The 54,744-nt window shown below is 71.6% G+C and carries 61 protein-coding genes and 2 riboswitches (2 of these 63 only partly in view); of the genes, 20 read left to right on the top strand and 41 right to left on the bottom strand.

Annotated elements, in window-relative coordinates; all coding sequences use genetic code 11:
* Positions 1 to 606, top strand: the end of a protein-coding gene (locus ACFLIM_RS13825; RefSeq protein WP_393165148.1) for an APC family permease. 1,188 nt of this gene lie to the left of the window's left edge; only the last 606 of its 1,794 coding nucleotides appear in the window; the start codon falls outside the window, past its left edge; its stop codon occupies positions 604 to 606.
* Positions 607 to 608: 2 nt separating this feature from the next.
* On the opposite strand, the gene ACFLIM_RS13820 is transcribed toward ACFLIM_RS13825, so the two are convergent.
* Positions 609 to 1,187, bottom strand: coding sequence for a TetR/AcrR family transcriptional regulator (locus ACFLIM_RS13820; RefSeq protein WP_393165146.1), 579 nt, complete (start codon positions 1,185 to 1,187; stop codon positions 609 to 611).
* Positions 1,188 to 1,312: 125 nt separating this feature from the next.
* On the opposite strand from ACFLIM_RS13820, the gene ACFLIM_RS13815 reads away from it, so the two are divergent.
* Complete coding sequence (locus ACFLIM_RS13815) at positions 1,313 to 2,329, top strand: alcohol dehydrogenase catalytic domain-containing protein (protein ID WP_393165144.1); 1,017 nt, start codon at positions 1,313 to 1,315, stop codon at positions 2,327 to 2,329.
* 27 nt (positions 2,330 to 2,356) lie between these two features.
* Positions 2,357 to 3,040, top strand: a complete 684-nt coding sequence (locus tag ACFLIM_RS13810) for an SDR family oxidoreductase (protein WP_393165142.1) — start codon at positions 2,357 to 2,359, stop codon at positions 3,038 to 3,040.
* A gap of 61 nt (positions 3,041 to 3,101) precedes the next feature.
* On the opposite strand, the gene ACFLIM_RS13805 is transcribed toward ACFLIM_RS13810, so the two are convergent.
* From ACFLIM_RS13805 to ACFLIM_RS13795, 3 genes are all read right to left on the bottom strand, one after another.
* Positions 3,102 to 3,518 carry an SPW repeat protein gene (locus tag ACFLIM_RS13805; protein WP_393165140.1) on the bottom strand — a complete coding sequence of 139 codons (417 nt, stop codon included), beginning with the start codon at positions 3,516 to 3,518 and terminating at the stop codon, positions 3,102 to 3,104.
* Positions 3,519 to 3,603: 85 nt separating this feature from the next.
* Positions 3,604 to 4,797 (bottom strand): SRPBCC family protein, encoded by a 1,194-nt coding sequence (locus tag ACFLIM_RS13800; RefSeq protein ID WP_393165138.1) that lies wholly within the window; start codon positions 4,795 to 4,797, stop codon positions 3,604 to 3,606.
* A 216-nt stretch (positions 4,798 to 5,013) separates the two neighbouring features.
* Positions 5,014 to 6,075, bottom strand: coding sequence for a trypsin-like serine peptidase (locus ACFLIM_RS13795; protein WP_393165136.1), 1,062 nt, complete (start codon positions 6,073 to 6,075; stop codon positions 5,014 to 5,016).
* 102 nt (positions 6,076 to 6,177) lie between these two features.
* Between ACFLIM_RS13795 and ACFLIM_RS13790 the strand changes: the two genes are divergently transcribed.
* Entirely contained in the window at positions 6,178 to 6,600 is a 423-nt protein-coding gene (locus ACFLIM_RS13790) for an isocitrate lyase/phosphoenolpyruvate mutase family protein (RefSeq protein WP_393165508.1), read from the top strand.
* Between the two features lie 42 nt (positions 6,601 to 6,642).
* Here ACFLIM_RS13790 and ACFLIM_RS13785 read toward each other — a convergent pair whose 3' ends face one another.
* Together ACFLIM_RS13785 and ACFLIM_RS13780 are read right to left on the bottom strand one after the other, a co-directional pair.
* Complete coding sequence (locus ACFLIM_RS13785) at positions 6,643 to 6,819, bottom strand: hypothetical protein (RefSeq protein ID WP_393165134.1); 177 nt, start codon at positions 6,817 to 6,819, stop codon at positions 6,643 to 6,645.
* A gap of 70 nt (positions 6,820 to 6,889) precedes the next feature.
* The gene (locus ACFLIM_RS13780; RefSeq protein WP_393165132.1) at positions 6,890 to 7,459 is read right to left on the bottom strand and encodes a TetR family transcriptional regulator; all 570 of its coding nucleotides are present in this window, start codon (positions 7,457 to 7,459) and stop codon (positions 6,890 to 6,892) included.
* A gap of 91 nt (positions 7,460 to 7,550) precedes the next feature.
* On the opposite strand from ACFLIM_RS13780, the gene ACFLIM_RS13775 reads away from it, so the two are divergent.
* Together ACFLIM_RS13775 and ACFLIM_RS13770 are read left to right on the top strand one after the other, a co-directional pair.
* A complete protein-coding gene (locus ACFLIM_RS13775; RefSeq protein WP_393165130.1) occupies positions 7,551 to 8,390 on the top strand; it encodes an oxidoreductase in 840 nt (279 codons plus the stop codon).
* 3 nt (positions 8,391 to 8,393) lie between these two features.
* Positions 8,394 to 8,618, top strand: a complete 225-nt coding sequence (locus tag ACFLIM_RS13770) for a hypothetical protein (protein ID WP_393165128.1) — start codon at positions 8,394 to 8,396, stop codon at positions 8,616 to 8,618.
* On the opposite strand, the gene ACFLIM_RS13765 is transcribed toward ACFLIM_RS13770, so the two are convergent.
* The 4 genes from ACFLIM_RS13765 to ACFLIM_RS13750 form a co-directional block, all read right to left on the bottom strand.
* A complete protein-coding gene (locus ACFLIM_RS13765; protein ID WP_393165126.1) occupies positions 8,527 to 9,366 on the bottom strand; it encodes a cytochrome c oxidase assembly protein in 840 nt (279 codons plus the stop codon). The genes ACFLIM_RS13770 and ACFLIM_RS13765 overlap by 92 nt on opposite strands.
* Positions 9,356 to 9,874 (bottom strand): DUF2243 domain-containing protein, encoded by a 519-nt coding sequence (locus ACFLIM_RS13760; protein ID WP_393165124.1) that lies wholly within the window; start codon positions 9,872 to 9,874, stop codon positions 9,356 to 9,358. The genes ACFLIM_RS13765 and ACFLIM_RS13760 overlap by 11 nt, the downstream gene beginning before the upstream one ends.
* Before the next feature lie 98 nt (positions 9,875 to 9,972).
* The gene (locus tag ACFLIM_RS13755; RefSeq protein ID WP_393165122.1) at positions 9,973 to 10,395 is read right to left on the bottom strand and encodes a proteasome activator; all 423 of its coding nucleotides are present in this window, start codon (positions 10,393 to 10,395) and stop codon (positions 9,973 to 9,975) included.
* A gap of 61 nt (positions 10,396 to 10,456) precedes the next feature.
* Positions 10,457 to 11,206 (bottom strand): SDR family NAD(P)-dependent oxidoreductase, encoded by a 750-nt coding sequence (locus tag ACFLIM_RS13750; protein WP_393165119.1) that lies wholly within the window; start codon positions 11,204 to 11,206, stop codon positions 10,457 to 10,459.
* A gap of 78 nt (positions 11,207 to 11,284) precedes the next feature.
* Here ACFLIM_RS13750 and ACFLIM_RS13745 point away from each other — a divergent pair, with 78 nt between their 5' ends.
* On the top strand, positions 11,285 to 12,052 hold the full coding sequence (locus ACFLIM_RS13745; RefSeq protein WP_393165117.1) for a TetR/AcrR family transcriptional regulator: 768 nt from the start codon (positions 11,285 to 11,287) through the stop codon (positions 12,050 to 12,052).
* Here the strand turns inward: ACFLIM_RS13745 and ACFLIM_RS13740 are convergent.
* From ACFLIM_RS13740 to ACFLIM_RS13720, 5 genes are all read right to left on the bottom strand, one after another.
* Positions 12,009 to 13,433, bottom strand: a complete 1,425-nt coding sequence (locus ACFLIM_RS13740; RefSeq protein WP_393165115.1) for a dihydrolipoyl dehydrogenase family protein — start codon at positions 13,431 to 13,433, stop codon at positions 12,009 to 12,011. The two genes, ACFLIM_RS13745 and ACFLIM_RS13740, sit on opposite strands and share 44 nt — an antisense overlap.
* 107 nt (positions 13,434 to 13,540) lie before the next feature.
* The gene (locus tag ACFLIM_RS13735; protein WP_393165113.1) at positions 13,541 to 13,981 is read right to left on the bottom strand and encodes an SRPBCC family protein; all 441 of its coding nucleotides are present in this window, start codon (positions 13,979 to 13,981) and stop codon (positions 13,541 to 13,543) included.
* Between the two features lie 50 nt (positions 13,982 to 14,031).
* Entirely contained in the window at positions 14,032 to 14,763 is a 732-nt protein-coding gene (locus ACFLIM_RS13730) for an FAD:protein FMN transferase (RefSeq protein ID WP_393165111.1), read from the bottom strand.
* A complete protein-coding gene (locus ACFLIM_RS13725) occupies positions 14,760 to 15,188 on the bottom strand; it encodes an FMN-binding protein (RefSeq protein WP_393165506.1) in 429 nt (142 codons plus the stop codon). Before ACFLIM_RS13725 ends, ACFLIM_RS13730 begins: the two co-directional genes overlap by 4 nt.
* Positions 15,189 to 15,207: 19 nt before the next feature.
* Positions 15,208 to 16,554 carry a ferredoxin reductase family protein gene (locus ACFLIM_RS13720; protein ID WP_393165109.1) on the bottom strand — a complete coding sequence of 449 codons (1,347 nt, stop codon included), beginning with the start codon at positions 16,552 to 16,554 and terminating at the stop codon, positions 15,208 to 15,210.
* A gap of 98 nt (positions 16,555 to 16,652) precedes the next feature.
* Here ACFLIM_RS13720 and ACFLIM_RS13715 point away from each other — a divergent pair, with 98 nt between their 5' ends.
* The 3 genes from ACFLIM_RS13715 (at position 16,653) to asnB (ending at position 20,743) form a co-directional block, all read left to right on the top strand.
* The gene (locus ACFLIM_RS13715) at positions 16,653 to 17,360 is read left to right on the top strand and encodes a response regulator transcription factor (protein WP_393165107.1); all 708 of its coding nucleotides are present in this window, start codon (positions 16,653 to 16,655) and stop codon (positions 17,358 to 17,360) included.
* Positions 17,357 to 18,826 (top strand): sensor histidine kinase, encoded by a 1,470-nt coding sequence (locus ACFLIM_RS13710; RefSeq protein ID WP_393165105.1) that lies wholly within the window; start codon positions 17,357 to 17,359, stop codon positions 18,824 to 18,826. Before ACFLIM_RS13715 ends, ACFLIM_RS13710 begins: the two co-directional genes overlap by 4 nt.
* A gap of 87 nt (positions 18,827 to 18,913) precedes the next feature.
* Entirely contained in the window at positions 18,914 to 20,743 is a 1,830-nt protein-coding gene (gene asnB, locus ACFLIM_RS13705; RefSeq protein ID WP_393165103.1) for an asparagine synthase (glutamine-hydrolyzing), read from the top strand.
* A 137-nt stretch (positions 20,744 to 20,880) separates the two neighbouring features.
* On the opposite strand, the gene ACFLIM_RS13700 is transcribed toward asnB, so the two are convergent.
* The 3 genes from ACFLIM_RS13700 to ACFLIM_RS13690 form a co-directional block, all read right to left on the bottom strand.
* Entirely contained in the window at positions 20,881 to 21,351 is a 471-nt protein-coding gene (locus tag ACFLIM_RS13700; RefSeq protein WP_393165101.1) for a PPOX class F420-dependent oxidoreductase, read from the bottom strand.
* A 93-nt stretch (positions 21,352 to 21,444) separates the two neighbouring features.
* Positions 21,445 to 21,642 (bottom strand): hypothetical protein, encoded by a 198-nt coding sequence (locus tag ACFLIM_RS13695; protein ID WP_393165100.1) that lies wholly within the window; start codon positions 21,640 to 21,642, stop codon positions 21,445 to 21,447.
* Between the two features lie 36 nt (positions 21,643 to 21,678).
* The gene (locus tag ACFLIM_RS13690) at positions 21,679 to 22,461 is read right to left on the bottom strand and encodes an SDR family NAD(P)-dependent oxidoreductase (protein ID WP_393165099.1); all 783 of its coding nucleotides are present in this window, start codon (positions 22,459 to 22,461) and stop codon (positions 21,679 to 21,681) included.
* Between the two features lie 135 nt (positions 22,462 to 22,596).
* Here ACFLIM_RS13690 and ACFLIM_RS13685 point away from each other — a divergent pair, with 135 nt between their 5' ends.
* Entirely contained in the window at positions 22,597 to 23,229 is a 633-nt protein-coding gene (locus ACFLIM_RS13685) for a TetR/AcrR family transcriptional regulator (RefSeq protein WP_393165098.1), read from the top strand.
* 102 nt (positions 23,230 to 23,331) lie between these two features.
* Here ACFLIM_RS13685 and ACFLIM_RS13680 read toward each other — a convergent pair whose 3' ends face one another.
* The 3 genes from ACFLIM_RS13680 to cobF all read right to left on the bottom strand — a co-directional run bounded on the left by ACFLIM_RS13680 (position 23,332) and on the right by cobF (position 26,334).
* Entirely contained in the window at positions 23,332 to 23,838 is a 507-nt protein-coding gene (locus ACFLIM_RS13680) for an NUDIX hydrolase (RefSeq protein WP_393165096.1), read from the bottom strand.
* Between the two features lie 84 nt (positions 23,839 to 23,922).
* A complete protein-coding gene (locus ACFLIM_RS13675) occupies positions 23,923 to 25,230 on the bottom strand; it encodes a sensor histidine kinase (protein WP_393165095.1) in 1,308 nt (435 codons plus the stop codon).
* Between the two features lie 345 nt (positions 25,231 to 25,575).
* Positions 25,576 to 26,334, bottom strand: coding sequence for a precorrin-6A synthase (deacetylating) (gene cobF / locus ACFLIM_RS13670; RefSeq protein WP_393165094.1), 759 nt, complete (start codon positions 26,332 to 26,334; stop codon positions 25,576 to 25,578).
* Positions 26,335 to 26,405: 71 nt separating this feature from the next.
* Between cobF and ACFLIM_RS13665 the strand changes: the two genes are divergently transcribed.
* From ACFLIM_RS13665 to ACFLIM_RS13650, 4 genes are read left to right on the top strand one after another with little or no spacing between them, the layout of a single operon-like run.
* On the top strand, positions 26,406 to 26,792 hold the full coding sequence (locus ACFLIM_RS13665; protein WP_393165093.1) for a pyridoxamine 5'-phosphate oxidase family protein: 387 nt from the start codon (positions 26,406 to 26,408) through the stop codon (positions 26,790 to 26,792).
* Positions 26,789 to 27,997: a precorrin-6y C5,15-methyltransferase (decarboxylating) subunit CbiE gene (gene cbiE / locus ACFLIM_RS13660; protein WP_393165091.1), complete on the top strand. Its 1,209-nt coding sequence runs from the start codon at positions 26,789 to 26,791 to the stop codon at positions 27,995 to 27,997. The genes ACFLIM_RS13665 and cbiE overlap by 4 nt, the downstream gene beginning before the upstream one ends.
* Complete coding sequence (gene cobM / locus ACFLIM_RS13655; RefSeq protein WP_393165090.1) at positions 27,994 to 28,749, top strand: precorrin-4 C(11)-methyltransferase; 756 nt, start codon at positions 27,994 to 27,996, stop codon at positions 28,747 to 28,749. Before cbiE ends, cobM begins: the two co-directional genes overlap by 4 nt.
* Complete coding sequence (locus ACFLIM_RS13650; RefSeq protein ID WP_393165088.1) at positions 28,734 to 29,486, top strand: cobalt-precorrin-6A reductase; 753 nt, start codon at positions 28,734 to 28,736, stop codon at positions 29,484 to 29,486. The genes cobM and ACFLIM_RS13650 overlap by 16 nt, the downstream gene beginning before the upstream one ends.
* Here the strand turns inward: ACFLIM_RS13650 and cobJ are convergent.
* Genes cobJ through cobG form a run of 3 tightly spaced genes read right to left on the bottom strand, consistent with a single transcriptional unit; the run spans position 29,477 to position 32,804 of the window.
* The gene (cobJ, locus tag ACFLIM_RS13645; RefSeq protein ID WP_393165086.1) at positions 29,477 to 30,955 is read right to left on the bottom strand and encodes a precorrin-3B C(17)-methyltransferase; all 1,479 of its coding nucleotides are present in this window, start codon (positions 30,953 to 30,955) and stop codon (positions 29,477 to 29,479) included. The two genes, ACFLIM_RS13650 and cobJ, sit on opposite strands and share 10 nt — an antisense overlap.
* A gap of 5 nt (positions 30,956 to 30,960) precedes the next feature.
* A complete protein-coding gene (locus ACFLIM_RS13640; protein ID WP_393165084.1) occupies positions 30,961 to 31,581 on the bottom strand; it encodes a precorrin-8X methylmutase in 621 nt (206 codons plus the stop codon).
* Entirely contained in the window at positions 31,578 to 32,804 is a 1,227-nt protein-coding gene (gene cobG / locus ACFLIM_RS13635; protein ID WP_393165082.1) for a precorrin-3B synthase, read from the bottom strand. Before cobG ends, ACFLIM_RS13640 begins: the two co-directional genes overlap by 4 nt.
* Positions 32,805 to 32,816: 12 nt before the next feature.
* A riboswitch (cobalamin riboswitch) is annotated at positions 32,817 to 33,024 on the top strand.
* Between the two features lie 31 nt (positions 33,025 to 33,055).
* Between cobG and cobN the strand changes: the two genes are divergently transcribed.
* Positions 33,056 to 36,673: a cobaltochelatase subunit CobN gene (gene cobN, locus ACFLIM_RS13630; RefSeq protein ID WP_393165080.1), complete on the top strand. Its 3,618-nt coding sequence runs from the start codon at positions 33,056 to 33,058 to the stop codon at positions 36,671 to 36,673.
* Here cobN and ACFLIM_RS13625 read toward each other — a convergent pair.
* The 9 genes from ACFLIM_RS13625 to ACFLIM_RS13585 all read right to left on the bottom strand — a co-directional run bounded on the left by ACFLIM_RS13625 (position 36,628) and on the right by ACFLIM_RS13585 (position 43,930).
* Positions 36,628 to 37,974, bottom strand: coding sequence for a cobyrinate a,c-diamide synthase (locus ACFLIM_RS13625; RefSeq protein WP_393165504.1), 1,347 nt, complete (start codon positions 37,972 to 37,974; stop codon positions 36,628 to 36,630). The genes cobN and ACFLIM_RS13625 overlap by 46 nt on opposite strands.
* A gap of 8 nt (positions 37,975 to 37,982) precedes the next feature.
* Positions 37,983 to 38,585 carry a cob(I)yrinic acid a,c-diamide adenosyltransferase gene (gene cobO / locus ACFLIM_RS13620; protein WP_393165078.1) on the bottom strand — a complete coding sequence of 201 codons (603 nt, stop codon included), beginning with the start codon at positions 38,583 to 38,585 and terminating at the stop codon, positions 37,983 to 37,985.
* A gap of 2 nt (positions 38,586 to 38,587) precedes the next feature.
* Complete coding sequence (locus ACFLIM_RS13615; RefSeq protein ID WP_393165076.1) at positions 38,588 to 40,654, bottom strand: putative cobaltochelatase; 2,067 nt, start codon at positions 40,652 to 40,654, stop codon at positions 38,588 to 38,590.
* The gene (locus tag ACFLIM_RS13610) at positions 40,651 to 41,223 is read right to left on the bottom strand and encodes a histidine phosphatase family protein (RefSeq protein WP_393165075.1); all 573 of its coding nucleotides are present in this window, start codon (positions 41,221 to 41,223) and stop codon (positions 40,651 to 40,653) included. Before ACFLIM_RS13610 ends, ACFLIM_RS13615 begins: the two co-directional genes overlap by 4 nt.
* Before the next feature lie 5 nt (positions 41,224 to 41,228).
* Positions 41,229 to 42,008, bottom strand: coding sequence for a CbtA family protein (locus ACFLIM_RS13605; RefSeq protein WP_393165073.1), 780 nt, complete (start codon positions 42,006 to 42,008; stop codon positions 41,229 to 41,231).
* Positions 42,009 to 42,017: 9 nt separating this feature from the next.
* The gene (locus tag ACFLIM_RS13600) at positions 42,018 to 42,206 is read right to left on the bottom strand and encodes a CbtB domain-containing protein (RefSeq protein ID WP_393165071.1); all 189 of its coding nucleotides are present in this window, start codon (positions 42,204 to 42,206) and stop codon (positions 42,018 to 42,020) included.
* 1 nt (position 42,207) lies between these two features.
* Positions 42,208 to 42,355, bottom strand: a riboswitch (adenosylcobalamin (AdoCbl) riboswitch).
* A gap of 36 nt (positions 42,356 to 42,391) precedes the next feature.
* Positions 42,392 to 42,649, bottom strand: coding sequence for a DUF2283 domain-containing protein (locus ACFLIM_RS13595; RefSeq protein WP_393165069.1), 258 nt, complete (start codon positions 42,647 to 42,649; stop codon positions 42,392 to 42,394).
* Between the two features lie 20 nt (positions 42,650 to 42,669).
* Entirely contained in the window at positions 42,670 to 43,605 is a 936-nt protein-coding gene (locus ACFLIM_RS13590; protein WP_393165067.1) for a hypothetical protein, read from the bottom strand.
* A 1-nt stretch (position 43,606) separates the two neighbouring features.
* Positions 43,607 to 43,930 (bottom strand): hypothetical protein, encoded by a 324-nt coding sequence (locus ACFLIM_RS13585; protein WP_393165065.1) that lies wholly within the window; start codon positions 43,928 to 43,930, stop codon positions 43,607 to 43,609.
* A 136-nt stretch (positions 43,931 to 44,066) separates the two neighbouring features.
* Here ACFLIM_RS13585 and ACFLIM_RS13580 point away from each other — a divergent pair, with 136 nt between their 5' ends.
* A complete protein-coding gene (locus ACFLIM_RS13580; RefSeq protein WP_393165063.1) occupies positions 44,067 to 44,459 on the top strand; it encodes a YbaB/EbfC family nucleoid-associated protein in 393 nt (130 codons plus the stop codon).
* Positions 44,460 to 44,462: 3 nt separating this feature from the next.
* Positions 44,463 to 44,849 (top strand): YbaB/EbfC family nucleoid-associated protein, encoded by a 387-nt coding sequence (locus tag ACFLIM_RS13575; RefSeq protein ID WP_393165061.1) that lies wholly within the window; start codon positions 44,463 to 44,465, stop codon positions 44,847 to 44,849.
* On the opposite strand, the gene ACFLIM_RS13570 is transcribed toward ACFLIM_RS13575, so the two are convergent.
* The gene (locus ACFLIM_RS13570) at positions 44,827 to 45,471 is read right to left on the bottom strand and encodes an SAM-dependent methyltransferase (protein WP_393165059.1); all 645 of its coding nucleotides are present in this window, start codon (positions 45,469 to 45,471) and stop codon (positions 44,827 to 44,829) included. The two genes, ACFLIM_RS13575 and ACFLIM_RS13570, sit on opposite strands and share 23 nt — an antisense overlap.
* Positions 45,472 to 45,534: 63 nt before the next feature.
* On the opposite strand from ACFLIM_RS13570, the gene ACFLIM_RS13565 reads away from it, so the two are divergent.
* Complete coding sequence (locus tag ACFLIM_RS13565; protein WP_393165057.1) at positions 45,535 to 46,371, top strand: alpha/beta fold hydrolase; 837 nt, start codon at positions 45,535 to 45,537, stop codon at positions 46,369 to 46,371.
* Between the two features lie 7 nt (positions 46,372 to 46,378).
* Here ACFLIM_RS13565 and ACFLIM_RS13560 read toward each other — a convergent pair whose 3' ends face one another.
* Positions 46,379 to 46,732, bottom strand: coding sequence for an ArsR/SmtB family transcription factor (locus ACFLIM_RS13560; RefSeq protein ID WP_393165055.1), 354 nt, complete (start codon positions 46,730 to 46,732; stop codon positions 46,379 to 46,381).
* 54 nt (positions 46,733 to 46,786) lie between these two features.
* Between ACFLIM_RS13560 and ACFLIM_RS13555 the strand changes: the two genes are divergently transcribed.
* The gene (locus tag ACFLIM_RS13555) at positions 46,787 to 47,548 is read left to right on the top strand and encodes an SDR family NAD(P)-dependent oxidoreductase (RefSeq protein WP_393165053.1); all 762 of its coding nucleotides are present in this window, start codon (positions 46,787 to 46,789) and stop codon (positions 47,546 to 47,548) included.
* On the opposite strand, the gene ACFLIM_RS13550 is transcribed toward ACFLIM_RS13555, so the two are convergent.
* From ACFLIM_RS13550 to ACFLIM_RS13525, 6 genes are all read right to left on the bottom strand, one after another.
* Positions 47,541 to 48,437, bottom strand: a complete 897-nt coding sequence (locus tag ACFLIM_RS13550) for an RNA polymerase sigma-70 factor (RefSeq protein ID WP_393165051.1) — start codon at positions 48,435 to 48,437, stop codon at positions 47,541 to 47,543. The two genes, ACFLIM_RS13555 and ACFLIM_RS13550, sit on opposite strands and share 8 nt — an antisense overlap.
* A 211-nt stretch (positions 48,438 to 48,648) precedes the next feature.
* Entirely contained in the window at positions 48,649 to 49,347 is a 699-nt protein-coding gene (locus ACFLIM_RS13545; RefSeq protein WP_393165050.1) for a sensor histidine kinase, read from the bottom strand.
* 325 nt (positions 49,348 to 49,672) lie between these two features.
* The gene (locus ACFLIM_RS13540; protein WP_393165048.1) at positions 49,673 to 51,238 is read right to left on the bottom strand and encodes a flavin monoamine oxidase family protein; all 1,566 of its coding nucleotides are present in this window, start codon (positions 51,236 to 51,238) and stop codon (positions 49,673 to 49,675) included.
* A gap of 177 nt (positions 51,239 to 51,415) precedes the next feature.
* Positions 51,416 to 53,812, bottom strand: coding sequence for a hypothetical protein (locus tag ACFLIM_RS13535; RefSeq protein ID WP_393165046.1), 2,397 nt, complete (start codon positions 53,810 to 53,812; stop codon positions 51,416 to 51,418).
* 248 nt (positions 53,813 to 54,060) lie between these two features.
* Complete coding sequence (locus ACFLIM_RS13530; protein ID WP_393165044.1) at positions 54,061 to 54,480, bottom strand: hypothetical protein; 420 nt, start codon at positions 54,478 to 54,480, stop codon at positions 54,061 to 54,063.
* Between the two features lie 31 nt (positions 54,481 to 54,511).
* Positions 54,512 to 54,744, bottom strand: the end of a protein-coding gene (locus tag ACFLIM_RS13525) for a threonine synthase (protein ID WP_393165042.1). Its footprint extends 985 nt past the window's final position; the window shows 233 of its 1,218 coding nt (coding positions 986–1,218); the start codon falls outside the window, past its right edge; the stop codon is at positions 54,512 to 54,514.

The raw sequence follows: 54,744 nt of genomic DNA, 5'->3' as shown, positions 1-54,744 counted from the left end.
TGGCGGTGGCGGGCGACGCTGAACGGGTTCGGCGCGCTGCTGACCTTCGTGGCGGCGATCGTGGTGACGGTGTCGAAGTTCGGCGAGGGCGGCTGGCTGATCGTGCTGGCGCTGCCGCTGCTGGTGGCGGGCATGGAATGGGTCAACCGCAGCTACGGGCGGATCGGCGCGCGGCTGGAGCTGGGCAAGACGCCGATGCCGCCGCGGCCGCGCCGCTCGCTGGTGGTGGTGCCGGTGCACGCGGTCACCCGGCTGACCCGCGACGCATTGTCCGCGGCGTTGTCGCTGGGCGATCGGGTGGTGGCCGTCAACGTCACCAACCCGGAGGACGAACGGCAGGCGCGGGCGTTCGTCGAGGACTGGGATCGCTGGGATCCGGGCGTGGAGCTGGTGCAGCTCTTCGATGCCCATCGCCGCCTGGACGAGCCGCTGCTCACCTACCTGGCCCAGGTGCCCGAGCCGCACGTGTTCGTGCTCATCGCCGAGGTCGAACCGGAGCACGCCTGGCAGCGCATGCTGCAGAACCAGCGGGGGGCGGTGCTGGCCAGGGCGCTGCGCCGCCGTACTGACGCGGTGGTGTGCCGGATGCGCTTCCGCGTTTCCTGAGTTCAGTCCTCAGCCGTGAGCAACGGGCCGAAGGCGATGGCGAAGAACGCGTCGAAGGCCTCTTCGGAACGGTCGGCGCGGGCCCTGATGAGGGTGCCCTCCCAGGCGTTGAGCAGGAAACGCGCCGCCGTACCCGGATCGAGGTCGGCGCGGACGGCGCCCGCGCGCTGAGCCTCCTCAATGGTGGCGGCGATCGTCTCGGCCCAATGCTGGAAGCTCTCCCGGACGCACTCCCTGATCACCTCGCTGTGATCGGCGATCTCCGCGCCGAAGTTGCCGATGAGGCAGCCTCGGGTGTAATCGAGTCGTACGACGTCGTCCCTGAAGCCCTCGAAGTGGGCCCTCAGCCTCGCGAGCGGCTCGGCGTCACCGCCGGTGAGATCGTCCCGCCGCCCCTCGCGGTAGTGGCGCAGCGCCTCGACGGCCAGGGCCTCCTTGCTGTCGAAGTGGTTGTAGAACGACCCCTTCGGCACACCGGCCGCGTCGGTGATGGTCTTCACCCCGGCCGCGTTGTAGCCGTGGGTGTGGAACTGCTCCAGAGCCGCCTCGACGATCTGGTTGCGCATGCTCCGCCTCGCCATGGCCCACCTCCCCGTGTGTCAATATGGCCGGTCGTCTAAGACGTGTCAAATCAGGATAAGGGGCGACTTGACGGATTTAAGACGACCGGTCATATTGGACGGCGTACGGCAACCCAAGGAGAGACATGTCCACGTATCGAGCCTTCGAGGTGACAGGGTCGCGACAGTTTCGCCTGGTCAGCCGGGAGCTGCGGGAGCCGGACGCCGGTCACGTACGTGTCCGGGTCGAGAGCTGCGGGGTCTGCCACACCGACGTGCTCGCGGTGGAAGGCATGCGGGCCGACCCCGCACAGCCGATCGTCCCCGGCCACGAGATCGTCGGCGTGATCGACGCCGTCGGTGACGGCGTGCGCGGCTGGCGGGTCGGCGAGCGGGTCGGCGCCGGGTTCCTCGGCGGCCAGTGCGGGCAGTGCGAGAGTTGCCGCCGCGGCGACTTCGTCAACTGCGCCGACCAGCCGCAGACCGGCACCACGATCGACGGCGGCTACGCCGAGGTGGTCCACGTCAGGAGCAGCGCGCTCGTCCGCGTGCCCGACGGGCTCAGCGCCGTGGACGCGGCGCCGCTGCTGTGCGCGGGGCTGACCACGTTCAAGGCGTTGCAGCAGGTGCCTGGCCACCCGGGCGCGCTGGTGGCGGTGCAGGGGATCGGCGGGCTCGGCCACCTCGGCCTCCAGTACGCCGCCCGCCTCGGCTACCGCGTGGCCGCCATCGCCAGGGGCGAGGCCAAGACCGACCTGGCCCGCCGGCTGGGCGCCGACCACTACATCGACAGCTCCCGGCAGGACCCGGCCGAGGCGCTGCGCGAGCTCGGCGGCGCCGCCGCGATCATCGCCACGGCCAGCAGCGGGGCCTCGATGACCGGCCTGGTCGCCGGCCTCGCCCCGGGCGGGCGCCTGGTGGTCGTCGGCGCGGCGTTCGACCCGATTGAGGTCAACACGCCGGACCTCATCTTCGGCACCCGGACGATCGCCGGCAGCCTCACCGGTAGCTCGATCGAGAACGAGGACAACCTCGCCTTCAGCCTCCGCCACGGGATCCGCCCCATGACCGAGGTCCTGCCGCTGGCCGAGGCGCCCAAGGCGTACGAGCGCATGATGTCCGGCCAGGCCAGATTCCGCGTCGTGCTCGACACGGCCGCCTGAACACCTTCGACCGCAAGGAGCACCCTCATGAACATCGACACCTCCGTCGCCGTGGTGACCGGCGGCAACCGCGGCTTCGGCCGCCACCTCGTCACGCAGCTCATCGAGCGCGGCGCCAAGGTGTACGCCGCGGCCCGCAAGCCCGAGTCCGTCGACGTGCCCGGCGCGGTGCCGCTGCGCCTCGACATCACCGACCCGGACTCGGTGGCCGCCGCGGCCCGGATCGCGAACGACGCCACGCTGCTGATCAACAACGCGGGCGTCTCCACCCACGCGAACCTGCTCGACGGCGACCTCGGCGACATCCGCCTGGAGATGGAGACGCACTACTTCGGCACGCTCGACGTGACGCGGGCGTTCGTGCCGGTCATCGAGCGCAACGGCGGCGGGGCGATCCTGAACGTGTTGTCCATCCTGTCGTGGGTGCACGTGCCGGACTACGGCGCCTACAGCGCGGCGAAGGCGGCGGCCTGGGCGATGACGGACGCGGCCCGGACACAACTGGCCCCCAAGGGCATCCACGTCGCCGGCCTGCACGTCGCCTACATGGACACCGACATGGCCTCCTATGTCCCGCCGGACCAGAAGTCCGACCCGGCCGTGATCGCCAAGGCCGCTCTGGACGGGCTCGCCTCGGGAGCGCCGGAGATCGTCGCTGACGAGCTCACCCGCACCGTCAGGGCGAGCCTGAGCGGCCCGATCACGCCATGAGCTGAGCCCTGGTACGTCTACGAGTCCGGGCCGGAGGTTCTCCGGCCCGGGATCTGATCTCTCATCTCCCTCTTGTCATGCTCATGGCCATGGCGACCAGGCCGAGGATGGTGATGATCGCGCCGACGATCACGTTGGTCACGATCGTCCGTGTGCTGTCGGCTCCTCCCCGGATCAGCCATGGGGCCACGATGGTCCACACGCCGATCAGCGGTGCGGTCCAGGCGATTCCGTGGGTGCGGCCGTAAGCCGAGCTGAAGCCCAGCGCCAGCAGCGCCACGGTGATCCCCGTGATCAGGTTGTTCATGGTCAGCGACCCGACGTTGGTGAATCCCATGATCCACGGCGACAGCGCCAGGAACAGCCCGGCCAGCAGGGTCAGCCCCTCCGCCAGTTGAACGGCCGGATTGGCCGCGGCTACCTCGTACCTCTCACGCATGCGGATGATGTCGGGATGCTGCTCCATTTCGCGGGTCATCGATGACATCACCTCCCCGTTGCGATGACGGGACCTTCTCCCGTCGCCTCAAATCAGCTACCCAGGTAGAGCAAACGCATGCCAATCACGCGCCTCGCGGACCGACCGGCTGGCGCTCGCTTTCGACGTACGACTTCAGCCGCAGCAGGTCCTGGCGCAGCTTGCGCGCCGGGTTGGCGCCGAGCAGCCGGGCCACGGCGTGGCCGGCGGCGCCCGCCACGGGGTTGTAGGCGAGCTGCACCTGGACGCGGGTCCTGCCGTCGTCCTGTTCCGCCAGGCGCAACGCGCCGGTGTGGGCGATGAGCTGGCCTTCGGCGGACTTCCACGCGATCTCCTTGCCTTCCTCGCGTTTGGTCTCGGCGGCGTCGAACCGGATCGGCGCCCCGGCGGGCCCGCTGATCAGCCAGTGGGACATCCGGCCGTCGGCGGAGCGGCGCACCTCGTGCACGTCCGGCATGAACCGGGAGAAGACCGAGTAGTCGCTCACCAGCGCCCAGATGGCCTCAGGGGGCGCGTCGATCGAGATGGCCGCGGTGATGTCGATCGCGCGCCGGCCGGCGTTGATCCCGGTCAGGCGCCGTAGCGGGAGATTCGTCGCCACCCGCGTGGCCAGCACCGCGCCGGCGCCGCGGGCCGCCCACGCGACCGGCCGGGGCAGCCCGCCCGACAGCGCCCACATGGCGGCGGCGGCCGTGCCGGCCACCAGGCGGGCGGTCGGCGACCACCGCTCCTGCAGCAGCTCGGGCACCGGCTCGCGGGGCCTGGCCGTCCCCTGCAACTGCGGCACCCCCGCGGCGTCACGGTGCACGGCCCAGCGCGTCTCCACCCGTCTGACGCCGGGGATGCGCCGCACCGCCCGCCGGGTCCGCTCGTCCTCGGCGGCGAGCACGTCACCGGTGAGCGTCACGACGCGGTTCTGGACGTGCACCTCCACCGCGTGCGGGTGGCAGACGTGGCGACCCAGCTCCGCGCGTACGCGCTCGTGCAGGATCCGGTCATCGGCCGACCGGCCGGCAACGCGGTACCGTGCGGCCGCCGCCGTGCCGCGACTACGATTGGCCAGATCCCGGCTGAGCACGCCCAGGCCGTCTTTCAGCTCGTGCGTCGCGTGTGCGGCCTTGTCCCGGCCCAGGGCCCGGCGCGTCCGTCCCCGTACCGGATCGAACACGTAAGCGATCGCCGCTCCGGCGCAGAAGCCCAACCCTCCCGTGACGACGTTCCTGGACAGCAACGGCCGGCGCCGCTCCTCCACGGTCATGACCACAGTCCTCGCGCGCATGGCGACCTACCCCCTCGTGCTCGCTCCTTGAGCAGTGCGGCTACCCGGCCAGCCCCACCCCCTAACGGAAGCCGGACACGCGAAAATTGACTGTCCGTTCCAGATAGGCGTAGCCTCCCCGGCATGGCACGGGTGCGGGAGTTCGATGCCGAGGCCGCACTGGAGGCGGCTCTCAGCTGCCTCGACTGACCGTCCACAGCTCGCACCGCATAGGTCTCAGAGTGCGTCGGCCCTCTGGGCGGCCTGGTAGACGGCCATCGCCTCGTTTCCGAAGAAGGGGCCGAACATGAAATCCGGGGCGAAGTCGTACTTGAAGCTGTTGACGGAGTTCAGCCAGCCGAGCCCGGTGGACTCGTCGAACCCCTGGAACCACGGCCCGCCGCTGGCCCCACCGGTCATGTTGCAGCCCAGCCCCAGATCTCTGGTCATGACGGTGTCGTCGAACGCGCGCCCGCTGCAGTAGATCAGGCGCGAGCCGTCGAAGGGCGCCGCCGCCGGGTAGCCGAAGGAGTACATCTGCCGCCTTCTGGGCTGGTTGAACGCCACCCCCTGCCCGCCCACGACGTCCGTCAGCGTCCGGCCCTGCAGCGGCGTGACCACGGCGGCGGCGATGTCGAAGTTGATGTCCTCGCGAGCGTTCCACTGCTGCGTGGTGAGCAGCCTGGTGGCCACCCAGGTGCCGAACGGGCGGCGGCCGTTGTCGAAGCCGGGGACGAACACCCAGTTGCGGTGGGCGGCGCCGTTCAGCTTCACGCAGTGCCCGGCGGTCATCACGACGCTCTCGTTGGCGCTGGTCACGGCCGTGCCGGAGCAGGAGGAGTTGCGGCCGTCGGCGGTGGTGAAGAAGACACGTCCGGTGGTACGCACGACCGCGCCGCCGTCGGTCCACCGCAGGCCGGGGCTGTTGGGCACCAGGGCCGCCTGCTGGGCGAAGGTGGCCCGGACCGTTCCCTGCGTGGTGGCCGCCGAGGCGCCGCGGACGGTCCACGGGGTGCGCCGGGTCGTGGTGTCCGAGGCGCCGCGGGTCGCCCACGGGGTGCCCTGGGTCGGCAGGCCCGACCGGGTGGCACGTCGGGGCGCGGGCGCCCCCAGCGGCTGCGCCGCAAGCATGCGCTGCGAGGTCCAGTACTGCAGGACGGTCCTGCGTTCCGACCAGGAATCCGCACCGGACCACCTGGCGGGCCTGGGGTCGAGGCTGGCCTGGGCGGCGCTCGCGGGGACCAAAGCGCCCGCCACGGTGAGCGCGACGGTGGAGAGCAGGGCGACTCTGCGGTGCATTACGTACCTCCCGAAAACCGGAATCTGCCGTCTGGAGGTACGTACGGGGCCGTGCAACTTCCTCAAGGTATGCGCATACAGGTATGGCCGCCTACGTGATGAATTCACCTCGATACCACGGGTGACAGAGCCGGGGGAGTCGTCGACGTCGACACGCAGGCTGCGCGCATCGCCGCACTCCGGGCGGCGGACCCGGACCTGGTGATCAACGCTCGGGTCGACCTGTTCCTGACCGGCTCCACCGCGGTCGAGGAGGTCGTCGAACGTGGCCGCCGCTACCTGGAGGCCGGCGCCGACTGCGTCTTTCCCATCCTGGCACCGTCAGAAGAGGTGATCGCCGAGCTGGTCAAGGCCATCCCCGGACCGGTCAACGTCACCTGCCTGCCCGGCATGGACCTGGGCAGGCTGGCCGCGCTCGGCGTCGCCCGCGTCTCCTTCGGCCCGATGACCTACCTGACCGCGCTGGACGCCCTCAAGTCCATGGCCGGCCGCATCCAGGCAGGCCAGGACCCCTACGCCGGCTGACGGCCGCGGCACGCTGGAGGCGGAGCCGGGCCGTCGCGGGCGTCAGCAGAGGATGGCGTGCGGCGCGACCCGGTCCGCGGTGCACTGCAGGTGAGCGCGCATGATCGCGGAGGCTTGACCGGCGTCGTGGTGCTCGATCGCGCCGACGAACTCCCGGTGCTCGGCGGTCCCCTTGGGCCCCATCACGGGCGCGGCCACCTTCGCCTCCTCGAGTGACATCAGCCCGGTGGAAGAATGGTATTACCTTTTTACCAACAGTGGCAATGCCCGGATTGGGGCAGGACGGCCCCTACTGGGCGGTGAGGCGGCGAACGGCCTCGACGACGGCGGAGCGGCGCGCGTCGAGCTGATCGGCGGTGAGCTCCGCCGGGGCCATGGGACTGGTCGGCACCCAGGCATTGGCCAGGGCCAGCGTGAAGGCGAGCAGGTCCTCGGGGGTGAACGCCGAGGTCAGCCGATCTCCGGTCTGGGCCTCGGCGATGGCGGCGGCCTTCTGGCGCATGGAGGCGCCCAGCCCCTCCGGCTCGTTGTGGGCGCGTTCCAGGCGTAGCCAGGTGGCCAGCCGGAGCTGGTGGGGGTTGGCGACGAGAAAGTCGAAGAGGCGGCCGGCGTAACCGGGCAGGTCCTCGGGGGTGATGGGGACCTGGTCGAGGACGCGGGTGACATGCGTGTCCATGACGGTGTCGAAGAGCTGGTCCTTGTTGCCGAAGTAGGTGTAGATCAGCGCCTTGTTCGCCTTCGCCGCCGCCGCGATGCGCTCTATCCGCGCGCCGGCGATGCCGTGGGCGGCGAACTCGCTGGTCGCGGCCTGCAGCAGGCGGGCTTTGGTGGCTTCGGCGTCTCTGGGCTGCGGGGACATGGCTCCAGGATAAGGCAACTAACTGTTTATTTGACAGGCCGAGCCTGTAGGTGCAGCATGTAAATAACTGTTTAGTTGAGAGGCTCTCATCATGACGAAGACCTGGCTCATCACCGGCAGCACCCGCGGATTCGGGCGGGAGCTCGCCAGGGCCGCGCTCGACGGCGGGGACCGGGTGCTCGCCACCGCCCGGCGTCCCGATCAGCTCGACGACCTGGTGCGGAAGTACGGCGACAACGTCCGTACGGCCAGGCTCGACGTCACCGACCCGGTGGCCGCCCGGGCGGCCGTCCAGACGGCGCTCGACGAGTTCGGCTCGCTCGACGTGGTCGTGAACAACGCCGGCTACGCCGATTCCCAGCCCATTGAGGAGACCGCGGACGCCGACTTCCGCGCCCAGATCGAGACGAACCTGTACGGCGTCGTCAACGTCACCAAGGCCGCCCTGCCGGTCCTGCGTCAACAACGCTCCGGCCACTTCATCCAGTTCTCGTCCATCGGCGGCCGCGTGGGCGGCACGCCGGGGATGGGCGCCTACCAGACCGCGAAATTCGCCGTCGAGGGCTTCTCCGAGGTGCTCAACAACGAGGTGAAGCCGTTCGGCGTCAAGGTCACCATCGTCGAGCCCAGCGGGTTCAGGACCGACTGGGGCGGCTCGTCCATGCGGCGCATCCCGGTGGGGGCGGACTACGACCGGACCGTCGGCGAGATGAACCGGTACCGCGAAGCCACCGTCGACACGTGGCCGGGGGATCCGGCGCGCGCGGCCACCATCATCACGGAGATCGTCCGCCTCGACGAGCCGCCGCTGCGCCTCCTACTCGGCTCGGTCGCGGTCCGCATGGCCGAGGAGGCGTCCAAGTCTCGCGCCGCCGAGGCCGAGACGTGGGCCGACGTGAGCAGGTCCGCGGACTTCCCCACCGCTGATTGACGCGTGTGCACGGCACGTGATGTGGACGTGCACGGGTACGTGTCCCGGCTGCGCCGCGTGCTCGACCCCGGCCACCCCGCCGCGGTCATCGAGTCGGTCGGCGGCGGATACGCGCTGCGGACGCGAGCCCTCGACCTCATCGAGTTCCAGCGGAAGCTCGGCGCCGCCAGGGAGGCCCGGCTCGCCGGTGCTCCCGCCGGAGTGCTGGGGATGGCCGCCAGGTGGTGACGAGTGCGGCGGCGAGGAGGAGTTCGGCGAGGTCGCCGCCGTAGTACATGATCTCGGCCGCGCCTCGGACCTGGTCGGCGGGCGCATGCACCCCGGCGAGGAAGCCGCCGTACATGAGCTGCGAGATCGTGGCGTGGGCGGCGATGGCGACGCCGAGGATCACCAGCCGGGCGGGTACGCCGGGCCGCGCCGGGGCGGGGCCGGGTCCGGCGATGACCCACGCGAACAGGCAGCCCGACAGCAGGAAGTGAACGTGCATCGGCCAGTGCAGGCTGTGGCTCGTGGTGAGGTCGTACAGCGGCGTGAGGTAGAGCACGACCAGTGTGCCGGTGCTCAGGGCGAGAGCGGTGGCCGGATGGGTGAGCAGCCGTGCGGGGCGGGTGCGCAGGACGGCGACCAGCCGCCGGGCGCATCCGGTGGGCAGCGTGCGGAGCAGCAGGGTGACGGGGGCTCCCCATACGAGGGCGAGCGGGGCGTACATCCCGACGATCAGGTGTTGCAGCATGTGGCCGCGGAAATCCCCATGGGCGAACGTGGCGAGGGGCGGGAGCAGGGCGAAGGCCGTCAGCGCGCATCCGGCGAGGAAGATCCCGGCCCGCGCGCGGCTCCATCCCCTCGCCGGGTTACGCAGGCGCGCCGTGCGCGCCAGGAGGAGATAGGCGGCGGCGAGCAGCAACATCGCGGCCGCGGGCAGCAGTATCTCCAGCGCGCCGTCGGCTTGGTGCAGATGCCGCAGGTCATCGCGCATCGGGGTCGAAAGGCCTCCCGCTGCGCTGGAGCAGGTAGCCCCCGACGACGAGCAGGGCGCCCAGGAGCAGGAAGCCGAGGTCCCACCACAACTGGTACGGGCCGCCGCGGACGTGGTGGATGCCCAGGACGTGGTGGTCCAGGAGGCCTTCGACCAGGTTGAACAGGCCCCAGCCGACGAGGATCCAGCCCCACAGGACGCTGGAGGTCCACACCCGGCGCCGATGGCGGGTGACGCGGGAGTACAGGATGGCCAGGCCGATCAGCACCGCCAGCCAGCACACGGTGTGGAAGAGGCCGTCCCACACGGTGTTCATCTCCAGCCCGGGGATCGTGTAGGGGGAGTAGTACTTCACGCCGATGTTGTCGGAGTCGGTGCTGGTGAGCATGTGATGCCACTGCAGGAGCTGGTGCAGCAGGATGCCGTCGACGAATCCGCCGAGGCCCACTCCCAGCACGATCCCCGGGAGCCGGATGCTCCTGGGCCGCACGTCCGCCGTGATGGCCATTCCCTTGGTTCTCCGTTCGACGGCAGCAGTGCGCACCGGTTTCCCTTCGCACTTTCCCGCTGGGCGGCGCCAATCACGGCCGGGCTGCGGCTTTCCTCTTACGGAGCCTCCTCTTGATCCGTGCTTGACAGGCCCGCCGACTCCCGGAATGCGCCTTGGGGCGGGGCCAGGCCGGCCTGGATGCTCTGGAAGATGCCCTCGAGCCAGCCGACCAGCTGAGCCTGCAGGATCCGGATCTCCGCCTGGGTCGCAGGGCCTGACGAATCGGGCAGGAGGCGTTCCAGCTCGTCCCGGAGTTCCGGTGCCACCGACTGGGCGACCTCCTCGACCGCCCGCGCGTGAATGTGCCGCAGCCGATCGCGGGCGTGTTCGTCGAGCGAGAGCTCCCGGGCCTCGTCGAGCAGTGTGTGCACCATCGTGCCCACCCGCAGCAGCCGGGCCGCCTCGGCGAGGCGGTCACGCTCAGTTTCAGAGGAGGCGGCCTGCCCATGTCCCTCTGGCCGGCCAGGTGTCGCAGCCATGGAAACTTCCTGTGCGTGCTGATGCGCTTCGAAGACCCTGCCCAAACGCCGCAGCCTCAAGCTACATGGTCGTGCCGCCTGAGACGTCCAGGCGGTGCCCGGTCACGTAGCGGCTGTCGTCCGAGGCCAGGAAGGCCACGGTGTCGGCGACCTCCTCCGGCGTGCCCAGCCGGCCCAGCGGCGACAACGACGACAACCAGGCCAGGGCCTCGCCGACGAGGCGGCCCTGGTGCATGTCCGTGTCGATCACCCCGGGTGCCACGGTGTTGACCGTGATGCCCCGCGGTCCGAGCTGCTTGGCCAGCGTCCGGGTGAGTACGTCGAGCGCCGCCTTGGACATGGCGTAGTCGATCGCCCTGGGCATGGCCGGGCCCCGGGTCAGCATGGTGCCGATCGTGATGATCCGCCCGCCGTCTCGCAGCCGCGGCAGAGCGAGCCGGGTGATGAAGAACGGGGCGGTGGTGTTGACCGCGAACAGCCGCTCGAAGCCCTCCCGGGTCACGCCCTCGATCTCGGCCTGGTCGCCGAGGATCCCCGCGTTGTTGACCAGGATGTCCAGGCCGTCGGCGTGGGCGTCGAACGCGGCCCACAACGCCTCGGCGTCCCCCGGCACGCCCAGCTCCGCCTGGAGGGCGAAGGCCTGCCCGCCGGCCGCTTCGATGGCCGAGACCGTGTCTTTCGCCGCCGTGTGGTTGCCGCCGTAGTGCACGGCGACCCGGGCGCCCTCCCGTGCCAGCCGGGTGGCGATGGCCCGCCCGATTCCCCTGCTCGCGCCGGTCACCAGCGCCGTCTTGCCGGTCAATGTCATCATGATGCTCCTTTCGCGTACTACGTACTCGAAAGTGACCATAGCCATTCAGGTACGATGTACGCAAACAGAGGAGGGCAGGTGTCCGACGAGGTACCGACCAGCATCTGGATGCGCCCGGAACGCCTGGAGCGGGCCGGTCCCGGGCGGCGGCCCGGCTACAGCCGGGAGCAGGTCACCCTGGCGGCGGTCCGGATCGCCGACGCCGAAGGGGTCGAGGCCACGACCATGCGCCGGATCGCGGACGAGCTGGGCACCGGGGCCATGTCGCTGTACCGGTACGTACCGAGACGCGATGACCTGTTCGATCTCATGATCGACATGGTGATGGGCGAGGTCGAGCTCCCCGACCGGCCGTCCGGCGACTGGCGAGGCGATCTTTCGCTCGTCGCCCACCGGACGCGCGCCGCGGGACTACGTCACCCCTGGCTGATCACGCTCCTCGCCGGCCGCCCGACCCTGGGTCCGCAGCTCCTGCGTGTGCACGAGTTCGCCCTCGGTGCGCTCGACGGGCTCGGCCTCGATATCGACGAGATCACCAGCTTCGTCGGCATGCTGAACGACTATCTCCACAGCGCGATCCGCCGCGAGATCGGCTGGCTGGAGGAGGCCCGCCGTACCGGCCTGGACCCGGAGCGCTGGAAACGGGACTACATCGGGCCGTACGTGCGCCAGGTCGTCGAATCGGGCGCGTACCCGATGTTCAACCGGTCCCTGCTGGAGTCCAGGACCGCCCATCTCGCTCCTGCCGAGCGCTTCCAGTACGGGCTGGATCGGGTGCTGGAGGGAATCGGCGGGCAAATCGTCAAAGGCCGTACGCCTCCAGGAGCCGCAACCAGATCTCGCTGACCGTGGGGAACGAGGGCACGGCGTGCCACAGCAGGTCGAGCGGCACCTCGGCGTTCACCGCGATCGTCGCCCCGTGCAGGAGATCGACCACCGCGGGGCCGGCGAAGGTGACGCCGAGGAGCACCCGCCGGTCCTGGTCCACGACCGCCTTGGCCCGGCCGGTGTAGCCGTCGGCCATGAGCTGGGCGCCGGCGACCGCGCCCATGTCGTACTCGACGGCGCGGACGTTGAAGCCGTCGGCGCGGGCGCGGGACTCCGTGCGCCCGACCATGCAGATCTGCGGATCGGTGAAGATGACCTGGGGGGCGCCCCGGCCGTCGGCGGTGTCGCGCAGCGCCAGCTCGTCGTCGGGCCGGCCCGCGGCGCGGGCCACGATCACGTCGCCGCACACCCGAGCCTGGTACTTGCCCATGTGGGTGAGCAGGTTGCGCCCGTTGACGTCGCCGACGGCGTAGAGCCAGCCATCGGGTACGGCGGTGGCCCGCATGCTGTCGTCCACCTCGATCGGGCCGTTCGCCTTGAGGCCGATCGTCTCCAGGCCGATGTCGTGCACGGCCGGCCAGCGGCCGCAGCCGACGAGGATCTCGTCGGCCTCGATCAGCGCGCCGTTGTGGGCCTGGACGGTCACCTGGCCGCCCGGGACCGGTCGCTCGACGTGGGCGGGCCGATGGCCGAAGCGCACGTCGATGCCCGACTCCTGGAACGACTCGGCCAGCAGGTTGCTGGCGAACGGCTCGGCCCTGGGCAGCAGCCGGTCGCCGTGCACGAGCATGGTCGTCTCCCGGGAGCCGAGGGAGTGCAGCGCTTGGGACATCTCGCACCCGACCGGCCCGCCGCCGATCGTGACCAGCCGCTTGGGCACCTGTTCGACGGCGGTCGCCTCCCGGTTCGTCCACGGGCGCGCCTCCCGCAGCCCGGGCACGTCGGGGAACGCGGGGTCGCTGCCGGTCGCGATGACGACGGCGTGCCGGGCCTGCAGCGCCCGGGTGCCGCCGTCCGGCATCTCCGCCTCGGCCCGCAACGGCCCGGTAAGGCGTCCCCTGCCGCGTACGAACGTCGTGGGAAAGCCCTCGATCGCGCTGACCATGGAGCCGTCGTCGAAGTGGAAGACGCTCTTGTCGCGGCGGGTCAGCACCGCGTCGGCGTCGATCGGCCCGCGCAGCTCCAGCCCCGGCATCCGGCCCACCTCGGCCGCCAGCTCCATCGGCCGAAGCAGCGCCTTGCTCGGGATGCACGCGTAGTACTGGCACTCGCCGCCCGCCAGCCGCTCCTCGACGAGGGCCGCCGTCAGCCCGCCGCGTACGGCGCGCGCGGCGGCGGTTATCCCGACCGGCCCCCCGCCTATCACGATCACGTCGAAGACGTCACCCTCGTCCGCCACCGGACCCCCACCCCCGTCTGCCTCCCGGCTGCGCAAATCAGTCTTTCACTGCCTCAGGCGACAAAACTGAAAGCAACGGCCAGCGGCCCGCCAAGGATCCCCGCTGCTCATAACGTACGAGCACGTTCCGCGAGCACCCCCGCGCGGGCGAGCTGGACCTCCCTGGCCTTGCCGGCGGCATAGCGGAGCAGCGGCCCGAACGTCGCGTGCACCGTCAGCACGTCCTCGACCTCGGTCCCCGCACCGTCGGCGGCCAGCCCGAACCGGTAGTCGAGCCGCACCCCGCCGGGGCTGTCCACCTCCCCCTCGACGCCCTCGGCGGTGCAGCGCAACGTCACTTTGATCAGGTTGTCGTACTTCAGGAAGCCCAGGAACCGGAACCGCTCCACGGACACGAACCGGGTCTCGCCGGGCTCCCGCCGCACGTCCCGCACCTCGACCACGAGCGGCGACAGGCCGACGTAGCTCGACGGCTCGCTCAGATGCGCGAGCACCGCGGACGGCGGGGCGGGCACGTGGAAGACATTGCGCAGCAGGCTCTCCGCCATCGGTTACCTCACAGTCGTAGCTGACCTTCAACCGAGTATGACGCCCGCGATCACCTCCGGACGGTGAGCGCGGCGAAGCCGGAGGTCTGCCACGTGCGGCCGTTCGCGGTCACCGCGAATGCCTCGAGGCCGGGGCTCTCCTCGACCCAGTCGCGGGCGGCCTCACCCATCGCGAACGCCGCGGTCGCGCAGGCGTCGACGGTGGTCAGGCGGGGGCCGACGAGGGTGATGGACAGCAGCGCGGTGGCGGGGAGCCCGGTGTGCGGGTCGAGGATGTGCGGGCCGCGTTCGGCGCTGCCCGAGGTGGCTATGGCCAGGTCGTGGCCGGTGACCACGGTGCAGACGGCGGCGGGCCGCAGGGGGTGGGCGATCCCGATTCGCCACGGGCCGGGATCCGGGCCGAGCTGGATGTCGCCGCCGCCGTTGACGCAGTGGCGGGGTGCGCCCGCCTCGGTCAGCAGCAGGGACGCCTGCTCGATCGCCCAGCCCTTCACCAGGCCGGATGGATCCAGCCGGCCGCCAGGATATGTCGTGAAATATCCGTCGGTTTGTTGCTCGGCCTGCGCGCACAGCGCGAGTACCCGGGCCACCTCGGGCGGGCAGCCCCGCACGCCGAGCTCGCCCCGAGCCAGGCGGCTGATCGCGCTGCCGGGCCGGTAGGTGGAGAAGACCGCGTCCACGTGGTGCAGCCAGGCGACCGCTCGCGCCACCGCGTCATCGGCGTCGTGGCGTACGTCGAAGGAGAAGACGGTGCCCATCGCCCGCTCGACGTGGCGGGTCACAGCCCGGCCCGGTCGATGGCGCTCTGCAGGGAGCGGATGTAGCCGTCGCTGGTATAGCTGGCGCCGGAGACGGAGTCGATCTGGGCGCTCTGGGCCGACATGGTCTCCTGCCGCAGGATGGGCAGCGCCCTGTCGTTGATCTCGATGTCGCGCCGGTTGCCGTCCGGCGATCGCAGCACCTCGATATCAGCGATCTTGCCGTCGGTGACGGTGATCCGCACCTGCACGGGTCCCCAGCGGGTGTCCGCGACGTCCCCGTCGAAGGCGCGATCACCGGCGGGCCGATGGGTCGCGGGGGCCTCGTTCCCAGGATCCTGCGTCTGGGCGATGGCGGCGGGCGGCTGGGCGACGCCCGCGACGTCGTGCGGCTTGAACGACAGCAGCAGCACCAGGCCGATGGCGGTGACGACCACCGCGAGCAGCACCCTGCGCAAGGGACCTCCACTAGAACTCGAACGATTCGTGATGGATCCGGCCTCTGGGCACGCCCGCCGACCGCATCGCCCTGATCGCCGCCTGCGTCATCTCGTGCGGCCCGCACACGTAGACGTCGTGCTCGCGCAGATCGGGCAGCAGGCGTTCGAGCCCCTCGAACAGGTTCTGGGACCTGGGCCCGGCAGAGCAGTAGAGCGTCGCGTCGCCGCGGGCTCTGACGATCTCCTCCAGCTCGTCCTTGAAGAGCAGCTCCGCGGTCGTGCGGGCGCGGTAGAGCAGCGTCACCCGCCCGGGCAGCGTCTCGAACAAGGCACGCAGCGGGGTGATGCCGACGCCGCCCGCGATCAGCAGCGACTTGCCGCTCCGGCCGGGGCGTGCGGTGAAGCCTCCGTACGGGCCCTCGGCGATCACCGGGGTGCCCGGCCGCAGCCCCGTGAGCGCCGCGCTGTGGTCGCCCAGCGCCTTCACCGTGATGCGCAGCCCGCCGGCGTTGGGCGGCGCGGACAGCGAGTACGGGTTGGCCGACCACCACAACCCGCGGGCCAGGAACCGCCAGCGGAAGAACTGGCCGGGCTCGGCACGCAGCCGCCGCAGGCCCCGGCCGGTGAGGTAGATCGAGACGACGCCCGGGGCGTCCGTGCTGACCTGGGACACACGCAGGCGGTGCCGCGCCCACAACCGGACCGGGCCCAGGAAGCGGTACCAGACCAGCAGCGCGGCCACCCCGAGATAGAGGGCGTACCAGGCGAGCTGCGCCAAGCGGTCGCCGGTGAACTGGGCGCCGGTCGCGAGCTGGTGACCGAACGCCAGCCAGGCCGCCAGGTACGTGTAGAAATGCAGGTAGAACCACGTTTCGTAACGCAGCCTGCGGCGCGCGGCGCGGGCCGACACCAGGCCGACCCCGAGGAGGAGCAGCAGGGCCACGGTCGCCTTCAGCACGTCGGGGAAGGACAACACCATGGTGACCGTCTCGTCCACCACGCCGATCCGGTCGGCGACGGCGTACCCCCAGACGATGGTCAGCGCGTGCGCCGTGACGAGCCCGATGACGTACCGGCCGCCCATGGCGTGCCAGCGGGCCAGCCGGTCGCTGCCGACGCCGCGTTCCAGTGCCGGGACTCTGGCCATGAGCCCGAGCAGCACCGCCAGGCCGTACCCTGACAGGAGGCCCGTGACGCGCCCGGCCTCGGTGAGCCAGCCGTCCAGCCCTGACACCGACGGCGTGCCGAGCCACCACAGGGCGATCACCGCGCCCGCGCCCGCCACTATGCCCGCCAGCGGCAACGAGGGCCGGACGCGGCGGCGCGGGCGCGTCGTGACGGCGGCCCGCCGGACGGTACCGTGAGTGGCGGTCATGACGGCCACCGTGTCAGGTCAGTCTCTGCTTTTCCTCTGAACGAGCCCTTCAGAGGATTCTCAGAAAGAGCTCGTATTTCCTGGCCAAGGGGGTGAAGATGAGCACCTTGTCGCGCCCGGACGGCACGCCCATCCGCGTGCTCGTCGTCGACGACGAACCGGACCTCCTGGAGGTGCTGGAGCGGACGCTGTGCCAGGAAGGCTGGCAGGTCCGTGCCGTGGCGAGCGGGGACGCCGCGATTCGCGCGGCCGAGGGGTTCGAGCCGGACGCGGCGATCCTGGACATCATGCTGCCCGACCTGCACGGGCTTGAGCTGATGCGCAGGCTCAGGGAGCGAATGCCCGAGCTGTGTGTGTTGTTCCTGACCGCGCGTGACGCGGTGGAGGACCGGATCGCGGGCATCACGGCGGGCGGCGACGACTACGTGACCAAGCCGTTCAGCCTGGAGGAGGTGCTCGCCCGGTTGCGCGGGCTGCTGCGCCGCGCGGGCATGGCGCGTCCCGGTGACGGCGACCGGCTCGTGGTGGCCGACCTGTCCATGGACGAGGAGGCCAGGGAGGTGAGCAGGGCCGGCACCCCGATCGATCTGACGCCCACCGAGTTCGAGCTGTTGCGCCTGCTCATGTGCAACCCGCGCCGGGTGCTGACCAAGGCGCAGATCCTCGACCACGTCTGGTCCTACGATTTCGGCGGCCAGGCGCACGTGGTCGAGCTCTACATCAGCTATCTGCGCAAGAAGATCGACGCTGGCCGCCGGCCGCTGATCCACACCGTGCGCGGCGTCGGTTACGTGCTCAAGCCGTGAACCTCCTCATGCGGGTCCGCGCAGCAGCCGTGCGCCTGCTGCCGCGTACGCTCAGGGCCCGGCTGATCGCGGGGCTGCTGGTGCTGCTGGCGCTGTCGTGCGCGGCCGTCGGCGTGGCCACGACGCTGGCGATGAACGACTTCCTGGTCAGCCGCGTCGACCAGCAGCTCGACGGGTACGGCGTGCGGTTCGCCACCAGCCTGGAGCACGGCGAGGACACGCGAGGACAGGCGCGCGGCATGTTCGGCGCGCGGCTGGTCGGCGGGCGCGTCACGCAGGCGGCGGTCGTGTCGCAGGAGGGCACCACGCCAGTCGCGCTCAGCCGCGATGACGAGGAGACGCTCGCCGCGCTGCCCGTCGGCCGGTCGCCGCAGACCGTGGACCTGTCCGTCCTGGACGACTACCGGGTCCACGCCGCCCGGGGCCGGGACGGCGATGTCCTGATCACCGGGCTTTCGCTGCAGGGGGTGGAGGAGACGCTGGATCGGCTGGAGCTGTTCGAGCTGGTGATGTTCGGGGGCGCGCTCGGCGTCGCCGGTGTCGCGGGCGCGTTGTGGGTGCGGCTTTCGCTGCGTCCGCTGCAACGCATCGCCGTGACCGCCCGCAAGGTGAGCGAGCTGCCCCTGGCCAGCGGCGAGGTGACCCTGGCCGAACGCGTGCCCGACACCGACCCGCGAACCGAGACGGGCCAGGTCGGGGCCGCGTTCAACCGCATGCTGGGCCACGTGGAGGCCGCTCTCGGCCGCAGGCACGCCGTCGAGCAGCGGCTGCGCGCCTTCGCCGCCGACGCCAGCCACGAGCTGCGCACGCCGCTCGCGGCGATCCGCGGGCACGCCGAGCTCGCGCTGCGCGGCCGCGGGTCCATGTCAGACGATGTACGGCATGCGCTGAGCAGGATCGACGCCGAGTCCGGACGGATGAGCGAGCTGGTCGACGAACTGCTCCTGCTGGTCCGGCTGGACGAGGGACGGCCGCTGGCCAGGGAGGAGGTCGACCTGACCCGCCTGGCCATCGAGGCCACGGGCGACGCGCGGGCCGCCGCGCCCGGCCACCACTGGCGGCTGGAGCTGCCGGAGGATCCCGTCACGGTGACCGGCGACCCGCTCCGGCTGCACCAGGTGATCGCGAACCTGCTGAGCAACGCCCGCGTCCACACGCCGGAGGGGACCACGGTCACCGTGGCCGTCCGGCGGTTGCCGGCCGAGGTGGAGGTCAGCGTCAGGGACGACGGTCCCGGAATACCGGCCGAGCTGCAGGAGGAGATCTTCGAGCGGTTCTCCCGCGCGGACCCGGGCCGGTCACGCGCCACCGGAGGGGCCGGGCTCGGCCTGGCGATCGTCCGGGCCGTGATGGCCGCCCACGGCGGTTCGGTGGACGTGCGCAGTCGTCCGGGCCGGACGGAGTTCCGGCTGCTCCTGCCGGCTGATCTACCCAGATCCCCAAAACGCGATATATGTCACAGTTAGCAATATTTCGGGATATATCGCCTAAACCGGGCATCTTAAGGGGTCGGAGACATCGGGGGAGCCGATATGTGTGGCATTTGCGGATGGGTGGACTTCGAGAGGGACCTGCGGGACGCGAGGGAGACCGCGCAGGCCATGACGGACACGATGGCCTGCCGGGGCCCCGACGACGAAGGGCTCTGGACGGGGCCGCACGCCGCCATCGGCCACCGCAGGCTCGCCATCATCGACCTCGCGGGGGGCCGGCAGCCGATGGTCGCCGACGAGGACGGGCGGCAGCCGGCCGTCCTCACGTACAGCGGAGAGGTGTACAACTACCGCGAGTTGCGCGCGGAACTGGCCGCTCGCGGGCACCGCTTCCGCACCCAGAGTGACACCGAGGTCGTCCTGCGCGCCTACGTCGAGTGGGGCGAGGACCTGGCCGAGCACCTGAACGGCATGTACGCCTTCGCCGTCTGGGACGCCCGGCGCGAGGAACTGCTCCTGGTCCGCGACCGCATGGGCATCAAACCGCTGTACTTCTACCCGACGCCGCACGGCGTGCTGTTCGGCTCGGAGCCCAAGGCGATCCTGGCCAACCCGCTCGCCCAGCGGGTGGTCGACGCCGACGGGCTGCGCGAGATGATGGCGTTCGTCAAGACGCCGGAGCACGGGATCTTCAGGGGCATGTACGAGGTGCGCCCCGGCCAGCTCGTCCGGGTGAACCGCGAGGGGGTCCGCAAGCGCCGCTATTGGCAGCTGGAGTCCCACGAGCACCCGGACGACGTCGACTTCACGGTCAAGACGGTGCGCGGCCTGCTGGACGACATCGTCGCCCGCCAGCTCATCAGCGACGTGCCGCTGTGCACGCTGCTGTCCGGGGGCCTCGACTCCAGCACGATCACCGCGCTGGCCGCGAAGGACCTGCGGGAGCAGCATCTGGGCACGGTCCGCTCGTTCGCCGTCGACTTCGCCGGCTACACCGAGCACTTCAAACCCGATCTCACCCGTTCGACGCCCGACGCGCCGTACGTACACGAGCTGGCCGGCCACGTCGGCGCCGAGCACACCGACATCGTGCTCGACTCGGCGGAGCTGATGGACCCGGCCGTGCGCGCCGCCGTGTTGCGCGCCCGCGACCTGCCGATCGGCATCGGGGACATGGACAGCTCGCTGTACCTGCTGTTCAAGGCGATCAGGGGGCACTCCACGGTGGCGCTGTCCGGGGAGTCGGCCGACGAGGTCTTCGGCGGCTACCGGTGGTTCCACGACCCCGAGTCGGTCGGGGCCGGCACCTTCCCGTGGCTGGCCGGCGGCCACTTCGCCGACCACGCCGGGGTGGAGAAGATCCTCATCGACGAGGTGGAACGCGTCCTCGACGTCCCCGGCTACCAGGACGATCGCTACCGCCAGGCGCTCGACGAGGTGCCCAGGCTGCGCGGCGAGACGGGGCACGAGCGGCGGATGCGGGAGGTCAGCTACCTGCACCTCACCCGGTTCGTACAGATCCTGCTCGACCGCAAGGACCGGATGAGCATGGCCGTCGGGCTGGAGGTCCGGGTGCCGTTCTGCGACCACCGGCTGGTGGAGTACGTCTTCAACGCCCCCTGGGCGATCAAGACCTTCGACGGGCGGGAGAAGAGCCTGCTGCGCGCCGCCGCCGCGGACCTGTTGCCCGAGAACATCCTCCAGCGCGTCAAGAGCCCCTACCCGGCCACCCAGGACCCGTCCTACGAGCAGGTGCTGCGCGACCAGGCGCGGGCGCTGATCGAGCGGGACGACCTGCCCTACACCCAGCTGATCGACCTGGACAAGGCGCGCGCGGTCATCGACCAGCCCGTGGGCGATTCCAGCGCCCTGTCCACCCGCGCCTCGCTGGAGCGGCTGCTGCAGCTCGACGCGTGGCTCAGGGAGTACCGGGTCCAGCTCGCCATCTGAGCCGCCGGGCTCGGTGTGGCCTGGCTGAGCGGGGAACTGTGGTTGTCGATCGCCGCGATGGTCGTGCCGGTGCTGGTCGCGCTGCCGTCCCTGCTGGCCGTGCCCGCCGTCGGAAGCCGCATAGCTGAACGTGGCCGTCACTGTCCGGACATCAGGCGCGCGGGGAAGCCGCCGGTCGCGATGGGGCCCCAGCGGTCGATGTGGAGGCGGATCAGCGACTTGTCCTGGCGTCGCATGGCGGCACGGTATTCGTCCCAGTCGGGGTGCTCACCGGCGATGCACCGGTAGTACTCCACGAGCGCGTCGACGGCATCGGGCATGTCGAGCACCTCGGCGTGCCCGTCGACCTGGACATACGGGCCGTTCCAGTCGTCGGACAACACGCAGATCGACGCCCGCTCGTCCCGGCGGGCGTTGCGCGCCTTGGCGCGGTCGGGGTAGGTGGAGACCACGATCCGGCCGCCCTCGTCAACTCCGCAGGAGACCGGCGAGAGTTGCGGCCGCCCGTCCGTACGGGTGGTCGACAGCAGGCCGTGGTGCCTGGGGCGGAGGAAATCGAGCAGTTCGGGGAGGTCGACGTGGCGGGCGGTCGCGATGTTCGGAGCCATCTCATGTGCCTTTCGGTCATATTGAGGTCCGATCCTTTCATCCCGCGAAGCCACGACCGAGCCCGCCCGGCGGCTCGGCCACGCCGTGAACCGTCACACGCCTCGTTCGAGATAGTCGGCTGCCTGCCGCTGTCCGTACCACTGAGCCCAGCCGAGCGGAGTGGCTCCGAACGCCGGGTCGGTGGCGGTTTCCCAGAGGTATTCCTCGTCGGTCAGCCCTTCCAGCCGGGTGCGCAGGCGCTGCCAGGCGAAGTCGGAAAGGTCCAGCAGGTTGTCCAGGAGCGTGGCCATGGACAGCACGCTACGCGGGGCCACGGACGGAATCGCTCAGATCTGCGGCAGGGCGCCGCCGTCGATGATCCATTCGGCGCCGGCGACCTGGCCGGAGAGAGGGGAGATGAGATAGGCGATGACGCGGGCGATCTCCTCGGATTCCGCGATGCGCCGGGTCAGCGACGGACGGTGACTGGTGAGGATCTGGTCGATCGCGCCGTCCACGTCCGTGCCGAGCGCCGCGGCGATCTGGTCGCCGAACGCGCCCGGCCGCTCGAACAGCCCGGTCCGGGTCATCCCGGGGACCACGACGTTCGAACGTACGCCCCGTGGGGTGAACTCGGTGGCCAGCGACTTGGACAGGGACAGCAGGGCCAGCTTCGCCGCGGCGTAGTCGGGGTTGAAGATCGAGGCCAGCCGGGCCGATTCGCTGCCCACGTGGACCATGCTGCCGCCGTCGCCCTCGAGGAGAGCGGGCAATGCGGCCTTGCTCATCCGGCGCGCGGCATGGAAGTTGAGCTGGAAGATGTCCAGCCACTGCTCCTCGGTGATCGACAGGAAGCCGTCGCGCAGGTGCAGCCCGCCCGCGTTGTTGACCAGCCCGTCGATCCGGCCGTACCGCTCCATCACGGTCTCGACGACGCGCGGTGCGCTGGCGGCGTCGGTGAGGTCGGCGGCGATCGCGCTGCCCTCCTTGCCGAGCCCGGACTCGACCGGTTGGCGGGCGACGCCCACGACCACGGCCCCTTCCGCTGAGAGCAGCTCGGCGGTGGCCAGTCCGATGCCACCGGAGGCGCCGGTGACGATGACGACCTTGTCCTCGAGGTGCAGATCCATGATGTGACTCCTTGCGGCGAGATTCGGCGGAGCAGATCAAGCAGTCGATCAAACGAAAGCATCTGCTGTCGTATGAAGCGATAGTGGTTGCTGTCGTATGCTTCTGTCAAATGCCGCCGAGCGACCGGAGGACGCGTGCGTACCTGGGCCGAGAACGACCCCAAGGCGCGCCTGATGGCGCGCAAACGCGCCGCGATCATCACCGCGGCGCTGGACGCCTTTCTGGAGGAGGGGTACGCGGGCAGCTCCGTCAACCGCATCGCCGCGAGCGCCGGCGTGTCGATCACGACGCTGTACCGGCACTTCGACAGCAAGGACGACCTCTTCGTCGCCGTCATCCAGGACGCCTGCAGCACCTCGCCACAGCAGGCGGACCCGGCCTGGCTGGAGCTGCCCCCGCTGGAAGGGCTGACCGAGGCGGGTCGCGAACTCCTGCGCCACATCCTGTCCGAGCTGCAGATGGCGCTGTTCCGGGTGGTGGTCCGGGACGCGCAGCGGTTCCCCGAGCTGGGGCGCCGCTACCAGCAGGAGATCATCGGCAACCGCGTCGCCCTGTTCACCCGGCACCTGTCCGGCTGGCCGGCCGAGCTGCGCGCCAAGGTCACCGACCCCGCGCGGGCCGCGCACGTGTTCGCGGCCCTCCTGCAGGCGCAGATCCATGACACGGCGCTGCTGGGCGGCCCCACTCCGGACGAGGCCGCCATCCGGGCGCGCGCCCGCCAGTCCGCAGCCGACCTGCTGGCCCTGGCCGAGTCGGACCGCCTCTGAAGGGCGTGCTGATCGACCGGTTCGACGCGCGGCGGGTACGTGCTGCAGGGGCTGGGTTTCGCCGCGTAGGTCGCCGCACCGGGAGCCTGACCAGCCGAAGCGTCATGGGGCGGTTATTCCGGCCGACGAGCCGACGACGTGTGCCCGCATGGTGATCCCGTCGGCCAGCAGAGCCCGGTCGATCTCCGCGCGGCCGAACGACGCCACCCCGGCGTCGGTGAGGATCTGGAGATCGGTGGAGTGCAACGGCAGCTCGCCGACGCGCACCTGCCGCACCCCCGCGACGTTGTGACCCTCGAATCCCGCTGGTACGGCCACCGGCTCCGCGGCCAGGAAGGCGAACATCACCAGGTGGTAGTCGCCCTCCGCCCACTTGCCGAGAAACTCGTAGACCGCGAAGAGCCTGAGCCGGCCCACCCGGCAACCGGTCTCCTCCCACACCTCGCGGCGCGCGGTCTCCTCCGCCGTCTCCCCACGCTCGATCCCGCCGCCCGGCAGCAGCCAGCTCCCCGCGTAGGGACCCTTCGTCTGGTGCACGAAGGTGACGGTCCCTTCGGGTCCGGGAACCACGGCGAGCGCGCTGGGCAGCACCCCCACGTAACGACTCACCACCATCTCCTCTCCGTTCAGCACTCGGTCACACGCCGAACTCACGGTGCCACGCTCTCTGACAGGGCACCACCGGCGATGGGATCAACCGCCGGAGGGGTCCTGACAGCGGCTCATCAGCGGCATTCGCAGCACGAACCTGGCCCCCCGCGGCGAGTCCTCGACCTGGAGGGTGCCATGGTGATTGCGGGCGATGTCGCGGGAGATGGCCAGGCCGAGCCCGCTCCCTTGGGGGTCGCGGCGGCGGCCGTCGTCCAGGCGGACGAAGCGCTCGAAGATGCGCTCCCGGTTGGCGGGGGCGATGCCGGGGCCGTCGTCCGTCACCGTGACGACTGCCTGATCCTCGACCCGCTCGACGGTGGTCTCGATCGAGGCGTCCGCGTGCCGCTGCGCGTTGGTCAGCAGGTTGTCCAGCACGCGGATGAGCTGCATCCGGGAGCCGCAGATCACGAGTCCGGGCGGCGCGCTGACGCTCATCGGCACGCGGTGGGCCACGGTCGCCACCTCGGCGACGACCAGCTCGCCCAGGTCGATCGGCTCGGGAGGCGCGGGGTCGGCGGCGCGGAGGCGGGCGAGCAGCAGCAGGTCGTTGACGATCGCCTCCAGCCGGTCGGTGGCGGACAGCGCGGTTTCGATCGTCTCCCGGGGATCGACGTCGTCGGGATATCGCAGCGCCTCCTCCAGTTGCGTACGCAGCCCGGCGATCGGGCTCCGCAGCTCGTGGGAGGTCGTCGAGGCGAACGAGCGCTGCTGCTCCACCGCGCTCTCGAGGCGGGCGAGGGTCTCGTTGGCGGTGGTGCTGAGTTGCGCGATCTCGTCGCGGCCGGGCGGGATGGGCACCCGCAGGCTCAGGTCGCTCACCGTGATCTCCGAGATCCGGGCCCGGATCGCCTCGACGGGGCGCAGCGTGCGTCCCACCAGCACCCACGTCGTCCAGGCCGCGATGACGACGATCAGGCCGATTCCCCCGGCGATGAGGTATTCGAGGCGGTGCGTGGACAGGACGGCGGGCTCGGGAAGGCCGGCGTACACGACGCCCGCGTCCGGCGCCGGGGTCAGGCGGATGGCCATCAGCACGATGCAGGGGGCGTGCCCCATGCACTCGATGTACCTCTGGAACCGGTCGTCAGCAGGAGGCCGGAAGTGGCTGAGCGGGACGGTGGCGGAGGCCATCCTGCTGGAGTCCACGACCCGCAGGTGCGAGTCGACGATCTGGACGAGTTCGACGGGCTCGTAGGCGGGAATCCGGTGCGGGACGAAGCCGTTGCGGGCCGCCGCGCTCCACTGGCTCGCCACCCGTTCGGCCAGGTCGAAGGATTCCGCCTGAACCCGGTAACGGATCGTCAGGTCCAGCGTCGCGCCGAGCAACCCCAGGATGATGAGCGAGAACACGGCCGCGACCGCCGTGTATCGCGCTCGGATGGAGTGTGGCCGTGGCAGTGGTGACACTCTCGTCCCCTCCCCCCGTCGGCTCCGTCCGGGGCCCCCGCGCATCCCCCGATGCGCCAAATCACCACTTTAGGTTGTGTAAAGGCCGCATCATGTACCTAAAGGGCCGATAAGGGATTATTTCGCCAAACCACTAGACGTTCGTGACCGTTCCTTTCCCTGCGCCCCTCTGATACGGCCTAAAGGTCAAGAGCGCTCCTTCAAGTCATGGCGGGGTGGAGATCTCTCGGAATCGCGATGCCGGCGTCAGTGCCATGTGGTGTGGAGCGGGATCCAGGGCCGTGTGCCTCAGCGATCGGCGGGGTCAGTGCGGCGCAGCAGGTAGGTGTCCATGATCCAGCCCTTGCGGGTACGGGCCTCGGCGCGCAGCCGGCGGATGCGGTCGCCGACGTCGGCCACAGGCCCGGACACGAGGATCTCGTCGGGGGTGCCGAGGTAGGCGCCCCAGTAGATGTGGAAGTCGTCGAGGCCGGCGAAGGAGCAGTGGGCGTCGAGCATGACGAGCAGGTCGTCCGCGGTGGCGCCCTGCTCGGCCAGGCGGCGGCCGGTGGTGAGGTGCACGGGCCGGCCGACCTGGGTGAGACTGGTACGGTGCCGGGCGGTCAGAGCGGCCACGCTGCTGATCCCCGGGATCACCTCGTAGTCGAACGTGACGTTCCCGCGCTCCAGGATCTCCTCGACGATGGCCAGCGTGCTGTCGTACACGCCGGGGTCGCCCCACACCAGGAACGCCCCGGTCTGCCCCTCGGCCAGCTCCTCGGCGATGAGCGCCTCGCAGGCCAGCGCGCGCCGCGCGCGCCAGTCCTCGACGGCCGCGGTGTAGCCGGGGGCGCTCCGGTCCCGTTCGGGGTCGCGGGCCTCGGCGATGCGGTACGGCGGGCGGCCGTGCTCCTGGATCAGGTCCTGCCGGAGCTGGACCAGCTCGTGCTTGACCTCGCCCTTGTCGACGACGAAGAACACGTCGGTGGCGGCGATGGCTTTGGCCGCCTGCAGGGTGAGATGGTCGGGATCCCCGGCGCCGATGCCGATGATGAGTAGCCGCTTCACTCGAAAGAGTGTAGGCACCAGGACAGAGCGGTCGATATACGATGTCGCTCGCAAATCACCCAAGGAGGACAGTGAACCTGGTCGAGCAGGGCGACGCGTTCGCCGCGTTCTGGCAGGAGCGGCACCTGTGCACGCTCGCCACCGTGCGTCCCGACGGGCCGCCGCACGTGGTGCCGGTGGGAGCGACCCTGGACCTGGCGACCGCCACCGCCCGGGTGATCACCTCCGGGTCGTCGTACAAGGCGCGGCTCGTCGGCGCGTCCGGCGCGCTGGTGGCGCTCTGCCAGGTGGACGGCCGCCGCTGGTCCACGCTGGAGGGCCGGGCGGTGCTGCGTACCGAACCCGAGCAGGTCGCCGAGGCCGAGCGCCGCTACGCCGCCCGCTACAAGCCGCCCCGCCCGAACCCGTCCAGGGTGGTCCTGGAAATCCAGGTGACGCGCGTGCTGGGCAACGTGTGATCACCGTCGTCGGCATCGGCGCGGACGGCTGGGACGGGCTGGCCGCCGACTCGCGGCGGGCGCTGGAGGCCGCGGACGTGCTCATGGGCGCGCCCAGGCAGCTCGCCCTCGTGCCCGCGTCCGCCGCCGAGCGGGTGTCCTGGCCGTCGCCGCTGCTCCCCGCGTTGCCGGGGCTCATGGAGCGGTACGCCGGCCGCGAGGTGTGCGTGCTGGCCAGCGGCGATCCGATGTTCTACGGCATCGGCTCCACGCTGGTGGGGCTCGTCGGCGCTGCCAGGATCAAGGTGTTGCCGCATCTGTCGTCGTTGTCGCTGGCGTGTGCCAGGCTCGGCTGGCCGGTCGAGCAGGTGGACGTGGTCAGCCTCGTCGGCCGCCCGCCAGCCGCGCTGAACGCCGCGATCCTGCCCGGCCGGCGGGTCATCGTGCTCGGCGCCGGCCGGGACGCCCCGGCTCTCGTGGCCGGGCTACTGTCCGGGCTCGGATACGGCCCGAGCCCGATGACGGTCCTGTCAGACCTGGGCGCGGGGTCGGAGTCCGTCCTGACGGGAACGGCCGGGACGTGGGCGGGCGCCGCGCCGTCCGCGTTGAACGTGATCGCCGTCGAGTGCGTCGCCGGACCCGAGGCCGAGCCGCTCGCGCGGGTTCCCGGGCTGCCCGACGCGGCGTTCGAGCACGACGGGCAGCTCACCAAGCGGGAGGTCCGGGCGGTCAGCCTGTCGCGACTCGCGCCGTTGCCCGGAGAACTCCTGTGGGATGTGGGGGCGGGAGCGGGCAGCATCGCCATCGAGTGGATGCGTGGCCACCCGTCGTGCGCGGCCGTGGCGATCGAGTGCAGGGCCGATCGGGCCGCCGCGATCCGGCGCAACGCCGACGCGCTCGGAGTGCCTTCGCTGCGCGTCGTCGCGGGGAAGGCGCCGGCGGCGCTGGACGGCCTGCCCGCGCCGGACGCGGTGTTCGTCGGCGGCGGCGCCACCGCGCCCGGGCTGCTGGAGCACTGCTGGGCGGTGCTGCGGCCGGGCGGCCGGCTCGTGGTGAACGCCGTCACCCTGGAGTCCGAGGCCGTCATCGCCGAGTGGTACGCCCGGCTCGGCGGCGACCTGGTCCGCCTGGCCGTGCAGCGGGCATCGCCGGTCGGGTCGTTCACCGGATGGCGGGCCGCGATGCCGGTGACCGTGTGGTCGGTCACCAGGAAGGATGTGCCGTGACCGTGTACTTCGTCGGGGCCGGCCCCGGCGCCGCCGACCTGATCACGCTGCGCGGGCTGCGGCGGCTGGAGTCGTCGCCGGTGTGCCTGTACGCGGGCTCGCTGGTGCCGCGTGAGCTGCTCGACTCCTGCCCGGTGGGGGCCAGGCTGGTGGACACCGCGAACCTGACGCTCGACGAGATCGTCGCCGAGCTGCTCGCCGCCCACGCGAAGGGCCTGGACGTGGCGCGGCTGCACTCGGGCGACCCCTCGGTGTTCAGCGCGGTGGCCGAGCAGATGCGCAGGCTGGACGCGCTCGGCGTGCCGTACGAGGTGGTGCCCGGCGTGCCCGCGTTCGCGGCGGCGGCGGCCTCGCTGGGCAGGGAGCTGACCGTGCCCGGGGTCGGTCAGACGATCATCCTGACCCGCACGTCGGCGCGGGCCACGCCGATGCCCGAAGGGGAGGACCTGACCACCCTGGGCGCCGGCCGGGCCACGATGGTGCTGCATCTGGCCGTGCAGCGGATCGACGCGGTGGTGGCCGAGCTGCTGCCCTCGTACGGTCCCGACTGCCCGGTCGCGGTGGTGGCGCGGGCCAGCAGGGCCGACGAGGTGATCCTGCGCGGAACGCTGGCGGACATCGCCGGGCAGGTCCGGGCGGCCGGGATCCGCCGTACCGCGGTGATCGTCGTCGGGCGGGTGTTGTCGGCGTCGGAGTTCCCCGACAGCCACCTCTACAGTGCGGAACGGACCCGGGCGTGCGACGGGTCCTGATCCTGGGCGGCACGGCCGAGGCGCGGGCGCTGGCCGCCGAGCTGAACGGTCAAGGCGTGCACGTGGTGTCGTCGCTGGCCGGGCGGGTGACCAACCCGCGGCTGCCGGTCGGCGAGGTGCGCGAGGGCGGGTTCGGCGGGCCGGACGGGCTGGCCGCCTGGCTGGCCGCCGAGCGGATCGACGCCGTGGTGGACGCCACGCATCCGTTCGCGGCGCGGATGACCGCCTCGGCGGCCGAGGCCGCGAGACGCACCGGTGTGCCGCTGCTGGTGCTGCGGCGGCCCGGCTGGCGGGAGGGGCCGGGTGACGCCTGGCAGCGGGTCGGCTCCCTGGAGGCCGCCGCCACCCGGCTGACCGAGGGGACCTGGAGCGCCACGGCCGGGCCGGTGCGGGTGTTCCTGACGACCGGACGCAGGAGCCTGCCGGTCTTCACCGGGCTGGCCGGGGTGTGGCTGCTGGCCAGGTCGGTCGATCCACCCGAACCGCCCATCCCGGCCAACGTGCACGTGCTGCTCGATCGCGGGCCGTACACGGTGGCGGGCGAGCGCGCCCTCATCCGCGAGCACCGCCTGGACGTGCTGGTCACCAAGGACAGCGGCGGCCGGATGACCACCGCCAAGCTCGTCGCGGCCCGCGAGCTGGGCCTGCCGGTGATCATGGTGGACCGGCCGCCGCTGCCGTCCGGCGTCCGCCTCGTGACCACCGTGGACGCGGCGGCGGCCTGGGTTCAGGGGTAGCGGCGCGGGGTGTAGACGGTTCCGCGATCGGTGACGCGGGTCGTCGAGGAGCCGACGATCAGCAGGCAGCGCATGTCCACTTGAGCCGGGTCCAGCTCGCCGAGCGTGGTGACGGTGACGCTCTCCTCCGCGCCGCCGACGTCACGCCCGATCACCACCGGAGTGGCCGCGTCGCGGTGCTCCAGCAGCACGTCACGGGCGGCGGCGAGCTGCCAGGTACGGCTGCGCGAGGCCGGGTTGTACAGCGCCAGCACCAGGTCCGCCCGGGCCGCGGCGGCCAGCCGGCCGGCCACCACCTCCCACGGCTTGAGCAGGTCGGACAGCGACAACACGCAGTAGTCGTGGCCGAGCGGCGCGCCGACCCGGCCGGCCACCGCCTGGGCGGCGGTCAGCCCGGGGACGATCCGCACCGGCACGTCGGGGAAGTCGGCCGCCGCTTCGAGCACGGCGCTGGCCATGGCGAACACGCCCGGATCGCCGGAGGACACCACGGCCACCCGCGCCCCTTCGCGGGCCAGCTCCAGCGCGTGCCTGGCCCGTTCCGCCTCGACCCGGTTGTCGGTACGGTGGCGGCGCTGGCGCGGGTTCGGCGCCACCCGGTCCACGTACGGGCCGTACCCGACCAGGTCGGTGGCCGCGGCCAGCGCCTCCTGCGCCTCGGGCGTGAGCCACGGCCGTCCGGCGGGGCCCAGGCCCACCACGGCCACCTCTCCGGCGGACTCGGCGGGCGGGGGAGCGGGCACGAAGGTGCGCTCGGCCGGGCTGGTGAGCAGGGCCAGCGAGAAGTACGGCACGCCGTCGGCGTCCACGTCCTTGAGCGGCGCGACCCGTTCGGCGCCCATGGTGGCGCGCTCGACGTACCAGGCGTCGTCGAGCCGCCCGGCCTCGGCGAGGGCGTCGCGGACCTTCTCGAACGTCCTGCCCAGCTTGAGCACCGCCGCCGAGTCGGTGCCGCGCAGCCGCTCGGCCAGCACCTCGGCGGGCAGGGTGCCGGGCAGCACGGTGAGCACCTCGTCCCGCTCCACCAGCGGGCGGCCCAGCACGGCGGAGGCGGCGCTGACGGAGGTGACGCCGGGCACCACCTCGGTCGGGTAGCGGTGGGCGAGCCGCTTGTGCATGTGCATGTAGGAGCCGTAGAACAGCGGGTCGCCCTCGCTCAGCACGACCACGGTCCGGCCCGCGTCCAGGTGGGCGGCCAGCCGCTCGGCGCAGTCGGCGTAGAAGTCGTCGAGCGCGCCCTGGTAGCCGCCCGGATGGTCGGTGGTCTCCGTGGTCAACGGGTAGAGCAGCAGCTCCTCGACCTGCCCTTCGCGCATGTACGGCAACGCGATGGAACGAGCGATGCTGCGGCCGTGCCTGGCGGCGTGGTAGGCGATCACGTCGGCCTCGCCGATCAGCCGGGCCGTCTTGACCGTGACCAGCTCCGGGTCACCGGGACCGAGTCCCACCCCGTACAGCCGTCCTGTCATCGCCATCACTCCGTCTCGCTCGCGATGGCGTTGACCGCCGCCGCCGTCATCGCACTGCCGCCGCGACGGCCGTGCACCACCAGGTACTCCAGATCGCTGTCCGCCAGCGCCCGCTTGGACTCGGCCGCGCCGATGAACCCCACGGGGATGCCGAGCACCGCCGCGGGCCTGCCCGCGCCTTCCGCGACCAGTTCGAGCAGCCGGAACAAGGCGGTCGGCGCGTTGCCGATGGCCACCACGGAGCCGTCCAGCCGGTCGCGCCACAGTTCGAGCGCGGCGGCGCTGCGGGTGGTGCCGAGCCGTCCGGCCAGCTCGGGCACGCCGGGCTCGCCCAGCGTGCACACCACCTCGTTGCCGGCGGGCAGCCTGCGCCTGGTCACGCCGGAGGCGACCATCATGGCGTCGCACAGCACGGGCGCGCCCCGGCGCAGCGCCTCCCGGGCCCCGGCCACCACTGAAGGGGACCAGTCCAGGTCGGCCACGAGGTCGGTCATGCCGCAGGCGTGGATCATCCGCACCACAACCTGGGCAACCTCGGGAGGTATCCCGGTGAGGTCGGTCTCGGCGCGGATGGTCGCGAACGAGCGCCGGTAGATCTCGGCGCCGTCGCGGATGTAGTCGGTCACTGCTGCCTTTCCTGGTATCCCTCTTCGGTGGCGATCAGCTGTACGACCTGGCCGCGCGGCAATCCGCAGCGCCGTTCGCAACCCGCCCAGTGCACGGGCGTCTTCGGCGGGCCGTCCAGGGTCGCCACCCAGCGCCGCGCGTCGGCCTGGACGTCGGCCAGCGCCTTGGCGCAGCCCGGACGGCCGGTGCAGGCGGTCACGCCCACCCACGGCGAGGCCGGATCGCTCACCAGCCCGGCCGCGTCGAGCGCCCGCGCCGCGCGGTCCGCATCCGCGGGGGAGAGGTCCAGCAGCACGACGGTCCGCCACGGCGTCAGTCGGAGGATCCCGGCGCTGTCGGCGAGCGCCTGCGCCTGGGCGGCGGACAGCCGGCCGAGCGCCACCACGACCTCCAGCGCCATGCGGCCGTCCCGCTGCGCGCTGAACCCCGCCGCCTGCCTCGCCCGCCCACCCCGCGCTCCCCGCGCATGCCCATCCGGTTGGGCGACGACCCCGGCTCGTTGCGTCGTCGGGGCCGGGAGGGCCGGTGCGGTCGCGACGCTGCGCAGGCGGGCGGCGATCCGGGCCGGTCCGTCGGCCAGCTCCCTGATCCGCCACGCGGCGCCGCCATCGGCGTCCTCTCGCTCGTCGAGAAACGCTTCGGCAGCGGCGATCATGAGGCTGACCACGGTCTCCGGACCGGCGGGCACCCCGGCATCGGCGCCCGCCAGCAGCAGCCCGCGACCGGCCGCGAACGTGACGTCCGCGCCGAGCCCGGCCACCTCCCCCGTGCCGTCGTCCAGCGCGAACAGGAAGCGGCCCGGCAGCTCGGCCAGCCGTGGGCGCGTGCACAACTCCCGGTCCAGCGCCCGTACCAGCGGCTGCGGGTCGAGCAGCCCCGCCGGGCCGCGGCCGCCGAGCGGTGAGGCGACGATGTTGCGCACCCGTTCGTGGGCGGCCGACGGCAGCAGGCCCGCGGCGGCGATCCGCTCGGCGAAGGCGGCCGGCGATCGTAACCCGCGCACCTGGACGTTGGCCCTGGAGGTCAGCTCGATCTCCCCCGAGCCCAGCTCCGCGGCGCAGGCGGCCAGCTCGCGCAGCTGGGCGGGCGAGATCGCGCCGCCGGGCAGGCGGACCCGGGCCAGCGGGCCGTCGGCGGCTTCGTGTACCTGTAGCGCTCCCGGACAGGCGTCGGGGCGCTCACGTCCGGAAAAGTCGGCTCCGGAAACATCAGGTATGGACACGAAGAGGATGGTAACGCCAGTTCTTACGGAGGTCGCTCCTGCCGTAGGCTCCTGGGTAGGCGATGGCAAAGGGAGGAAGCCGGTGCGAAACCGGCGCGGTCCCGCCACTGTGACCGGGGAGCGAACCCCACCGCAGGCCACTGCCCGGCGACGGGTGGGAAGGCCGGGGTGAGTGGTGATCCGGGAGCCAGGAGACTCCTGCCGTCGTGACACCCGCGACCGGGGCGAGGACCCCGAGGGAGGATTGCGTCGTGCCTGGCGACAGCCGTACCGTCCTGCTGCTTTCGACCTCCGACACCGACCTGCTGAGCGCTCGCGCCGGCGGCGCCGCCTACCGGCTGGGCAACCCCGCCAGGCTGGGCGTCGAGGACCTGCCCGCCCTGCTGGAGGGCACCGACCTGGTGGTGGTACGCCTGCTCGGCGGCCGGCGCGCCTGGGAGGAGGGGCTCGACGCGCTGCTGGCCGGGCCCCGGCCCGTGGTGGTGCTGGGTGGGGAGCAGGCGCCGGACGCCGAGCTGATGGAGTTGTCCACGGTGAGCGGCGGCGTCTGCGCGGAGGCGCACGCGTATCTGGCGCACGGGGGACCGGCCAACCTGGACGAGCTGCACGCGTTCCTGTCCGACACCGTCCTGCTGACCGGGCACGGGTTCGCCCCGCCTGCGCCCGCGCCCTCGTGGGGACGGTCGCAGCGCGTCGCGCGGCGGCAGGACGGGCCGGTGATCGGGGTGCTGTACTACCGGGCGCACCACATGGCGGGCAATACCGCCTTCGTCGAGACGCTCTGCGCCGCGATCGAGGACGCGGGCGGGCAGGCGCTGCCCGTCTTCTGCTCCTCGCTGCGGACGGCCGAGCCCGAGCTGCTCGACACGCTACGCGAAACGGACGCGCTGGTGGTCACGGTGCTGGCGGCGGGCGGCTCCCGTCCCGCCACCGCGGGCGCGGGCGGTGACGACGAGGCGTGGGACGTGGGCGCGCTGGCCGCGCTGGACGTGCCGATCCTGCAGGGCCTCTGCCTGACCACCTCCAAACAGGCGTGGGAGGAGAACGACGACGGCCTCTCACCGCTGGACGCCGCCTCCCAGGTGGCGATCCCCGAGTTCGACGGCCGGATCATCACGGTGCCGTTCTCGTTCAAGGAGATCGACCCGGACGGGCTGACCGTCTACGTCGCCGACGCCGAGCGAGCCGCCCGGGTGGCGGGCATCGCGGTACGCCACGGCCTGCTGCGGCACACTCCGCCTCAGGAACGCCGCCTGGTCGTGATGTTGTCGGCGTACCCGACCAAGCACTCGCGGGTGGGCAACGCGGTCGGCCTGGACACCCCCGCCAGCACCGTACGGCTGCTGGCCCGGCTCGCCGAGGCCGGCTACGACCTGGGCGACGGCTTTCCCGGCGTGGCCGAGCAGGACGGCGACGCGCTCATCCACGCACTGATCGCGGCCGGCGGCCAAGACCAGGACTGGCTGACCGAGGAACATCTCGCGGGCAATCCGGTACGCATCTCCGCCGCGTCCTACGAGCAGTGGTACCGCACGCTGCCCGGGGACCTGCGCGCCGGCATGGAGCGGCACTGGGGACCGCCGCCGGGCGAGCTGTTCGTGCACGAGGGCGACATCGTGCTGGCCGCGTTACGGGCCGGGAACCTGGTGGTGATGGTGCAGCCGCCACGCGGCTTCGGCGAGAACCCGATCGCCATCTACCACGACCCCGACCTGCCGCCCAGCCACCACTACCTGGCCGCCTACCGCTGGTTGTCGGCCGAGTTCGGCGCGCACGCGATGGTGCACGTGGGCAAGCACGGCAACCTGGAGTGGCTGCCGGGCAAGTCGGCGGGCATGTCCGCCGCGTGCGGCACCGACGCCGCCATCGGCGACCTGCCGCTGGTCTACCCCTTCCTGGTGAACGACCCTGGCGAGGGCACGCAGGCCAAGCGGCGGGCGCACGCCGTGCTGGTGGACCACATGGTGCCGCCGATGGCGCGGGCGGAGACGTACGGGGACATCGCCCGGCTGGAGCAGCTCCTGGACGAGCACGCCACGATCGCCGCCATGGACCCGGCCAAGCTGCCCGCGATCAGGGCGCAGATCTGGACGCTGATCCAGGCCGCCCGGCTCGATCACGACCTCGGGCTGGCGGACCGGCCGCATGACACCGAGTTCGACGACTTCATCCTGCACGTGGACGGCTGGTTGTGCGAGGTCAAGGACGCGCAGATCCGCGACGGCCTGCACGTGCTCGGCCAGGCGCCGGTCGGCCAGGTCAGGGTGGACCTGGTGCTGGCGATGTTGCGGGCCCGGCAGTTGTGGTCGGGCCGTGAGACCCTGCCCGGCCTGCGCGAGGCTCTCGGCCTGGCCGAAGACGGCACGGCGGGCCTGGCCAGCGTGGATCGCGCCGAGGCGACCGCCCGCGCCCTGGTGGAGGCCATGGAGGAACGAGGCTGGCCGGTGGACGCCGCGCCACAGGTCGCCCGTGCCCTGCTCGTGAACGGCACTGAGCCGATCGAGGCGTCAGACGCCAGGGTGGAGCTCGTGACGCGGGTCCTCGCCTTCGCCGCCGCCGAGATGGTCCCGCGGCTGGCCCGTACCACCGACGAGCTCGACCACGTCCTGCACGCCCTGGACGGCGGCTACGTCCCCGCCGGGCCCAGCGGCTCACCGCTGCGCGGCCTGGTCAACGTGCTGCCGACCGGCCGTAACTTCTACTCCGTCGACCCCCGCGCGGTCCCCAGCAGGCTGGCCTGGGAGACCGGCCAGGCGATGGCCGATTCGCTGCTGGAGCGCTACCGCGCCGACACGGGCGAGTGGCCGCGTTCGGTGGGCCTGTCCGTCTGGGGCACCAGCGCCATGCGCACGGCGGGCGACGACGTGGCCGAGGTGCTGGCCCTGCTCGGGATCCGCCCCGAGTGGGACGAGGCCTCCCGCCGGGTCACGAACCTGGAGCCGATCCCGCTCACCGAGCTGGGCCGGCCCAGGATCGACGTCACGGTACGCATCAGCGGCTTCTTCCGCGACGCCTTCCCGCACGTGGTGGCCATGCTCGATGACGCCGTACGGCTGGCCGCCGGGCTGGCCGAGCCGTACGAGGACAACTATGTGCGCGCCCACGTCGCCGCGACGGGCGGCGGCGAGCGCCAGGCGACGATGCGGATCTTCGGTTCCGCGCCGGGCGCCTACGGGGCCGGGCTGCTGCCGCTGATCGACAGCCGGAACTGGCGTGACGACGCCGACCTGGCCGAGGTGTACGCGGTGTGGGGCGGCTTCGCCTACGGCCGCGACCTCGACGGCGTCGCCGCGCGCCCGCAGATGGAGGACGCCTACCGCAGGATCGCCGTGGCCGCCAAGAACGTCGACACCCGCGAGCACGACATCGCCGACTCCGACGACTACTTCCAGTACCACGGCGGCATGATCGCCACCGTCCGGGCGTTGACCGGCAAGGCCCCGGCCGCCTACGTCGGCGACAGCACCCGTCCGGACGCGGTGCGTACCCGGACGTTGTCGGAGGAGACCTCGCGGATCTTCCGCGCCAGGGTGATCAACCCGCGCTGGCTGGCGGCGATGCGCCGCCACGGCTACAAGGGCGCCTTCGAGCTGGCCGCCACCGTCGACTACCTGTTCGGCTACGACGCCACCACCGGCGTGGTCGCCGACTGGATGTACGACAAGCTCACCGAGACGTACGTGCTGGACCCCGAGAACCAGGCGTTCATGGCCGAGTCGAACCCGTGGGCGCTGCACGGCATCGCCGAACGCCTGCTGGAGGCGGCCGAGCGCGGCATGTGGCAGCAGCCCGACCCGGACGTCCTGCGCGGCCTGCGGGAGGTCTACCTCAAGACCGAGGGCGATCTGGAGGACGACACCAGCCGCTGAGCCAGCCGAGGCTGCCCGGCCCAGTGCAGGTGCAGGTAGGAGGCGGTGAGCCGGGCGTCGCCGTACCCGTCGGCGCCGCCCTGCCAGCGGAACAGCGGTTCGCCCGCGTATTCGACGGCGGTGCGGTGGAACTCGTGCCCCCGGTGGCGTTCGCCCGGACGGGTCAGTGGCGAGCGGGCCAGGGCGACCGCGTCGCGGTAGCCGAGTGTGAGTCTCGGCGTCATGCGCGCCCGGCCCGGCACCCGCCCGCACATCGGCCGCCCGTCCAGCTCCTCGCACAGGTAGAGCAGGCCGGCGCACTCGGCCGCGATCGGCCCGCCGAACGCGGCGACCTGCTCGCGTAGCCGCTCGTTGGCGGCCAGCTCGGCAGCGTACATCTCGGGGAAGCCGCCGCCGATGACCAGCGCGGCGGTGCCGTCCGGCAGTCCCTCGTCACGCAGCGGGTCGAACACCGCGATGTCCGCCCCGGCCGCGCGCAGCAGCTCCACATGCTCGGCATAACCGAAGGTGAACGCCGCCCCGCCCGCGACCGCCACCACTGGCACCGCACCCCCGCTCCCGGCTCTCGCGGGCTCGGGGGCGACGGCGAGTGCGGCGTCCGGGGTCCAGGCGGTGGCGGGCAGTGCGGGGGCCGAGCGCGCCAGCCGTACCAGCCCGTCGAGGTCGCACGAGCGAGCCACCAGCGCGGCCAGCCGGTCCACCGCGGCCACCGCCTCCGCCTCCCGCTCGGCGGCGGGCACCAATCCCAGATGCCGGGAAGGGGTGGCCACGGCGTCGTCGCGGCGGATCGCGCCCAGCACCGGCACGCCCGCCGCGGCCAGCGCCGCCCGGCACAACTCCTCGTGCCGGTCGGACCCCACCCGGTTCAGCACCACGCCGCCCACCCGCACCCGCGGGTCGAACGTGGCGAACCCGTGCACCACCGCCGCCACCGACCTGCTCTGCCGCGCCGCGTCCACGACCAGCACCACCGGCGCGTCCAGCAGCCGGGCCACGTGGGCGGTCGAGGCGAAGTCCGTCTCTCCCTTGCCGTCGAACAGCCCCATCACGCCCTCGATCACGGCGAGATCGCATCCGGCGGCGCCGTGCAGGAAGAGCGGCGCCACGCGTTCCTCGCCGGTCAGCCACGGGTCCAGGTTGCGACCGGGGCGCCCGGTGGCCAGCGCGTGATAACCGGGATCGATGTAGTCGGGCCCCACCTTGTGCGGCGAGACCTTCAGCCCGCGTGCCCGCAGTGCCGCCATCAGCCCGGTCGCCACCGTCGTCTTGCCGCTGCCCGATGACGGCGCCGCGACGACCAGCCGGGGGACTACCACTCGATGCCCTTCTGTCCCTTCTGGCCGGCGTCCATGGGATGGCGCACTTTGCCCATCTCCGTCACCAGATCGGCGACCTCGATCAGCCGCTCAGGCGCGTCCCTACCGGTGATCACCACGTGCTGGTTGCCCGGGCGCGCAGTGAGCGCGTCCAGCACGTCGTCCAGCTCCAGCCAGCCCCACTTCAGCGGGTACGTGAACTCGTCCAGCACATAGAACCGGTACGTCTCGGCCAGCAGATCCCGCTTGATCTGCTCCCAGCCCTCACGTGCGTCGGCCGCGTGATCCTCCTCGGTCCCCGGACGCTGGATCCACGACCAGCCTTCACCCATCTTGTGCCAGGTCACCGAGCCGCCCTCGCCCGTCTCACCGAGCACCTTGAGCGCGCGCTCCTCACCGATGCGCCACTTGGCCGACTTCACGAACTGGAACACCCCGACCGGCCAGCCCTGGTTCCAGGCCCGCAACGCCATCCCGAACGCGGCCGTGGACTTGCCCTTGCCGGGGCCGGTGTGGACGATCAGCAGCGGCCTGGTGCGGCGCTGCCGGGTGGTGAGGCCGTCATCGGGCACGACGGCGGGCTTTCCCTGCGGCATGGTCAGACTGCCTTCCTGTAGTCGCGTACGACCGAACCGAGATCGGTCAGGGAATCGAGAGTGACCAGCCGGGCACCCAACCGCGACGCGAGCCTGACCGCCAGGCCCAGCCGCACGGGCCCGCTCTCGCAGTCCACGACCACGCTCGCCGTGCCCCGCAGCAGGTCGGCGGCCCGGTCCACGTCACCGCCCGCGGTGGCCCGCCCGTCGGTCACCAGCACCAGCAGCGGCCGCCGCGCCGGGTCACGCAGCCGCTCCACGCGCAGCACCTCCGCCGCCCGCGTCAGCCCCGCCGCCAGGGGCGTGCGCCCACCGGTCGGCAGCGTACGCAACCGGGCCGCGCCCGCCTCCACCGACGAGGTCGGCGGCAGCGCCACCTCGGCGCTCGCACCCCGGAAGGTGACCAGGCCCACCTTGTCACGCCGCTGGTAGGCGTCGAGCAGCAGACTCAGCACCGCCGTCTTCACCGCCGTCATCCGCCTGCGCGCCGCCATCGAACCGCTCGCGTCCACCACGAACAGCACGAGGTTGCCCTCCCTGCCCTCGCGCACCACCTCACGCAGATCGTCCGCGCGCAACACCAGCCCAGGACCGCCACGCCCGCGCGCCACCTGATGCGGCGCCGCGGCCAGCACCGTCGCCACCACATGAAGATCGCGGACCCGCCCGCCGGGACGTCGCGCCCCGGTCGCCCGGCCGCGCGGCGTCCGCGACCGCGACCGCCGCCCCGCCACCCCCTCACCCAGCCCCGGCACCTCCAGCAAAGGCACCCGGTACGGCACCCCTGCCACGGCCACCTGCCCCGAACCCGGCTCCCCGGAGCCCTGCGCCTGTCGCGGTTGACCGTCGGGACCGTCCGACGGCTCGTGCCGTCCTGCGGCGGCGCCGTCCTCGGAGGCCGGTGCCGCTTGGGGTCCCGGCCCGTCATCCGCCGATGGTGCCGGAGGTCCCGCGCTGTCGTTCGCCGATGGTGCCGGAGGTTCCGTGGCGTCGTCCGCCGGGCCCGGCTCCCCGTCGCGCCGGCCGCCACCTGGCGGGTCGTCGGGATCGTCGTCGTCCGACGTGCGTTCCAGCAACTCCTCCAGCAGCGACTCGTCCAGTCCCGGCGCGTCGAATGGATCGCGCCGCCGCCGGTGCGGCAGCGACAGGCGAGCCGCCGCCCGTACGTCCTCCGTGGTCACCGCGTCGCGGCCGTGCCAGGCGGCATGGGCGATGGCGGCGTTCGCCGTGACCAGGTCGGCGCGCAGGCCGTCCACCTCGAACGCGGCGCACACCGTCGCGATCTGCCGCAGCCGAGCGTCCGGCAGCCGGACGGCGGGCATCCGGGCCCTCGCCCGTGCGATCCTGACCACCAGCGCCGACTCCTCGGCCGTCCACCGGGCCGCGAACGACTCGGCGTCGGCGTCGAAGGCGAGCCGCCGCCGTACCACCTCGGCTCGTTCCGCCGGATCACGGGACGCCTTCACCTCGACCGTCAGCCCGAACCGGTCCAGCAGTTGCGGCCGCAGCTCGCCCTCCTCCGGATTCATGGTTCCCACCAGCAGGAACCGGGCGGGATGCCGTACCGACACCGACTCGCGCTCCACATAGCACGTGCCCAGCGCCGCCGCGTCGAGCAGCAGGTCCACGAGGTGGTCGTGCAGGAGGTTCACTTCGTCCACGTACAGGACGCCGCGATGCGCGGCCGCCAGCAGGCCGGGCTCGAACGCCTTCACCCCTTCCGTCAGCGCCCGCTCGACGTCGAGGGCACCGACCAGGCGGTCCTCCGACGCGCCGACCGGCAGCTCGACCAGCGCGGCCGGGCGGGTCACCGCTGCGGAGCCGGGCTCGTGCGGGCCGTCCGGGCACTCGGGATCGGGCGCGACCGGGTCGCAGGCGAACCGGCACCCGGGTACGACGTCCACGGAGGGCAACTGGGCGGCCAGCGCCCGGACGATGGTGGACTTGGCGGTGCCCTTCTCACCGCGTACCAGAACCCCGCCCACGCGCGGTGAGACGGCGTTGAGCACCAGCGCCAGCTTCAGGTCATCGAGACCGACGACGGCGCTGAACGGGTAGGTGACGATCAAAACAGAACCTTCCGGTTGACATGGGCGACCCGCCAGCCGCCCCGGGTGACGGTCAGCTCGGTGGTGGACAAGGGCGCGAGGTCGAAACGGGCGGCTGCCACCGGGCCCAGCCCCAGCACGTGGCCGAGCGCGGCCCGGATCGCTCCGGCATCGCACACGACGACCCCGGGAGGTTGCGAGCGCGTCTCGTCGAGCCGTCCGGCTTGCGAGCGGACCTCCTCCAGCCATCCGGCGACCCGCGCCGCCAGCGCGGCCAGGCTCTCGCCGCCGTGCGGCGCCGCGTGCGGGTCCGAGAGCCAGCTCGCCAGCGCGTCCGGCTCCTCCCGGGCCACCTGCTCGTACGCCAGTCCGCGCCACCGGCCGCAGTCCGCCTCCGCGAGGGCCGGTGTCGTGACCGGCTCCAGCCCCATGGCGACGGCGGTCTGCAGGGCCGCCCGGCTGGGCGCGACCCACGCTTTCGACCCGGCCACGGCCGCGACCTTGGCCAGGCTCGAAGCGTCGGCCGGCTCGTCCGCGGGGAACCGGGCCGCCCGCATCCCCGGCGTGCTGGCGTGCCGGACGAACAGCACCCCGCTCAGCCCGATGCCGCAGCCACGGGAACGGCCCCGGAGCGGCGCGCCGCCCGGTCGCTGACCCAGCCGAACAGCACGCCGAAAGCCGCCCAGAAGACGAGCTGCGTCCCCAACGACGCCAGCCTGAACTCCCACAACAACGTGGCGGGGAACCCCTCGGGCACCTCGTCGACCGCCGGCAGCAGCAGCCACGCCGCCACCACCGGCACCAGGAAGGCGCCGGCCGCCGCGCTCCACCGTGCCCACGGGCCCGCGGAGACCCGGCGCGCGGTCGCCACCGCGATCGCGGTGGCGGCCAGGCCGACGAGGAGCATCACCACGTAGAGCAGCGTGCGGCCGTTGATGGTCTCCGGGTCTCCCACCGCCGGCGGGTTGGCCGGATATTTCACGAACGGCACGAGAATGACCGCTACGAACGCCGTCCCGGCGGCGGCGAGCGCCAACCCCCCGTCCGACCGGGGACCGACGCGCCCGCGCAAGCCGGCGAACACGAGGGCGAAGACCCCTCCCACGGCGAGCCCGTAGAGCCCGGTGGCGAGGAAGAGGCCGGCCTTCTGCACCGGCCTGCTGACCACGGCCTCCTCGCCGTGGTCATGTCCGGCCTCCGCAGCGGGAGCCGCCTGCTGCCCGGCCTTCTCGGCCGGAGGCGCCTGCTGCGCGGCCTCCTCCAGGGCGATCGCGCCGTCCACGCGCGGCTCGCCGAAGGCGAAGGCGAAGCCGCCCGCGACCAATCCGGCCAGCAGGCCCACGAGCAGGCCCCTGACCAGCAGGGTGCGTACCATCCGGCGCGCCTAATGGCACGGCACGCCGAGCAGATGCCGCCCGTCGTGCATCAACTCGTGCAGGAAGGTGCCCGCCTGGGAGACGGCGCCGTTGTCCATCAGCACCAGGTAGGCGACGAGCAGCAACAGGGGTACGGCCAGCAGCCAGAGCCGCAGGCGTGGGAAGGGAATGGTGGAAGGAGTGGTCAGGCCACTCATACAAGCCTCCTCAGGGATGACGCGTCCCGCCGGCGAGGTCACGGTCGCCAAGCGACCTGGCTCCCGGGATCTACGTCCCGGATACAGTGGCGCGTCCGCACCGGCTTCTCACCGGATTTCCCTTGGACAACCGTGAAATCTACCGGAACGTATCCTTTCCTCCCCTTCGCGTCAACAGTCCCAGTTCACTGGGAGGTCGGGCCGTACGCGGAGGGCGGAGGCTCATCCTCGTCCGCCAGCGCCAGGACCTCGGGCCGCAGGATGGCCGACGCCCCCAGGACCTCGACGCCCAGCAACCGGCCGTCCGCGTCGAAGTCCAGCACGATCTCCCCTGGCATCCCTTCCCGCTCCACCAGGAACTGCGACTCCGCCTCGTCCTGGCCGATCTCGTCCACCAGGTAGATGTAGGCGACGTCGTTCTCGGCGTCGTGTTCGATCCGCAAGTCAGGTCCTTCGGCGATGGTCATTTCCTCTTCCAGATAGCAGAAATGATGCCGCCTCTCTTGTTCTCCACGACGCGGACACTCTCGGTCTCGTAGACGGTGGTGCCCGGCTGGTTGCCGGCCCTCTTCTTCCCGCTCTGCTTCGTCTGCTCGATCATGTCGTCGCTGATGCCCCGCTGGGCCTGGCGGTCGGCGGCATGCGCCGTGGTGCCGTCCGTGCTGTCGGCCCGCCCGCCGCTGTTCCGCCGGCCGCCGCCGCGGCGGCCGTTGCCGCCCCTTCTCGCGTTGTTGTTGCTGCGGCCCATCGAGGCCATGTAGTCGCGAGCGTGGCGGGGACCGGTCGTCGCCCTCGGGCCCACCGTGCGCGGCCAGGTGATCCTGGGTCCGCCGGCTCCGGCGAGCGCCGGGCGGCGCATGTTCTCCAGGACCCGGCGGAAGGGCTGGGTCACGCCGCGGGCGAGCGCCGGGGCGATCACCTTGCCGGCGCCCTCGGCGCCCTCACGCTGGATCTTGCCGATCAGGGCGCGGGAGCGGAGCATCTCCGCCGTCGCCATGGCGCCGCCGAACGGCCCACCGGCCAGGAACGCCCTGGCCACGCGTACGGTCGTGATGACGGCGGCGGTGCCGACCGCGACCTTGACCCCGGTCGTGAGCCAGGCGGTGTTGTCGAGCACGACCGGGGCCGATCTGGCCGCCGCGATCGCCTGGCTCTGGTGGCCGCCGTTGCCGCCGGTCTCGTTCCAGTAGCCGGCCAGCTCGGTGCTGCCTTCGCCACGGTAGGACTCCTGCGCCCCGCGCATCGTCGCGTCGGCCCGCGCCGCCGACGGCTCGGCCATGGCGAGGACGGTACGCCAGGCGTCGGCGTCCTTGTGGATCTCGTCCTCGTCGACGTTCGGCCACGGCACGCCGAGCGCGATGAGCATCGCGTGGGCTTCTTCCGGGAGCGTCACGCCCATGTCAGACCCACCTGTCCTGGACGCCGCTCACCTGCTGCCCACCGGCATCGTCGGCGGCCTGGATGGTGGCGGAGGTGCCGGTCAGCCCATCCCCGCTGTCGCCCATGACCATGGACTGCCCGGTCATGGCCTGCAGCCCCATCATGCTGGCCTCGGCGTACGGGCCGACGAGCATCGACAGCAGTCCGTCGTCTCCCCATGAGGCGCCGCCGAGGCCGCGTTCCCTGAGCCGTTGCAGCGCCGCCGCGTAGTCCTCACCGTGTGCTCGCATCTGGGAGCCGTACCGCTCCACAGACTCGTGGTCGATCTCAAACCCCGAACTCATGCAGGAGACCCTAACGCGGAACACCCGATGAATACACGATGATCATAAATTTCGTGATCCATCTCCCTATGGACAAGATCAATACGACTTTGTGTCAAACTGGCGACTTGTCACTGCCTAACTGCGGGAGTCGATCATGCCGGCGCCTTCACCCGAGGCCGATGTCGAACAACTGGAGCGGATCTTGCGACAGGGCGGGGAGATGATGACCCGCCTGCGCCAGGCACAGGCCGAGATGCGCAAGGTGACGGGGTCCGCGGAGACCTCTGACGGCCTGGTGCGGGCCGTCGCAGACGGGCAGGGCGGCATCGTACGGCTGCGGCTGGACCCGCGCGCCATGCGGCTCGACCACGCGGTCCTCAGCCGGCAGGTGACGGCGGTGCTGCAGGCGGCCCAGCAGGACGCCGAGACGCGGGCCCAGCGGATCGTGGACGAGGCCCTCGCCGACACCGCGCACCTGCCCGCGCCGCTCGACGAGACCTTCGTCCGCGACCGGGTCGAGCAGGTGGCCCGCAACTTGATCGACTGAGAGGTGAACGTGTACGACTCCCGCATGGACCCGGCCGACATCCGCGACGAGGACATCAGCCGGGCCGAGGACGAGGCGGACCGGATCGAGACCTGGATCAACCGCGCCAGGGCCGACCTGGACGAGCTCAAGGGCACCGGCGAGAGCCCGTCCGGCACGGTGACGGCCACCGTGGCGGCGAACGGCAGGGTGCTCGACGTCGCCATCGCGCCCCGCGCCATGCGCCTGGACAGTCAGACGCTGTCGGAGGAGGTGCTCGCGGCGGTCGCGCAGGCGGGTCAGGACGTGACGCGCCGTACGGAGGAGCTGATCCGCGAGGGCCTGCCAGGCTTCGACCCGGCGGCGGCCACCGCCCGGATGGAGCGCATCATGAACACGGAGTGGCCGTAGCGTCACCAATGAAGCGGAACATGCGTTCGCCCATCGCCAAAGGCTGCGGCCGGCCCGTGAATCGATGCACGCCGACGCCGAATCCCGCCTGCGGATCCGACACCCACTCCCGCTCGAATCCGCATTCTTCGAACCAGTCGCAAATGAGCGGAACCCGGTCCGGCGCGCCGCGATGCCGAGTCCAGATGACGGTGCCACCGGTCGCGCACAACCGCGGGCAGAAGCCGATAGTGCGCTCGATGTCCTCATCGGTGATATTGCCGAAGATCCCGCAGGTCAGCACGATATCGGCCGGCACCATGCCCCGGTAATGATCGGCGAGCGCGGCGTCACCCGTCACCACCTCGACCCGATCCAGCCGGGCAGCGGCCGCGCTCCGGGCGACCGCGGTGTTGCGCGGATCCAACTCCACAAGACGCGCCCGCACGTCGTCCCGACGCGAGTGATCGACCAGCACGTCAAGAAGATCATGGCCCTGTCCCGAGCACAGGCTGATCACCTTCACCGGACCAGGTGAACAGGACTCCAAAGCCAGCCTTATCCGATCCTGAACCACCCGCAACCGCCGTGCCAGCCTTGAATCCGGGCGATCGTATTCGTCGTGCCACGCCTGCCAGTCCATGGCTGCACCCTACGGGCTGAAAACAGGTTGTTCCCGCCGCGGCGCCACTGACAACATCCCACCATGCCCACATTCTCCGCACATGACGGAACCAATCTCGCGTACCACATGTACGGCGACGGATCCCCGGTGATCTGCCTACCCGGTGGCATGCAGGACTCGGCCTACCTCGGCGAACTCGGCGGCCTGTCCGCTCACCGGCAGCTGATCATGCTGGATCTCCGGGGCACCGGCGAGTCCGCGATCCCGGAGGACGCCACCTCCTACCGCTGCGACCGCCTCGTCGACGACGTCGAGGCCCTGCGCCATCACCTCGGTCTCGATCGGACAGACCTGCTCGCGCACTCCGGCGGCGCGAACCTCGCGGTGCTCTACGCGGCCCGGCACCCCGAGCGCATCGGCAAGCTAGCCTTGATCACCCCGAGCGCCATGGCCGTCGGCATCGAGATCACCGGGCAGACGCGTCGCGAGGTCGCGCGGCTCCGTACGGACGAGCCCTGGTTCCCGGGAGCGTACGCGGCGCTGGAGACGGTGACGGCAGGCAAGGGCACGGACGGCGACTGGGCGGCCATCGCGCCGTTCAGCTACGGCCGATGGGACGCGGTGGCTCAGGCTCACCACGCGGCCGAGGACAAGCAGCGGAACTGGGAAGCCGCCGCCGCCTTCGGCGCCGAAGGCGCCTTCACCCCGGACGTCACGCGCGCGGCACTCGCCACGTTCGGCGCGCCGGTCCTGCTGCTCGCCGGAGAGGGGGATGTGGGCGCCCCGCCCCCCGTCATGGCCGAGTACACCGAGTTGTTCCCGAACGCCACGCTCGTCGTTCAGTCCGGAGCGGGCCACTTCCCCTGGCTGGACGACGCCGAGCAGTTCGTGGCGACCGTCGCCGCATTCCTCGGCTGACGACCGGCTAACGGGACAAGGCGCCGTCCTTCACACCGACCTGCCGGCCCACGTCGTCGGCCTCCGCCGCGACCAGCACCACCTCGAGGAGACCGGGAAAACGCGTCTGTAAGTCCTCGCGGCGCAACAGCACGAAGCAGCGGGTGCCCTCCTGGCGCGTGCGAGTGAGCCCGGCGTCGCGCAGCACCCGCAGGTGGTGGCTGAGGGTCGACTTGGCCACCGGCGCCCGCAACTCTCCCCAGCCGCGTTCGCGCCCGTCGGCCAGCACGCGTACCAGCCCGACGCGGATTGGATCGCTGAGGGCGGCCATCACCCCGGTCAGGGTGATCTCGCTCGGTTCGGGGTGATGCGCCTGTCTCATCCCCTCATGGTAGCTTGTTCGATGTTTCACGAACATCGAAGGAAAGAGGAAGCCGTGCCCGACCAGCCCACCAGCCTGCGGGGCAGGACCGCGATCGTGACCGGAGCCGGGACCGGGATCGGCCGTGCCAGTGCGCTCGCCTTCGCCGCCGCCGGAGCGCACGTGCTCGGCGTGGGCCGCCGCGCCGACGCCCTGCGGGACACCGCCGCCCAGCATCCCGGCATCGCCGACCTGGCCGCCGACATCACCGCCGAAGGCGCGGCCCGGACGATCGTCGACGCGGCGATCGAACGGTGGGGGCGCCTGGACGTCCTGGTCAACAACGCCGGCGCCACCGCGGTGATGCCGCTGGCCGAGGCCGATACCCAGCGCATCGGCGACCTGCTGGCCCTCAACGTCACCGCGCCCAGCCTGCTCGCCCGCGCCGCCCTGCCGCACCTGAGCGCCAGTAGCGGCGCGATCGTCAACGTCTCCAGCACATACGGCCACCGTCCACTGCCCGGCGCGGCCCACTACGCCGCCTCCAAGGCCGCCCTGGAGCAGCTGACTCGCAGCTGGGCGCTGGAGCTGGCCGCCGACGGCATCCGGGTCAACGCGCTGGCCCCCGGTCCCACGGAAAGCGAGGCCCTGGCCGCCGCCGGGCTGCCCGGCGCCGTGGTCGAGCAGATCAAACAGGACGAGACCGCGCGCATCCCGCTCGGCCGCCGGGGGACCCCTGAGGAGGTGGCCGCCTGGATCGTGCGCCTGGCCGACCCGGCCGCCACGTGGATCACGGGCCAGGTCCTCACCGTTGACGGCGGTCTGGAACTCACCTGAGCCCGGACACTGCGGTGATCTTGGCCGGGTTCATCATCCACAACACCTGGTCGATGCCCTCGTCCGAGGCGTTGACCGTGAGCACCGTGAACACTTCGCCGTCGTGGCACAGCAGAGCGGCCGCCTGCCCGTTCACGTTCCCCCACTCCACCGTGACCCCGGCCCAGAACCGATTCGCGAACGCCCTGAGGTACTTCGCCACCCGCGGCGCCCCCACGACGGGGATGCGCGAGGCCCGCACGACGCCACCGCCGTCGGAGTAACTGGTCACGTCCGCCGCGAAGAGCTCCTCCAGCGCGGTTAGGTCGCCGGAGCGGGCGGCGGCCACGAACGCCTTCAGCAGCCTGCGTTGCTCGGCTCCGGTCACCGGCGCGCGACGCTCGCCGACCACACGTTTGCGCGCCCTGCTGACCAGCTGACGCACCGCCACCTCGCTGAGCTGGATGATGTCGGCGATCAGCCGGTACGGGTAGTCGAACGCCTCCCGCAACACGTATGCCGCGCGTTCGGTGGGCGAGAGCCGCTCCAGGAGCAGCAGGACCGCGAACCCCAGAGCCTCCCCCCGCTCGGCGCCGAGGTGCGGATCCGCACTGGTGTCGACGGGTTCGGGCAGCCACGGGCCGATGTAGGTCTCGCGGCGGACCCGCGCGGACTGGGCGGCGTTGATGGCCAGCCGCGTGGTCACCGTCGCCAGGAACGCGGCCGGGTCGGCCACGGCACCGCGGTCACAGGCCTGCCAGCGCAGCCAGACGTCCTGCACCAGATCCTCGGCTTCCGTGGAGCTCCCCAGCATCCGGTACGCGATCCCGAACAGTCGAGGCCGCACACCCTCGAAGATCACCGCGGCCTGTTCGAGATCCTCAGGCCCACCGGAATCGTTCGCCGGCACGGCATCCACCCCCGTCATCGCCCCTGCCCCCGCGGGTGTCCCCGGACCCACGACCTTATCCGCCAACTGCCCGTTGAGCAGCTATGACAGGACCGACCGGCGGTTCGCGACGACCTCGGGACAACGGCTACCGGCCCGCCCTCGGCGACCGCGACGAAGTCGCGATGTCCCGTGATCTCGGTGGCGGGGAGCCGGCTCATGCCTCATCGTGTTACAGGTCAAATCCAGCTGCTGACAGCCGGAGCACGAACCGGGCGCCGCCGATGGGCGAATCCTCAACCTGGAGGGTCCCCTGATGCGCCAGGGCGATGTCGCGGGCGATCGCCAGGCCCAGGCCGGTGCCGCCACGGTCGCGGCACCGCGCGCCGTCCAGCCGGACGAACCGGTCGAAGATCCGCTCACGGTCGGCCTCGGCGATGCCTGTTCCATCGTCCGCGACGGCCAGTTCGACCTGATCGCCATCGCGGCGTACCTGGACGTGCACCGAATGCTGGGCATGCCGCTGCCCGTTGTCGAGCAGGTTGGCCAGCAACCGGTCGACCTGGGTGCGGACGGCGCTGACTGTCACCCCGCCCTCGACCCGCAGGTGGATCTCGACACCGTCCGACCGCCGGGAGACCTCGGCCCGGACCAGCTCGGCCAGATCCACCGGCTCCCGCTCCTCGGGCGCGCCCGCCCCCACCCTGGCCAGCAGGAGCAGGTCAGAGATGATCGCATCGAGTCTGTCGACGTCCCGCAGGGCGCGCTTCAGCAGTTCGGGGAGATCGGTCTGGTCGGGATGCAGATGGGCCTCCTCCAACTCGGCGCGCAGTCCGGCCAGCGGGGTACGCATCTCGTGCGAGGCGTCGGCCGCGAACTGCCGCGTCCGCTCAAAGGACCCACGGGCATGGCTTGATGTCGAGATGGACATGGGTGTGATTACCGGTTTCCTCTTAGCAGCGTTCGGGGTGCGATGTCCTACTTGCCCGGCCAGTCGTTGTACCGGGTCTCGCCGAGAATCGCGCCGATCAGGCCGGTGCCGCCGGCTACCACGATCTTCATGGAGAGCCTTCCCCTTCGCCGGGGCATCCGTCGCCATCCGGTCGCCAGCTAAGACAGGACAGCCCTCCGGCCTGTGACAACTCCGGCGAAATTCTTCGAGGACGAGCGACCATGTCCGGTTGCTGACCTGGATCGTCCCGGGCCGGCGGCCGAGACTCGCCGAGGGCCCGTGCGGGCCCTCGGCGTTCCAGGGGTCAGGAGGTCAGTACGCGCTTGTGCAGGTCGGTGACCGTCTTGCGGGCGGACTCCAGGGCGCCCGCCTGCCAGGCGATCATGTAGCTGAGCCAGTCGCCCGCGAAATGGACGTGCCCGGCGGGCTTGTTCAGCAACTGGTACGCCCCGGTGCGGGACGGCCAGCCGACCCAGGCGCCCTCGATGTGCGGCTGGAGCTTCCACGCGATGGACACCGAGGAGACCAGCTCGTCGCGGTACTTCTCGCCGTGGATCTTCATGCCCTGCTCGATCGCGCGCTTCTCCCGCTCGCGGTGGGGCAGGGCGGCGTACGCGTCGGCCTGGGCGCCGAAGTTGTAGTAGCCGATGACGAGGCCGCGCCGCCCGCCGTACCCGTAGGAGGGGTACCAGATGGTCGCCAGGTCGAGGTCGGTGTTGGTGATGCCGCCGTAGATGTTGTCGTCGGTCTCCCACCAGCGGCGGCGGTACTCCAGGCCGATCTTGCCCGCCGCGTTGACGGTCGGCGTGGCCAGGGCGGCCTGTACGTCGGGGCCGAGGTTGTGCGGGGTCTTGGCCAGGATGTGCGGCGGCATCGCGGCGACGCAGAAGTCCGCGGTGATCTTCCGGGTCCTGCCGTTCTTGTCCTGGTACTCGATCTCGACGCCGTCCGCCAGGTCGGTGATCTTGGTGACCTTGGACCTGAGCTGGATCTTGTTCTTGCCGAGCGCGGCGGCGAACGCCTTGGGGATGGCGTCCATGCCGCCGACCGGCTGGAACATGAGCATCGCCTGGTCGTAGCCGAACTCGAAGGAGAAGCGCTGGCCGACCCCGCTGGCGAACACCTCCGACAGCGAGGGGACCGGGCCCAGCTCCTCGCCCGGCTGCTCGCCCGCGCCCGGATCGACGCTGTACCCCCGGCGCTCGCCGCCCTCGTACGCGAAGCCGGCCGCCTTGTTCCCGATCGAGCCGAAGCCGCGCAGGAAGGTGATGAGCCGCTCCTTGTCCGCGGCGGTGAGCTTGCCGTCCAGGGCGCCGCTGTCGGTCGCCGTGGAGAGCAGTTCGGAGACGTACCCGTAGACGTCCGCCTTCGCGGCACGCCAGCGGACCGGCGCGGTCATCCCGGCGTTGGCGTTGTAGATGTAGGCCTGCGCGTTGGAGTTGGTGAAGACCTCCAGGGGCACGCCCAGCTCGCGGGCGTAGTCCACGGTGACCATCCACTGCGCGAGCCGGGCCGGGCCGGCGTTGAAGTAGAGGCCGTCGGAGAAGCGGGCGGTCTGGGTGGAGCCGTCGAGCTCGGTGAGCCGGTCGCCGCCCCTGATGGTCCAGTTGCGGCCGCCGACCCGGTCCAGCGCCTCCAGGATGGTGCAGTCGTAGCCCGCCTTGCCCAGTTCGTACGCGGTGGCGAGGCCCGCGACGCCCGCGCCGAGCACGACCACCTTCTTGGCGCCCCGCCCGGTGAGGGTGAAGTCGGACGGCTCGGGCGGGCTGAAGGCCGTACGGGCCGCCGCTTCGGCGGTGGGTGCGAGGCCGAGCGCGCCCATCGTGGCGAGCAGCGCGCCCGCGCCGCCCGTCGTGCCTACCGCTGTCAAGAAACCACGCCTGCTGTAGCCCATCGGGCACCTCCAAGATCTCTGGAGGTGAGTGTGAGCGCGATCTGTTGCGGTAGATCGTTGGTCAAGTTTCTCTCATGTTTCGCCACTGTCGTAACAAAAGCGAAATTCCGGACATGGTGCGGCCGGCCACCAGCCGACCGCACCACGGGGCGGTCAGAGCGCGTCGTCGTCGGTGACCACCAGGCGGGTGAAGCCGCTCCCGATCGTCGCGTTCGCCGGTACGGACGCGACGACCTGGTAGGACTGCTCGGCCGTGGCCGGGGTCGTGTTGCCCGTCATCGGCACGGTGAAGGTGACCGAGGTGGCCCGGGCGGGGATGACGACCTGCTGCGCCAGCGCCGTGACCACCGGGGCGGTGCCGGAGGTGATCGACTGGACGCTGACCGTCACCGGCTCCTTGGCCCGCTCCGACAGGGTGAGCCGCATCGTGGCGGTGCCGGGACCGTCGCCCTCGGGGACGGTGACCCCCTGGATCGAGACCTGCGGCAGCTCGTCCAGCTCGGTCCGGCCCACCTCGACGTCGGAGAACGCGAGGTCGCCCAGGTAGACGCCGCCGGTCGGGCTCACGCCCTTGAGCCTGATCTCCCGTACGTCACGCGTGTCGATCCCACGCAGCGACGACAGCGGGATGCGTACGGTACGCAGCCAGGTCTTCGGCAGCGGCGAGGCCGCACCGGGGAAGGGCGTCAGCGCGTCGCTCACCTCCGAGACGTTGACCGTCGCCGACCTGCCGCGGTCGTCCACCAGGCTGACCGCGAGGTCGGCGCCGGCCGCGTTCTCGTCCAGCGCGGCCCGGAAGGTCAGCGCGTCGTGGTCGCCCAGGTTCCGTTTCGGCACCGAGACGCGTACCTGGCCGGTGGTGTCGGTCCAGCCGAACCGCAGGACGGGGGTCGCGGTGACGTTCCCCGCGTACGTGGCGGGCGTCCAGGACGGGGCCTGCGAGGTGGTGAGCCTGCTCGCGCAGGCCGGCAGGCCGCTCTGCGGCGAACGGTCCAGCATGCTCGCGCAGACCGAGGCCGTCGCCGATCCGGACACCCGTACGGCGGACGACGCCGAGGTGAACGGCGCCACGTCGAGCCGGTCCTTGGCCGGAGCCTGCGCCACGGCGTGCACGACCGCCCGCCCGGCGGAGGGCGCGCTGCCCCCGCTGCCGTCGAACAGCGGCAGCAGCGACTCCTCGTCACCCTGGACCAGGCGGAAGAACCCGGCGATGTACGCGGTGCCGGCCGCGTACTGCTCGGCCGCGCTCAGCCGGTCCGGGGCGCTCGTCCCGCACACCGGGTCGGTCCTGGCGCCCCAGTCGTCGGACGCCGGAGCGGTGGCCACCCCCGGGGTCCACTCGGTGTTGAAGAAGTTGTGGTTGACGCCCATCACCATCAACGAGGAGCGGAAGGCCGGGTCGTCGTCCACGGCGTACCGGGAGTCGTCGTAGAAGTGCTGGCCCTGCTGGTTGGAGACGTCCCCGTCGCAGTAGGGCAGGATCACCGCCATCGGGATGCCGGGCAGACTCGCCCGCGCGAAGTCGGTGGGCGCCAGCGGCAGGACCGCCTTGATCCCGTAGGGCTTGGGGCGCCCGGCGTTCATCAGCGCCGCCTTGACCACGCCCTCGCCGCCGCGTGAGTGGCCCATGAGCCCGATGTCGTCCAGGTCCAGGCGGTCCTTGAAGAGCCGCACCATCGCAGGGTCGCCGTGGCCCTTCTCGGCCGCGGAGAGGAGGTCCAGGTGGCGCATGACGACCTCGCCGCGGGCGAGCGCGCCCCGGTCCTCGCTGAAGGGGTTGTCGGCGGCGTTCACGCCGTTGGCGCTCACCGACACGACCACGTACCCCTGGCTGGCCAGCACGTCGGCGGGCCCGTCGTAGCCGGTGTAGCTGGCGATCGGCTGCTGCTCGGCCGGGCACGGCCAGGTCGAGTTGGACGTCGTCCTGGTGACGGGGTTGTAGCAGGCCGAGTGGCGGCCGTGCAGGAAGACGACGAGCGGGCGCTCTCCCCTGGCCTCCTTGGGCAGGTAGACCTTCGCCCGGATCTCCGCGGGCCGCCCGCCCAGGCCCTGCAGGGTGATCGCGGTGTCGCCGAGGTCGTACTGGTCGTGCACCACGGTGTAGCGCCCGCGGGCCGACGGATCGACCGGCAGGTCATGGCCCGGCTTCTTCCTGGCCTGCGGGGGAGTGACCTGCGGCGTGACCGGCTGCGCGGCCGGCGCGGGGACCTCGCCGTTCCAGGCCACGTCCACCGACGCGGCCGCCGCCGCGGCCGGGTCGGTGGTGGTGACGGTCAGCGTGGTGCCGTCCGGCGACTCCTCGGCCGCGCCGAGCGACGTGCCGTTGACGGCGAGCTCCGGTACGGCGTCGCGGACCGGCAGCGCTTCGTCGAGGCGGAGGGTGACCCGGTAGCCGCCCTCCAGGCTCTCGACCGACCAGGCGCCGTCCGCTCCGGTGCCCGAGGCCGGCGGGTCGGCGTGCGCGGGCAAGGCGAGGAGAGTGGTGGAGAGCAGGGCGGCCGTCATGGTCCCGATGATCGTCCGCGTCAAAACCCGCGCGTGTAAGCGCATGTCGTACCCCTTTGAGCATGCCCCAAGATGTCGCGTAACACGGGTTACAGGCGAGATTTGTGGGGTTTGTGTAAGTACGACCGAAATGAGATCGCGGTTGACCGCCTGGGCGTGTTACGGCCCGTTTGCAAGCTCGTAAATGACCTTGAGCCTCGTCGCCGGCCGGGGCGCGGGTGTCAAGCCGCGGCCCCTGACCAGTACCTGGTCAGGGGCCCGCGTTAAACGTCGATACCGAGATGATTACGGGGTCAGGCGTCGAAGATGACGTCCACGGTCATGTCGTCGTCTCCCGGCGTGCCGGAGATCTGCAGCGTCACGCCTGTGTCGCCGCCGCCGGGGAGCCGGAGCGGCGGGCGGGTCTGCGCGCTCAGCGTCGCGTTCCCGTTCGAGGGGTACAGGTCGCCCACGTCCCCCCGGTTGCGCGGATCGAACTTGGCCAGGTCCCGGCGGCCGTCCGCCTGGATGAGCTCGACCGCGAGCGCGTTCTCGTCGTCGTTGTCCTCGATGGCCTCGTCCACCATGTAGACGGCGACGCCCTGGTCGGGCAGGAACTCGTCCTGGCCCTGCTGGCGGCGGTACTCCACGAGAATGAACGTCGTCGCAGCGCACAACGTCTTGAGGGCCGGGCTGGTCCTCCGCAACGCCCGCGCGGCGTAGCGAGAAGCCACCCCGTTCACCGGGTGGAGGAGTCACACTCAACTAGACGAGGTGGGCGTCCACCGCCAGGACCGGCGCATCCACCGGGACCGTCCCCGGATACTTCAGTCCGGCTCCGGTGTTCAGCACCACCACCTGCTCGTCCGCGCCGATCCAGCTCGAGGCGCGCAGCTTGCGGGCCGCGGCGAAGGCCGCCGCGCCCTCCGGACAGACGAAAGCCCCTTCCAGGGCCGCCACCTGCCGCAGCTCGGCCAGCAGTTCGGCGTCGGTGACCG

Source organism: Nonomuraea marmarensis, from assembly GCF_043197025.1.
GTDB classification, from domain to species: Bacteria; Actinomycetota; Actinomycetes; order Streptosporangiales; family Streptosporangiaceae; genus Nonomuraea; species Nonomuraea marmarensis.
Note: the sequence above shows the minus strand (reverse complement) of the source record. Positions and strands in the feature narration are given on the sequence as shown.

Coding starts and splice junctions, on each gene's coding strand:
- ACFLIM_RS13820 (WP_393165146.1), bottom strand. CDS start 1,187: ATGGCGAGGCGGAGCATGCGCAACCAGATCGTCGAGGCGGCTCTGGAG.
- ACFLIM_RS13815 (WP_393165144.1), top strand. CDS start 1,313: ATGTCCACGTATCGAGCCTTCGAGGTGACAGGGTCGCGACAGTTTCGC.
- ACFLIM_RS13810 (WP_393165142.1), top strand. CDS start 2,357: ATGAACATCGACACCTCCGTCGCCGTGGTGACCGGCGGCAACCGCGGC.
- ACFLIM_RS13805 (WP_393165140.1), bottom strand. CDS start 3,518: ATGACCCGCGAAATGGAGCAGCATCCCGACATCATCCGCATGCGTGAG.
- ACFLIM_RS13800 (WP_393165138.1), bottom strand. CDS start 4,797: ATGCGCGCGAGGACTGTGGTCATGACCGTGGAGGAGCGGCGCCGGCCG.
- ACFLIM_RS13795 (WP_393165136.1), bottom strand. CDS start 6,075: ATGCACCGCAGAGTCGCCCTGCTCTCCACCGTCGCGCTCACCGTGGCG.
- ACFLIM_RS13785 (WP_393165134.1), bottom strand. CDS start 6,819: ATGTCACTCGAGGAGGCGAAGGTGGCCGCGCCCGTGATGGGGCCCAAG.
- ACFLIM_RS13780 (WP_393165132.1), bottom strand. CDS start 7,459: ATGTCCCCGCAGCCCAGAGACGCCGAAGCCACCAAAGCCCGCCTGCTG.
- ACFLIM_RS13775 (WP_393165130.1), top strand. CDS start 7,551: ATGACGAAGACCTGGCTCATCACCGGCAGCACCCGCGGATTCGGGCGG.
- ACFLIM_RS13765 (WP_393165126.1), bottom strand. CDS start 9,366: ATGCGCGATGACCTGCGGCATCTGCACCAAGCCGACGGCGCGCTGGAG.
- ACFLIM_RS13760 (WP_393165124.1), bottom strand. CDS start 9,874: ATGGCCATCACGGCGGACGTGCGGCCCAGGAGCATCCGGCTCCCGGGG.
- ACFLIM_RS13755 (WP_393165122.1), bottom strand. CDS start 10,395: ATGGCTGCGACACCTGGCCGGCCAGAGGGACATGGGCAGGCCGCCTCC.
- ACFLIM_RS13750 (WP_393165119.1), bottom strand. CDS start 11,206: ATGATGACATTGACCGGCAAGACGGCGCTGGTGACCGGCGCGAGCAGG.
- ACFLIM_RS13735 (WP_393165113.1), bottom strand. CDS start 13,981: ATGGCGGAGAGCCTGCTGCGCAATGTCTTCCACGTGCCCGCCCCGCCG.
- ACFLIM_RS13720 (WP_393165109.1), bottom strand. CDS start 16,554: ATGACCGCCACTCACGGTACCGTCCGGCGGGCCGCCGTCACGACGCGC.
- ACFLIM_RS13715 (WP_393165107.1), top strand. CDS start 16,653: ATGAGCACCTTGTCGCGCCCGGACGGCACGCCCATCCGCGTGCTCGTC.
- ACFLIM_RS13700 (WP_393165101.1), bottom strand. CDS start 21,351: ATGGCTCCGAACATCGCGACCGCCCGCCACGTCGACCTCCCCGAACTG.
- ACFLIM_RS13695 (WP_393165100.1), bottom strand. CDS start 21,642: ATGGCCACGCTCCTGGACAACCTGCTGGACCTTTCCGACTTCGCCTGG.
- ACFLIM_RS13690 (WP_393165099.1), bottom strand. CDS start 22,461: ATGGATCTGCACCTCGAGGACAAGGTCGTCATCGTCACCGGCGCCTCC.
- cobJ (WP_393165086.1), bottom strand. CDS start 30,955: ATGACAGGACGGCTGTACGGGGTGGGACTCGGTCCCGGTGACCCGGAG.
- cobO (WP_393165078.1), bottom strand. CDS start 38,585: ATGCCGCAGGGAAAGCCCGCCGTCGTGCCCGATGACGGCCTCACCACC.
- ACFLIM_RS13605 (WP_393165073.1), bottom strand. CDS start 42,008: ATGGTACGCACCCTGCTGGTCAGGGGCCTGCTCGTGGGCCTGCTGGCC.
- ACFLIM_RS13600 (WP_393165071.1), bottom strand. CDS start 42,206: ATGAGTGGCCTGACCACTCCTTCCACCATTCCCTTCCCACGCCTGCGG.
- ACFLIM_RS13590 (WP_393165067.1), bottom strand. CDS start 43,605: ATGGGCGTGACGCTCCCGGAAGAAGCCCACGCGATGCTCATCGCGCTC.
- ACFLIM_RS13585 (WP_393165065.1), bottom strand. CDS start 43,930: ATGAGTTCGGGGTTTGAGATCGACCACGAGTCTGTGGAGCGGTACGGC.
- ACFLIM_RS13580 (WP_393165063.1), top strand. CDS start 44,067: ATGCCGGCGCCTTCACCCGAGGCCGATGTCGAACAACTGGAGCGGATC.
- ACFLIM_RS13570 (WP_393165059.1), bottom strand. CDS start 45,471: ATGGACTGGCAGGCGTGGCACGACGAATACGATCGCCCGGATTCAAGG.
- ACFLIM_RS13565 (WP_393165057.1), top strand. CDS start 45,535: ATGCCCACATTCTCCGCACATGACGGAACCAATCTCGCGTACCACATG.
- ACFLIM_RS13560 (WP_393165055.1), bottom strand. CDS start 46,732: ATGAGACAGGCGCATCACCCCGAACCGAGCGAGATCACCCTGACCGGG.
- ACFLIM_RS13545 (WP_393165050.1), bottom strand. CDS start 49,347: ATGTCCATCTCGACATCAAGCCATGCCCGTGGGTCCTTTGAGCGGACG.
- ACFLIM_RS13535 (WP_393165046.1), bottom strand. CDS start 53,812: ATGCGCTTACACGCGCGGGTTTTGACGCGGACGATCATCGGGACCATG.